The organism is Pseudarthrobacter sp. NamB4 (genome assembly GCF_005796185.1).
Classification (GTDB): Bacteria; Actinomycetota; Actinomycetes; order Actinomycetales; family Micrococcaceae; genus Arthrobacter.
The window spans coordinates 1-56,221 of record NZ_VAHM01000015.1 but is presented as its reverse complement, the minus strand read 5'-3'; the positions used below and the strand labels follow the sequence as shown (position 1 = coordinate 56,221).

The following is a 56,221-nucleotide window of genomic DNA, read 5'->3' as shown; positions in this document are numbered from 1 at the left end:
CCGGCTGCGACATCAGGATCCGCAAGCTTGAAGAGATCTTCATGCCCGCGCTTCGTGCCATCCCGGGAGACGCCGCCCTCCTCAATGGAAGCAACCGCGTCGTCGTAGGAAACTCCGGGGCGTACCTGGTCGGCGAAAGAATCCGCCACATCCCCGGCGACAAACAACTGCTCCCGGTCGAGGTGGAACATCTGGGACTGTCACTGTTGAGCGGCTCTTAGCTGCCTCGAACCCGTGGCGCACAAGACACTGCTTGCGCTAAGCGCAACGGGCGGGCAACTTTCCCGGAGTCACTTTGGCAGCACGGCTATTCCGTCGATCTCCACCTTCATTCCGGGCCCGAGACCGGCGGAGACGGTGGTCCGGGCGGGATAGGGCTTGTCGAAGAACTCTCCGTAGACCTCGTTCATCCCGGGGAACTCCCCGTGTTCGCTGATGAACACACGTACAGTGACGAAGTCGTTCATGCTTCCGCCGGCGGCCTCGATCACGTATTTGAGGTTTTGGAGCGTCTGGCGCGTCTGGTCCCTGATGTCCTCACCCACCAGCTGGCCGGTTTTGGCGTCGAAGCCGCCCTGTCCTGCAAGGTACAGGGTGGTCCCCACCTTCACGGCCTGCGAATACGCGGCGACAGGCGTCGGTGCGAGGTCGGTAACGATGTCCTGCTTAGTCATCTGCACTGTTCTTCCTTTTCGTTGGGCTTTCCAGGTGGGAGAAGTAGTCAAGGGCGGATGGATCACCGAGGGCACTGCCTACCCCAACACCGACAGCGCCGGCGTCGAGGAAGTCCTGGGCGTTGGACGGGGTGACCCCTCCAACCGCAACGAAACTTACCTGCGGGAACGGCCCGGCGAGGGTCTTCAAGGTGCCCGGACCTGCCATGTCCGATGGGAACAGCTTCTGGACGTTCAGGGACATGCTGAGCGCACCGTGGATCTCCGTAGGCGTTGCCACTCCAGGCAAGATGGGGAGCCCGAGCTCCTGCGCTCCCCGAATGGACGGCGGGAAAAACCCCGGGGCGACCAGGAACTGGGCACCTGCCTCCTGCGCACGGTCAACGTCATCGGGTGTGCAGATGGTTCCTGCGCCAATCTGCCGGTCGGGGTGGGCTGAAGCAGCCTCAGCAGCTCCCTTCAGCGCGAGGTATGCCTCCTGGGACTGGAGCGGAACCTCCACCAGGCGGATCCCGGAATCCCAGCAACGGACAGCCATCTCCACGGTCTCTGCTGCAGGCAGGCCCCGGAGGATGGCGATCACAGGCGACACTGTCAGGTGGCGGAGGAAGAAGTCGGAATTGTCGGCCACGGCGCTTCCTTGATTCTTGGGGAGACGGTGCGACTCCCACCCTATATAGTGGTTGCACATGCTGTCCAGAGCATTGCGTATACTGCAACGGAGGAATTGTGCAGACACTTAGGGTATGGCTGAAGGCAGGGCACACTGTCGAAATCATCCGGCGTCTTTTGCCCGAATTCCGCGCCTCCACAGGAATCGAGGTGGCCCTTGAGCTCGTCCCTGAGGGAGTGGCCCACGACGCACTGGTGCAAGGGTCTGCGCTGGCCGATGTGGTCACGGTGCCCTTTTGGTACCTCGAGGAATTGCGCGCCGCGGGGAACCTGCTGCCCGTCGCAACGGCCGACGTCGGACTGGACGAACGTGCCTTCGTCCCCGATGCGCTTGGGGCGCTGCGGCGGGGCGGGGTGCTCTGGGCCGTGCCCCACACCCTCACCGGGGGCATGCTGGCCTACCGGCAGGACGCCTTCGACGCAGCCGGATTAGGGCGGCCACAGTCCCTGGCGGACGTCCTTACCGCCGACGCCGTGCTGCAGGAGCGGGGCATGGGCCTCGTTGCCCGCTGCAACGGAGAGTTCTCCTCCCTGGAGACCTTCTCCGGCTGGGCCGCGGCCAAGAGTGTGAGGCTTCTTCCCGACGCCGGCGACCCAACCTTCGAGGACCTGCGCGACGGCGCCGGGGACCTCGTGCAGGCACTTTCCGGCGGGCCGCGGGACTTGACGGCGCTGGATTACGCGGGGGTGGGCAACCTGGTCAGCGCCGGACACGCCTCCCATCTCTTCGACACCAGCGCCTGGGCCTTCCAGTTCGAGGAGCCAGGATCGCCGGTGCGGGGCCTGATGGGCTACACGACCGTGGGCGACGCGCTCCCAGCCCAGTTCGTCTATGCCGAAGGCCTGGGCATCACGGCGGGCTGCCGCAGCGAAGAGGCCGCGCGGCAGTTCATTGCATGGCGCCACTCCGAGGAGGTGCTCCGCGCCGAGGTTGAGGGCGTCCGCCGCATCGATATCCCGCGCGCGGACCTGCGCGAGCGGGACTGGTACAGGGACTTTGTTGCCGCGGCGGGCCTGCAGGACTGCCTGCGGGCGGTGGATAAATCCTGGTCCGGCATCGACTTCCGCCACATCCCGCTGCGGGTGGATTTCGTGGGGGCAGCCCGGCGCCTGATGAGCGCTATCAGCGGGACAGTCTCAGGAAAGTACGTCTCGCTGGCAGAGGCCTACGACGTCACGTACCAACAGGACGGCCGCCCACGATGACCTCATTGATCTGGTACAGCGCCCCCAGGTCTTCGAGCGGATCTGCGTCGAGGCACAGGACGTCCGCCGGCCGTCCCACGTCGAGGTATCCCGCGCCGCCTCCCAGGAGCCTGGAACCGTTGACGGTCATGGCTCGAAGTACCGAGGCCGGGTCCATGCCGGCGCGGTTCAGGTGCAGCGCCTGCTCCTGCATGCCGAACCCATGCGGGTTGAATGTTGTTCCGGCATCCGTTCCCACAGCCAGCGGCAGCCGCGCCGTTACCGCCAGTTCCAGCGCGGCGCGCTCGTGCGGGGCATGGACAAGGATTTTCGCCAGTGCCTCAGGGTTTGCGGTCTCCCGTTGGTCGGACGAGACGAATCGCTCGGTGGCGACCAGCGTGCTGACCAGGGTGCAGCGGCTCCCATTCAACAGCGCGGCCTCGTCCGCCGTGAGGTAGGAGAAGTGCTCAATGGAGTCCACCCCTGCCTCGATGGCATTCCTGATCCCGTCCCGCCCGTGCGCGTGGGCTGCCACGGCGAGTCCGGAACGGTGCGCGGCCGCCGCCACGTTGCTGATCAGAGAGGGTTCCATTTGGGTGGCGCCGGGTACGGTGCCGGTGGTGATGACACCGCCGGTGGCAAAGAGCTTGACCCAGTGCGCGGCGAGGCCCGCAATGGCCTCGATGGCCTCCTCGTATTCGCCCGGCGTCGTCGCCCATCGGGAAAGGAAATTGCCGTGGCCTGTGGGCGAGCTGATGGCACCGGCCGCCACGATCCGCGGCGCTTGCGCAGTACCGAGGCCGCCAGCCTTCACTGCGTGCAGCACCGCATCCTCCGGGCTGCCGAGGTCCCTCACGGTGGTCACTCCGGACTGGAGATGGCTGAAGGCGTTGGCCTCGATCAGGTCCTGCCGGGCATCGGGGTGCGAGGCTCTCGCCTCCCGCTCCACATCCGCCCCGCCGGAAAGCGCAAGGTGCACGTGGCAGTCCACCAGCCCCGGGATTGCCACCGCGGCCGGGTGACGGGGTACTTCAGCTGGTCCCTCCCCGGTTCCCAGGGCCGCGATAAGTCCGCCTTCGATTGTCATCCAGACATTGTCCACGGGCTTCAGCTCCGGGCCGAGGAGCGCTTTCCTGAAGCGAATTGCCTTATACATTTCCGTCCTATCAACCATCGGAGGTTTCCATGATCAGCACCTCAATCCGGGTTGCAGTTGTTGGTGCCGGTGACTTCGGCCGGCGGCATATAGCCGTGCTGGCTGCCCTTCCCGAGTTCGAGCTGGTCGCAGTCGCGGACCGCAATGAAGGAGCTGCGCGGGAGAGCGCGCAGCTGCACGGGGCTCGGCCCTTCAGCAGCCTTGAGGCGGTCCTCGCGCAACTTGAGATTGACGCCGTTGTCATTGCCACTCCCCCGGCTGCCCACGTCGCAGACCTCTTCATATCGCTCGACAAGGCTCTCCCTGTCCTCGTCGAGAAGCCGGTCGCCACAAGCGAGGAAGACCTGGCGAGGCTGGAAAACCTGCCGTCCCCGCTCCGGCAACTGGTCCTCCCTGGCCATATCAGCCGCTACCTTCCGTCCTTCTGCGCCTTGCGGGAGCGGATGAGCGGTGAGAGTGTCAGAGCAATCAGGGCCGTTAGGTATGTCCCCCGCGAACGAGTGGCAATGCACGGGGAGTCGCATCCCGCCCTGAGCGCGATGGTTCACGATTTCGACCTCATCCGCGCCTTGGCGCCTTCCGAACTGGTGCATGTCAGTTCCGTCCAATCGTGGATCGATCCGGCCCGGCCCCATCCGCAAGCGGTTTTCGTCCATCTCCGCTTCGCAGACGGGACGATCGCATCAGTCGATAACCTCTGGACTCTGCCTCACAGCCGGAAGTACATCGACGCACGCCTGGAAGTCTCATCGGACGAAACCCTTGCAGTACTTTCCCTTCCTGGAGGGGAAGTTTCGTTTGCGGGCCCTGCGGGGGACTATTCTCCCGCCGTTGAACTCGAGGGGTCTGTGTACGGTGTGCCGGCCGGGGCACTGGCAAACCAGCTCCGGTACTTCGCGGCGCACGTGCGGGGAACTGTCGCGGACACGGCAGTGACCTTGGAGGATGCGCTCTGGTCCGTGCGGCTTGCCCTGCAGGTGCAGCGGCAGGCATCGGACGCCTAGGTGAACTCCCTGCCAATGGCCGCCGCTGTCTCCTGAAGAAGGGGTTCGAGGCCCAGGAGCTGGTCATGCGGAAGGGTAATCACCGGCGCGGACACTGAGACAGCATGTGAAACCGCGCCCGACCCTGTAATGATGGGCACGGCAACGCAGTGGATGAAGTCCTCGTGCTCCCGGTCATCAATGGCGTAGCCACGCTGGCGTATCTGCTCCAACTCCGCCAAGAAGGCCTCGGCGGTCACGATGGTTCGCTCGGTATGGCGAACGTATTCAATCCTGTGTGCCAGCTCGATCTGCTCGTTCATTGGGCGGTGGGCCATGATCGCTTTGGCTACCCCGGTACAGTACAGAGGAGCGGTGGCTCCGATGCGGGAGTACATGCGTACCGCCGTCTGCGCTTCGTACTTGTCGATGTAGAACACCTCGCCCTCATCGAAGGCCGCAAGGTGGATTGTCTGCTGGGTTTTCTCTCCGAGCATGCGGATGTACGGGGCAGCGATTGGGCGGATGTCCAGGCTGCCCAATGCCACCGCAGCCAGCTTGAAAAGCTGGGGACCAAGGCGGTACCGGTGGGTGTCGTTATGCCTCACGTAGCCCTGGGCTTCCAGCGTCTGAAGCAGGCGCAGGGCAGTGGACTTGTGCACCCCAAGCATCTCAGCCGTCTCGGCAAGGTCCTTCTCGCCCTCGCCCAGGAACGGAAGGATCTGCAGGGCGCGGTCAACGGTTTGGGACACGTATGTTACTGCTTTCTTCTAATGCGGGCGTAAAGCGCTGGCCTCTCCAACGTTCGTCGGTGAGCTGCAACAGCTCACTTATGTATTCTCGCCCCGGAAGGGCGCCTATGTCTGTTACTACGCTCAGCGAGCAGCTGGCCACGATGGTTCCGAGCCGTCCGGCGTCGCGGATCGTCATCCCCCTGAGGTAGCCGGAGAGGAAACCAGCGGCGAATGCGTCACCGGCACCCACGGGCTCAACGACGTCGACGATGAGGGCGGGCACGAAGACCTGCTCGTCCCCGCGGAAGACAGTGCAGCCTTCCGCGCCCTGCTTCACCACCAGGATTTCAGGCTCGCTGAGAAGCCGTCGCACCTCCAATGGATGCCTCGAACCCCACAGGTCGCTCGCCTCGTCCAGTCCGACGAACACGATGTCCACGGCGCGGGCGGTTTCGAGCATGGCCGCCGGGCCGTCGTCGTCCTTCCACAGCGCCGGCCGCCAGTTGACATCGAATGACACAGCGGCGCCCGTGGCCCTCGTCTTGATGGCCTCCAACAGGAAATCCCTGCATGACGGGGATAACGCCAAGGTGATCCCGCTGAGATGAAGCACCCTCGCTCCAAGGGAACTGACAAGCCTGGCCGTGTCGGGGCCCATGGTGCTCGCGGCGGACCCGGATCGGTAGTACAACACCTTGGTCTGTGCCGCGGATCGATCCTTGAAGGCCACACCGGTGGGCCGCTCAGGGTCCCGGGCAACGTGCCCGACGTCGACGCCGAAGCTGTGGACTTGGTCCAGCAGGAAGCGGCCGAAAGGATCATCTCCGACCTTGCTGATCCAGGCTACATCGCTTCCGAGCATGGACAGGTAGGCCGCAACGTTTGATTCCGCTCCCGCCACGGAAAGCCGGAACGTCGTCGCGACGCCCATCTCACCAGGGCTTTCGGGCACCAGCATTGCCATGGACTCACCTGCGCAGACCACATCTGCCGCAGATATTCCAGATTTCTCTTTCAAGAGTTCTCCCCGGTACCCCTCGGTGAATGTGATTGACACTACAAAACACGACTGTAATCATGGAAGCATCCTTTTGCAACAGCCGTTGCACACTATGCAATAGCTCGGGAGGGCTGATGAAAGCATTGAAAAAGGGGTGGCTGACCGGCATGGCGGCTCTTGTCACCAGCGCCCTGATGATCACGTCATGTGGTGGCGGCGGCGCCACCGAGACCACCCCTACCGGGGGGCGGGAGTCCTTCCAGGGGACGAATCTGCGCGTGCTGCTGAAGGAGGGCTATGAGATCCAGGCCATCCAGCAGTTCAAGGGAGAATTCGAGGAGGCCACCGGGATCAAGGTCGATCTTGAGGTGTACGACGAGCCGACGGCACGGCAGAAGCTCGTGCTCGATTCCACATCGGGGACGGGGACCTACGACATCACATCCGGATCCTTCTGGAACATGCCCGAGTTCGTCTCGGCCCAGTGGCTCGAGCCACTCGATGAATACGTCAGCAAGGCCAAGGACGATTGGCTGGTGATGGACGACATCCCCAAGGGTGCACTTGAGTCAATGACGATCGACGGCAAGCTCTACGCCCTTCCGCACACCATCATCGGCGGCATGTTCTTCTACCGGGCGGACGTCTTCCAGGAGCTGGGAATCCAGCCCCCGCAGACCACCGATGAGATCCTCGCAGCAGCGAAGGTGATCAAGGAGAGGCGCCCGGACCTTATCCCGTTCAGCGCCCGTGGCGCGTCGACGTTCGCTTCGCTCGGCACCGAGATTGGCTGGTCCTACGGCTACGACGCGCTCCTGTTCGACAAGGACGGCAACCCACAGGCCAATAGTTCTGAGATGAAGAAGGCCATGGCCGACTTCGTCACGCTGATGAAGGACTACGGCCCCAGTGACGCCGCGACGCTGACCTTCACCCAGGCCGGTGAGAAGTTCTCCTCCGGCCAGGCGGCGATGATGTTCGATACCTCCGGGTTCGGCACCATCTTCGAGGATGCCAAGCAGTCCCAGGTTGCCGGGAAGATCGGGTACACCCTTCCCACCGGCCCCAGCGGCAAGAAGCTCCAGTGGCTGTACAACGAGGGCCTGGCCATCACGGCGAAGAGCAAGAACAAGAACGCCGCCTGGCTGTTCCTCCAGTGGAGGATGTCCCGGGACACCACTATGAAGGAGCTGACGCAGCTGAACCGAACGGATGTGCCCAACCTGAACGTCCTGCAGAGCAAGGAGTACTCCGACTACATGGCGTCGAAGGGCCTTGAGGAATTCAGCGCAGCCCTCCAGGAAAGCTGGGAAGGGACCACAGCGGAGCACTGGCCCTTCTACCCGGAGTTCACCTCCATTGGTGACACCTTCACCAAGGAGATTTCAGCGGCAATAGCCGGCAGCAAGTCCGTGGACGACGCGCTGGAGACGGCGCAGTCGGAGCTGACCACCATCATGAAGAACGCAGGGCACCTGAAGTGACCGGTTACCTGCTCCGGGGAGGCACCGTGTTCGACGGCGCCTCCCCGCGCAGGTCCCCCGGAGACCTGCGGATGGTCGATGGAAGGATCGTCGAGCTCGGCCGGGACCTGCCGGTCGATGGCAGCACCCTTATTGACGTCGGAGGCCTGTGGGTGATGCCCGGATTCATCGATGCCCATTCCCACGCCGACGCTGCGGCCCTAACCGGGGAAGGCATGGAAGCCAGGGGTCTGGCCGGCGTCACCACGGAGATTGTGGGCCAGGACGGCCTGGGACTGTCCTTTGCCAGTGGTGAGTCGCACCGGATCATGGCCGACACCCTCGAGCCGATCGCCGGGACACTCCCTGAGAAGGAATTCCCGGATACGCAGTCCTACCTCGACTTCGCCGATCGCGGCGCCTTCACACGGGTGGCCACCTTGGTCCCGCACGGCACCGTCCGCGCAAAGGTGATGGGCAGGCAACTCAGGGACGCATCGGAGGAAGAGCGCGCAGCGATGCGCCGCCTGTTCCAGACCGGCATGGACCAGGGCGCCCTCGGGCTGTCCACCGGGCTGAGTTACGCCCCGGCGCTGGCTGCAACAACCGCAGAATTAATCGACGTCACCGGCGAGCTGCCGCCGGGTACGCCCTATGTCACCCACCTGCGGGACTACGGACCCGGCCTGGAGGAGTCGCTGGATGAGGCGGTAAAGATCTGCAGCCGCAGCGGCCTGTCACTGCACCTGTCCCATTTCCATATCTCTGGTCCCGGTAGGGCGGGCACGGCAGGGCAGTTCACCGAGCGCCTGCACGGTGCGGGACAGGAGGTCACCTGGGACACCTATCCCTATACGGCCGGCTGCACATTCATCGGCGCGCTTCTGCCACGCTCCGTCCAGTCCCTGAACGTCCCGGACCTCCTCGCCCACACCAGCGACCCGGCCCGGGCAGCGGACCTTGCTGCTGAGCTGGACGCCCGCGGTCCCGGGCCCACCTTCGCTGCGGGCTGGGATGCCATCTACGTGGCGGGCCTCCAGGGGACCCCGCTGGAACGCTGGGACTACTGGTCCATTGCGCGCATCGCCGAAGAGGAAGGCCTCTCCTGCGGGCGGGCCGTCCTGCAGCTCTTCGTCCAGGCGCAGGGCCGTGCCTGCGTACTGGTGGACCAGGGCCACCAGGACAACATCCGAACCCTTGCCAGCACCGGCAACCACCTCGTGGGGTCGGACGGCATCCTCGGATCCGGCATCCCCCACCCCCGGGCAACCAACAGCTTCTACCGGTTCCTGGACTGGGCAAACCGCGCCCTCCTGGATGTATCGGTCGAGCAGATGGTGTCCCGGATGACGTCCCGCACCGCTGCCCGTTTCGGTCTTTCCACCGGCCGTCTTGCGCCAGGGAAGCCTGCCGACGTCCTGGTCATCCAGCCGGAGAAGCTCGAAGAAGGACCGTCGATGGGCCCCTACACCCCAAGGGCCCTGCAGCACTCGTTTATCGGAGGTGTTCCGATCGTCAGCGAGGGATCGTGGCAGGGTTCCAAGCTCCCCGGCCTTGCCGCCAGAAGGGAAGCGCCAGCATGAAAACCGTCTGTCAGAGCTGTGGAACGGCGTTTGCCGGCACCTCCGGGCACTGCGTCGCCTGCGGAGGAGTATGCCTGAGGACCGACCCGTGGTCTGCCCCGCCGGAGAGCGCCCCCTCACACACCCCGCTGGTCCGGAGCAGGATTCCGGGGCTTGAAGGCACCTGGTTGAAAGTCGAGGGAGCTAATCCCAGCGGGTCCTTCAAGGACCGCGTAATGGACGTGCTCGTTCGTGAGGCGGTGGCCGCAGGAGCCCCGGGAGCCGTCGTCGCCTCCTCCGGAAATGCGGCCGTAGCCGCAGCGACGCACTGCGCCCGCGCCCACCTGCCCCTCCTGGTCCTGGTCCCGGAACAAGTCCCCGCCCCGATCCTGGCCATGGTCCAGTTGCGCGGCGCGACCATCCTCCGCGCGGGTGAAGGCCCCGCGGCCGTGCATCACCTGGCCCGACTTGTCTCGGAGAAATACGGCGTGCCGAACCTCGCCTCCACTTTCGGTGCCTCCGGCTGCGAGTGGGCCTGCAGGTCCATCGGGCACGAAATCTCAGTCCAGCTGAAGGACCGGGAGGTGACTACCCTCGCCGCCTCCATCAGTGTCGGCCCGGTCCTTTTAGGTTCGGCACGTGGGCTCACCGAATCAGGACGGCCTTTCCCCCGCATGGTGGCGGGACAGGCAGCAGGCTGTGCCCCGATTGCTAAGGCCTTCTTCGAGGGCAGACAGGAAGTCCAGCCATGGGAAGGACCCGTCCTGACCAGGGCCACCTCGATCGCGGACAGGCTTAACGGGTACGCCACGGAGGCCACCTTCTTCCTGAACCGCGTCCGGGCCAGCAACGGCACCATGAGCGCGGCCGATGACGCCCTGCTCCGTGACATTCGCATGGACCTTGCCCGGTATGACGGGCTGGACGTCGAATTGTCATCCTGTGCTGCGGTTGCAGCCCTCATTGCCTCCCGGCTGGGCGGCGAGGAATCAGTATGCATCCTCACCGGCGCAGGCGTGAAGGAAACCCTTGCGGGGTGGGAGCCCACTCCCCCAGGCGCCGTCGATGAGTTTTTCCGTTCAGTCCTCAACGACCCCGCCGGCGCGCAGGAGGTGGACCAGTGGATTCACGAGTATCAGTTGTAACAGGCGGAGCCAGCGGTATCGGCCTCGCCGTCGCCCGCAGGCTCGCCGCCCACGGCCCTGTCGTCGTCGCCGATCTCGACGAGGCAGCGCTCGCCTCCGCCGGGCAGGAGGGCCTGTCCCCCTACCGCCTTGACGTGGGTGACGCCGGCGGGTGGGCAGGGTTCGCCAGTCACCTCCGTGAGGAGTACGGCCGCGTCGATGCCCTGGTCCACAACGCCGGCATCGCCCCGATAGCGCCACTTACCGAGACCACCAACGCCCAAATCGATGCCACCTACGCAACGAATGTCCGCTCCGTCCTTGTCGGCACCCGGGAGCTCTGGGACCTCCTCACCGCGGCCCGCGGAAGCATCGTCAATGTCGCCTCGGTCGCGGCACTTGTTGGGCAGGACCGCTCCGCGGCCTATGTCGCATCCAAGGGCGCCGTGGTTGCCCTAACCCGGGCACTGGCCATAGAACTCGCACCGCACGGGGTCCGGGTCAACTCGGTGTGCCCCGGCACCACCATGACTCCCCTGCTGGAACGCCACTTCAAAAGCATTCCTGCGGGAGACCAGGCGCAGGAGCACCTGACCCGGCGCCATCCCCTCGGCCGGCTCCTCACCCCGGAGGACATCGCGCCCTCGATCGTGCACCTGCTGTTCCCCGAAACGGCAGGGGCAATGACCGGCACCAACATCGTCGTCGACGGCGGCCTGACGGCTTCTTTCGACTACGGCGACTCATTTTCCGGAGGAGGATCACATGCACGTTAGGACCGTGCGGGGAGTGGCCGAACTCGACCCCGCCCTGGGTGTACTGCCCCACGAACACGTTGTCATCGACTACCGGCAGAAGGAAGGAGCCGCACCACCGCCCACGCTTGCCAAAGAGGACGACTGCGTCCGGGCCCTCAAGGCCCTCCCCCCGCTGGGCGTCCAGGCCATCGTGGACTGCACGCCTCCGGGTTACGGAAGGGACCTGGACTTCCTGCGGCGCGTCAGCGAGCGGAGCGGCGTCCACATCATCGCCAGTACAGGGACGTTCTGCGAGCAGTGGAGTGGCCAGCCCGCGTGGGTGCGTAACGCCGCCGTCGAAGACCTGGCCGCTGCCTTCATCGCCGAACTTAACCGCGGCTGCGGTGTCATCAAGGTTGCCACGAGCCACGGCGAAGCCACCGGAAACGAGATCAAAGCAATCCATGCTGCGGCGCAGGCCCACCGGGAAACCGGCGTGCCCATAGTGAGCCACACCACCGGCTCGCTGGGTATCGAACAGGCCGGGCTCTACAAGGAACTGGGCGTCGACCTGGAGAAAGTCCTCATCTCGCACGTATGCGCGGACGAGGAACCTCCCGAATACGCCATCGAGATAGCCCAGCGAGGAGCTTTCGTGGGCTTCGACAGGATCGGGCACACCTCCCACAGCGACGACCACTGGATCCAGCTCATGCAAAAGCTCGCCGCGGAGGGACTGGCCGGCAGGATCCTGCTAAGCCACGACAGCGTCCAGCAGTTCAACGGCCCGGAGGCGATTGCAGGCCACACCTTCAGCGATATCTCCTACCTGCCGGAATCCTTCCGGCACCGCGCGCTGGAGGCTGGGCTCCAACGCGACATCTTCGCGCAGCTCACAATAGCCAACCCCCTGAGGTGGCTGGCATCGAATGAGGTGAAATAGAAAATGAAAACAAGCCGGGGATACACGCTTCTTTCGCTGACACCCTCAGCACTGATCTTCCTCCTCGTCCTGGTCTTCCCCACCATCTACATCATGAATCTGATGTTCAAGCGGGAGACCCTCACAGCCCCCGCCGGGAACCGCTACATCGGCTTCGAGAACTTCACCCGCCTTTTCGGAGACGAGAGGTTCTGGCAGGCGGCCGGCCAATCAGCAGCCTTCTCTGCCGTCTCGATGGCCGTCAGCATCCCAGTTGGCATTGCCATCGCCCTGTTGGTCAGCCGCAGACTCCTCGGGCACGGCCTCTTCCGCATCATCCTGATCGTTCCCATGGTGCTGGCACCCCTCGTAGTAGGGGCGATGTTCCGTTTCCTGCTCGACTCCGGCGGGTTCATACCCTGGTTGTTCAGCCTCTTTGGGTTCACCGCCCCCAGTTTCCTTTCCATCCCAGGCGTCTCACTTGTGACGGTCGCATTCGTGGACGCCTGGCAGTGGACCCCCTTCGTGGCGATCGTGGTGGGGGCAGCCATGGAGACGGTGCCCAAGAATGTTATGGAAGCAGCAAAACTCGACGGCGCCAACGCCTGGCAGGAGCTGTGGCACTTCGTCCTCCCGCAGATCCGTCCGCTGCTGGTGCTCGTTGCCCTTATTCGATTCATGGACAGCTTCCGTGAGTTCGACAAGCTCTTCATCATGACCAACGGCGGGCCGGGAACGTCGTCCGAAACCCTCCCGATCTACCTCTGGCGCAACGCCTTCCAGTACCTGGACCTGGGCTTCTCCGCCGCCGTCGGCTTCGTCGTGCTGGTCATCATCAGCGTGGTCAGCACGTTCATCGTCAAATTCTTCCGCGCAAGCAAGGGAGTATCAGAATGACTTCGCACACCACCTCCAAGCGCCGGACCGCCGCCGAGGCGCCGCCCCGGAGCCCACGCTCCGCCGCTGCAGGGCCAATCCCTCCCCGACAGTTCCACTCCCGAAAGCTCTGGGACATCCCCAACTATGTTGCGATGATCCTGGTCAGCCTGGTGTGCCTGGTGCCAGTGGCGGTGATGCTCCGCATTGCTGTCACACCCCAAGTCAACTGGCGCCAAATTCCCATCGATTGGCTCCAGGCAGCTGACTGGACCTCGTTCGAGCGCGTTCTGGGCAGCACCTTCCCCCGTGCATTGCTCAACAGCTTCCTCATCGCCCTGGTCACCACGGCCATCGTCGTCGTGCTGTCCGCCATGGGAGGCCATGCGCTCGCCCGCATGAAGGGCAAGCACAAGGATCGCTTCCTGTTCCTGGTGCTCGGCACGCGCATGGGTCCGGCCGTGGTCTTCGCGCTGCCGATTTACCTCCTGGCCTCCGGGGCAGGCCTCATCGATACGTATGCCGGGATCATCGCCGTCTATATCGTTTACAACTTGGCGTTCGGCATCTGGATGATGCACGGCTTCTTCCTGGACATCCCATCGGAAGTCGAAGAGGCTGGCCTGGTAGACGGCCTGACGGAGTGGGGCGTCTTCCGCAGGGTTTCGCTGCCCATGGCGGCCTCGGGTGTCATAGCAACCGCAACCCTGGTTTTCATCCTCACGTGGAACGAATTCTTCTACGCGTTCGTCCTCACCCAGCGGACCGCCAACACCTTCCCCACCACGATTCCCGGGTACTTCGGCGCCTTCCAGGTGGAATGGGGATCAATGTTCGCGGCAAGCACCCTGGGCATCCTGCCACCTGTGATCTTCGGCATCCTGGCCCGGAAGTGGCTCGGGAAGGGACTTTCGGGCGGCCTCGTCGACTGAGAAGGTTGCAAGCCCCCCGCCGCTATTTGTCCGCGAGTATGAATTCTCCTTACGGGAGTAGTGACGAGCGGCGGGGGCCGAGTGCCTGGGACGGGAAAGTTATGCCGTTGGCTTTCCCAGCGCTACCGCTGTCCAGGAGACTGGCGGCAGTGTTACCGCCAGGATGTTTTGGGCCAGCTTCGCCGTCGGGTTCGGCTTAAGCGTCACCCGATCCGGCGCGTCCTTAGTGTTCCTCGCATATACGTCCGGATCGGACATCATGTGGGTTTCGAGGAGCGACAAATCTCCCAGCGCTGCCAGGTCCACGGTGACCGTGACGGCGTCAGTGAGCGAACGGTTGACGAGGAAGACGGCAGCACGTCCACTGTCAGCGTCATGCGTAGCCACGGCGTCCACCAACGGCACGACACCGAGCTCATCAGTGTGGTACTGGTCGGTTTCTACGCGGATGTCGAGGGCGACCCCAACAGCGAGCCTGGAGGTGACAGCGAAGGGATAGTAGGTGGTCTGCCGCCAAGCGGGACCGCCGGGTTCCGTGGTGATCGGCGCGATGACGTTCACGAGCATGGACATGGAGGCTGAGGTGACGCGGTCTGCGTGCCGAAGCAGGGAGATCAGCAGCCCGCCAACCACCACGGCATCGGCTACGGAGTAGACGTCTTCGGCAAGCCTGGGAGCCTCCGGCCAATCGTTCCCTTCAATCTCGTCAGTCCGATAAAACCGGTCCGCCTGACGCGGAAACTGCCGAAGGTTGTCGCCGAGGTACCAAACGTTCCATTCATCGAAAGAGATATTTAGCGTCTTTTCGCTGCGCTTTGCGGCTTTGACGTAATCAGCGGTCGCGATAACTGTGTCGAGGTACCGGTCCATCTTCACTGGCGAAGCCAGGAAGGAGCCCAGGTCGCCGTTCTTCTCCTCGTAGTAGCCGTGGCAGGAGATGTAGTCCACGTCGTCGTAGGTGTGCTCAAGCACCACACGGTCCCAGTACGGAAAGGTCGGCATCGTTGGGTGCGAGGAGCCGGATGCGACGAGTTCCACCTGTGGGTCCAACTGCCGGAGCGCTTTGGCAGTGCGCGAAGCCTTCTTGGCGTAGTCGTCAGCGGGTGAGTGCCCCAGCTGCCATGGACCGTCCATCTCGTTGCCGAGGTACCACATCTTGATGCCGAAGGGTTTCGCCCGGCCGTTTGCGATGCGCTCTTCGGCCAGTGTGGACCCCTTGCGAATGTTCGCATACTCGAGCACTTCGAGGCTGTCCCTCGTGTCCGCGGTACCAAGATTGACCGCATACATGAGCTCGCCGCCCACCTTTTCCACCCAGGAGGCGAATTCGTGCAGACCCACCTGGTTCGTCTCAGTGGCCCGCCACGCCAGGCTGAGGCGGCGGGGACGCTGGTCTTTGGGACCAATGCCGTCCCTCCAGTGGAAGCCTGATACGAAGTTGCCGCCCGGATAGCGGATGCCGGTAACACCCAATTCCTTGACGAGCATGAGGACGTCCTGACGAAAGCCGTCCTCATCCGCGGTGGGGTGCCCAGGCTCGTATATCCCCGTGTAAACGGCTCGCCCCATGTGCTCAATAAAGGATCCGAAAAGTCGGCGGTTAATGGGGCCGACGACAAACCTTGGATCGAGAGTCACGCGGGCGGTGGGCATACTGCTCCTTCATGTTGGGTGGCGGGACGTTCCAAGGGTGTTGCTGCTACTTGAGGCTGCCGACGGACAGCCCGCCCTGCCAGTACTTCTGCAGCATGAGAAAGGCGATGATGAGCGGTATCACCGAGATCAGTGATCCGCTCGTGACCAGGTTCCAGATGAGGCTGTTTGCGGTGGCGGAGTTCGACTGGACCTGCCAGGCATTGAGCCCCACAGTGACGGGAAGCAATGTTGGGTCCGAAATCATCGCGAGCGGCAGGAAGTAGTTATTCCAGCCGCCCACTACCGAAAGCAGCAGCACCGTCACGACCGCCGGACGCATCAGCGGCAGCGCGATGGTGGCAAACGTCCGGAGTTCGCCTGAACCGTCCACTCGGGCAGCGTCGAGCAACTCATCCGGGATCGCATCCTGAACGTAGACGCGCATGAGGTACACGCCGAACGGGCTCAGCAACGAGGGGAGGATTACCGCCCAGATCGTGTTCGTAAGGCCGAGGTTATTAAACAGCACGTACGTGGGGATGACGAGCGCCGTCGCCGGAACCATCACCGACGCCAGGAGGATCATGAAGCTGACCGCACGGCCCCGAAAGCGGTATTTCGCAAAGGCGTAGCCCGCAAGCACGGCGAGGATCGTGGCGCCGACCCCGCCGGCAATCGCATACAGGAACGAGTTCCCGAGCCAGCGCAGGTAAATGCCGTTGTTGTATGTCGCAAGCTGAGCGATGTTGTCGAACAGGGCAAAGTTCCGGTCGAACCAAAGAGGTCCTCCCGTTCCGGCGAACAACCCTTGCGTGCTCTTGGTTCCCGCAACGATCAGCCACCACATCGGAAGAAGGAAATAGAGAGAAACGGCGGCGAGGAGAATATGCAGGCCGAGCGATTTGCCGCGCCGCCGCGTACCCGTGTTTCCGGTTTTCTTTTGTGGGTCCGTGGCGGTTGCATTGTCAAGGAGACGTACAGGTGAAGTTGTCATCAGCGGAGTCCGCTCTTCTTGCGAGTGGTGACCAGGAAAATGATGGAGGCGAGGAAGACCATAAGTCCAAGCGCGAAGGAGATAGCCGACGCATAGTTGAACTGTTGATACGAGAACGCCAGGTTGTAGGCATATAGGTTCGGGGTATACGCAGCGTCTATCGCGTTGCCGGCAAGTGGTGCGAGAACCTGCGGTTCCGTAAAGAATTGCAGCGTCCCAATCAGCGCGAAGACTATTGTCAGCACCAGCGATGACGCGATGATCGGAACCTTGATCTGCAGGGCGGTCTGCAGCTTTGATGCCCCATCAATCAGTGCCGCCTCGTAGATGGATGAGTCAATCGACTGCAGCGACGCGTAAATGATGATCATGTAGTAGCCCGTCCACTGCCACGTCACGATGTTGGTCAGGGACCAAAAAATCGAATCCCGGCTGAGCATGTCCGGCGCCTGCACGTTCAGGAAATCGAAGAACGACACCAAAGGACCGAACGATGGGCTGTACAGGAAGCCCCACATGAGAGCTCCGATTACTCCAGGAATGGCGTACGGTGCGAAGATGAGTAGGCGGGAGAAGCGTGACAAGCGGGTTTTGACCTCATCGAGGATCAGCGCAAAGAGGAGCGCCAGCCCGATCTGCAGTGGCACGAAAACGAGGGCGAAGGCGCCAACCCGCGCCATGCCAGAGAGAAAACGCTGGTCTTTGAACGCCGCAAAGTAGTTCGCCAGCCCCGCGAACTTCTCGCCCGCCGCGAGCGTGTTGGTGTGCAGGCTCATCCAGAACGCGTAGACGAGCGGTAGTACCAGGAATACCAGGAAGACGATCGCGAAGGGGGCAAGGAACACCCACCCGATGCGCGCGTGCTTCCTTTCCAGGGTCGCTCCCCTTTTTGTAGCGACGGGGGGTTGGGCCGGCTTTTGAAGTTGCGGGGTGATGGACATCTGTCACTTCCTTGGGACGCAAAATGGGGAGGACTGCTGTGCGGGCGGGTTTCCCGCCCGCACAGATCAGTCTCATTTCAGGGTGAAACCCTGTTCAGTGGCGTAGGTCTCCAGCGATTTCTGAAGCTGGTCGGTTGCTTCAGTTGCCGATACGTTCCCCGCGATCGCCTCGGAAAGGAGGCGCTGTGACTCGTCGTAGTAGTACTGCGTAAACGGCGAGAAGGTCACACCTTCGTAGTCGATGGCGGCTTTACCGAAGACATCCTTATTGAGCTTCTGGCCCCCGTAAAATTCGTAGGGACGTTCCTGGAAGTACTCGGACTCGATCATCTCCGGGTAGGCAAGGAAGAGCCCGCCCACCTCGACGCCGAGTTTCTTGTTCTCTTCGGGAGCGTAGAGCTCAGCGGCCACCTTCGTCGCCAGTGCCGCATCGTCCGCCTGTGTCGTGACGGCCAGCGTGCTGCCGCCCCAGTTCACCTGCTTGGGCTTGGCCGCGTCCCACTGGGGGATCGGAGCGGCACGCCACACGGCGTCCGCGTCCCCGTCCTGGAAGGCGGGGATGTGGATGCTGTACCAGGCAGGGTAGATGGCAGTAGCGTAGCGGCCGCCGCCAAGGCCCGTATTGAATTCAGGAGTCCAAGCCTGGTCAGTGCCCACCAGGCCGCGATCAACCAGGTCGAGCCAGTACTCGTAAACCTTCTTACTGGCTTCATCGCTGTGGTTGATGCTGATTTCGGTCGGGTTGCCGTTGTCGAATTTGAAGGGTACGGCACCGGCCTGATCGAGGAGTGCGTAATGCTGGCCCTGCCCGTTTGGCGCGAAGTTGCCGATGAGAGTCTCGCCGCCGGTCGCCTTGCTTAGCTGCTCGGCCGCGGCCGCGTACTCGTCCCAGGTCGTTGGAATCTTGATGCCGTGCTTTTCGAAAATGTCCTGCCGGTACCACATCCCGACCGGGCCCAGATCGACCGGAACCGCGTATACACCGTCGCCACTTGAGACGTCGCGCCAGGCCCCGGCAGTGAACTTGTCTTTATATTCGTTGATGCCGTGCTCTGTCATGTCTACGAGGCCACCCTGAATAAGGAAGCTGTTCAGCCAGTCGTACTCAACCTGGACGATGTCGGGCGCGCCGGACTTGGACTGAAGCGACGTGGAGAGCTTGGTGTACGCATCAGCACCTTGGCCGGCGTTCGTCCAGCAGATTTGGACATCGTCATGGCTCTCGTTGAAGTTGTCGACAGTTTGAGCGGTGTCCTCGAACCAGCCCCAGTACGTGACAACCGGGACGTCCTGCACCTTGATCTCGTTGGTGCAGTTCGTTTTGCTCGCTCCGGCGCCCCCTCCGCCTCCCCCACCGCTGTTCCCGGTGCAGCCAATCAGTGTTACAGCAAGTGCCGTGGTTATCCCCGCCGCAAGCAGGGCTTTCTTCTTAGTCATTGTGTTGCTGGTCCTTTCGCGGTGCAAAGACACCGTTGTCGGCGGCGTCCAGGGCCGCAGTTGCTGCGAGAGAGAGCGTTTCTTCTGGCGCGTTCCGTTCTCCCAGTCCACTTGGGAAACATCTGTACCGAAGGCAGTACAGCCTGGCCGGGCGGCTGCTCGAATACTTTTCGAAAACTTTTGCGAAACGCTTGAAGTAATACTGATTGTTAGCGCTAACCATGTCAAGGCCCTTTTTCCTGAACCAGCCCCGGAGACGGCTGGTTCAGGGCAATAATTGGGCTTCCACACTGCTACGGTTGCCTCAGAAGTTTCGAAAATGAGAACGAGGACTGGACGCATGTCTCCCGAAGGATCGCGAAAGAGGGGCGCAGCAAATGGCCGGCCGACGATCACCGAAATCGCCGCAGAAATTGGTGTCTCGGCTCCCTCTATCTCGAAGGTGCTCAACGGGCGCTCGGATGTCGCTCCGGCAACCAGGCTGAAGATCGAGAAGGCGCTTCAGGAACACAACTACCAGCGCCACGGCAGCCAGACCGGAACGCCTTCCGCGCCGCTGATAGATCTGGTGTTCCACGAACTCGACTCCGCATGGTCCATCGAAATCATCCGTGGCGTGGAGAACGCTGCCCGGCGGAACGGGCTCGGAGTAGTCCTGTCCGACCTCGGCGGGCAGCACAGTCCGCAGCCCGGCTGGATGGATGAAGTCCTCGCCCGGCGCCCGCTCGGTGTAATCCTGGTTCTTTCAACCCTGACCACCGAACAGCGGCGCCAACTCGGCACTCGAGGCATCCGTTATGTTGTCTTGGATACAGATGGCGAGCCCCCCAGCAACGTTCCAGCTGTCGGGTCCAACAACTGGTACGGCGGCCTCTCAGCCACGCGCCATCTGCTGTCACTGGGTCACCGCCGGATCGCCATCATTTCCGGACCGGAAGATGTGTTGTGCTCGCGTGCCCGGGTGGACGGCTACCGGGCCGCTCACGCCGAGGCAGGCGTTCCACTGCTCGAGGGCGCCATCCGGTGGAGCGACTTCTCGGTGGCCGGCGGGTTCGAACACGGCACCGCCCTGCTCACCCGCCCCGACAGGCCTACGGCCATCTTCGCCGGCTCCGACATGCAGGCACTCGGGGTACTGCGGGCCGCACGCGAAAAAAACGTAGAAGTGCCGCGGGACCTGTCCGTAGTCGGATACGACGACCTGCCCCTCGCAGCCTGGGTCGCCCCGGCCCTGACCACAATCAACCAGCCGCTCAGCGAGATGGCAGAAACGGCTGTCCGGATGGTTCTCGACATAGCGCGCGGCACCGACCCCCACCCGCGCAGCATCGAACTGGCCACGGAGTTGGTTGTCCGTGAGAGCAGTGGCCCGGCGCCCCAAGAAGCCTAGGCACTTCCGGAGTTGACTACGGCGTCCGAGCCGCCGCGGTCGCCGTGTAACAGGAGGCCGTGACCCGGGCGGCTCCCGGGGGAAAACCTGCCGCTTCTCTCATGGCGGACAGGGGTTCTCCCCCGCCTGCCCGCCCATGGTCAAATGGGAAGGTTGAACCGGCCGCCCGAATCCGACCGCGGCCTCGGCCACATGGAAGGAAGCACATGACCGATCCTCAGGAACACCCTCCAGTCCCCACGCCGGGAAGTGCCCAGGGCCTCGACAGCAAAGTTGAGGGCGGGTGCCCGGTTGCGCATGGCAGCGTGACCTCGCACGGCAGCGAGAGCGAGAACCCGGCCATTGATTCGCCTCAGCCCAAAGGGCACCGGCCGCGGACCGTCGCTGACTGGTGGCCCAACCAGCTGGACCTCTCGGTGCTCCACGCCAATCACCCCAAGGGCAACCCGCTCGGCCCTAACTTCAGCTACCGCGAAGAATTCCAGAAGCTCGACGTCGAGGCATTAAAGCAGGACATCACCGAGGTCCTCACCACCTCCCAGGACTGGTGGCCGGCGGACTTCGGCCACTACGGCGGCTTGATGATCCGCTTGAGCTGGCACGCCGCCGGCACCTACCGTGTCCACGATGGCCGCGGTGGCGCGGGCGACGGGAGCCAGCGCTTCGCACCGCTGAACAGCTGGCCGGACAACGCCAACCTGGACAAGGCCCGTCGCCTGCTGTGGCCCGTTAAGCAGAAGTACGGCCAAAAGCTCTCGTGGGCAGACCTGCTGGTCCTGGCCGGCAACGTGGCTCTTGAGTCCATGGGCTTCAAGACGTTCGGCTTCGCCTTCGGCCGCGAAGACGTATGGGAGCCGGAGGAAATCTTTTGGGGCCCCGAGGACACTTGGCTGGGCGACGAACGCTACATCGGCGAAGGCCAGATGTCGGAAGAAGTGGGCTCCACCGAAATGGGCCTGATTTACGTCAACCCCGAGGGACCGATGGGCAACCCCGATCCCAAGCTCGCGGCGGCGTTCATCCGCGAGACGTTCAAGCGGATGGCCATGAACGACGAAGAGACCTTCGCGCTGATCGCGGGCGGCCACACGTTCGGCAAGACCCACGGAGCGGGTGACGCCGATGCACACGTTGGCCCCGAGCCGGAGGGAGCTGACCTTGAGGCGCAGGGCCTGGGCTGGCTGAGCACGTACGGCAGCGGCAAGGGGGCGGACACGATCACCTCCGGCCTCGAGGTCACCTGGACGGACCGGCCCACCGAGTGGAGCAACCGCTTCCTGGAGATCCTGTTCGAGTACGAGTGGGAGCTGGTCAAGAGCCCCGCCGGCGCCCACCAGTGGGTCGCCAAGGACGCCCCGGCCATCATCCCGGACGCGCACGACCCCAACAAGAAGCACCGGCCCACCATGCTGACCACCGACCTCTCGCTGCGCTTCGACCCGGTCTACGAGGAAATCGGGCGGCGCTTCCTGGAGAACCCCGATGAGTTCCAGCTCGCCTTCGCCAAGGCCTGGTACAAGCTGCTGCACCGCGACATGGGACCTGTGGGCCCGCACATGCTGGGGCCGTGGGTCCCGGAAGCGCAGCTGTGGCAGGACCCTGTTCCCGCTGTGGACCACGAGCTGATCAACGAGCAGGACATCGCCTCGCTGAAGTCGGCTCTTTTGGAGTCCGGCCTGACCGTTTCCCAGCTGGCAAGCACGGCATGGGCCTCCGCTTCCACCTACCGGAAGACGGACCGGCGCGGCGGCGCGAACGGTGCCCGGATCCGGCTGGAGCCGCAGCGCGGCTGGGAGATCAACCAGCCTGAGCAGCTTTCGACGGCGTTGCAGGCAATCGAGCGCGTGCAGCAGCAGTTCAACGCGGCCCAGGCCAACGGCAAGAAGGTATCACTGGCGGACCTGATCGTCCTCGGCGGCTCCGCGGCGGTGGAGAAGGCGGCAAGCGACGCCGGGTTCCCCGTCACTGTGCCGTTCCGTCCGGGACGCACCGATGCCGCCCAGGAGCAGACCGACGTCGAGCAGTTCCAGTACCTGAAGCCGCGGGCGGACGGGTTCCGCAACTACGTGCGGCCCGGCGAGAAGCTCCAGCCGGAGACCCTCCTGCTGGACAAGGCATACCTGCTGGACCTCTCCGCACCGGAGATGACTGCTCTCATCGGAGGCATGCGTGCCCTCGGTACCAACACGGGCGGTTCCGCCCACGGCGTACTCACGGACAAGCCCGGAGTCCTGACGAACGACTTCTTCGTTAACCTGCTCTCCCCCGGCACCAAGTGGAAGGCGTCCGAGAACGAGGAGAACGTCTACGAGATCACGGACGTTGCCACGGGCGAGCTGAAGTGGACCGCCACTCCCGTGGACCTGGTGTTCGGCTCCAACTCCCAACTCCGCGCCCTGTCCGAGGTCTACGCGAGCCAGGACGGCAAGGAGAAGTTCGTTAACGACTTCGTGGCGGCCTGGGTGAAGGTCATGGAGCTGGACCGCTTCGATCTGCGGTGATTGCGGTCCGTTGACTGCTGCGTCCGGGCCGGCTGCTTGTCGCAGCCGGCCCGGCGTGCATCCACGGCCGATCGACCCAACAGTCACGTGCGAGAATGACCGCATGACCCAGGAACCGCAGCCGTCCGCATCCATGCTGTCGCCAGAAGCAGCGCCTGACCCTGCCTTCGAAGCCGCTTATCAGGCCGCAGAAAAGAGCGCCGGCGAAGGGGGCATTCCCATCGGGGCAGCACTCGCCCGCGAGGGCGTGGTTATCGCGAGCGGGCACAACGAACGGGTCCAGAACGGAGATCCGATAGCCCATGGGGAAATGTCGGCACTGCGCGCAGCCGGCAGGCAGAAGAGCTACCGGGACACCACTCTGTACACCACCCTTGCGCCGTGTGCCATGTGTGCCGGGACCATCATCCAGTTCAAAATCCCCCGCGTCGTGGTGGGCGAAACACGCACGTTCGACGGCGAGTTGGAGCTTTTGCGGTCACGCGGCGTTGAGGTGGTTATCCTGGACGATCAGCGCTGCGTGGAGATGATGCGTGCGTTCCAGGAGAACAAGCCCGACCTGTGGGCGGAGGACATAGCAGAGTAGGACCTGCGCGGCACGCCTGACCGCTTTCCGGTTGGCCCGCAGGTTTCGTCATCCCGTTGGTGCCGCCACCTCTGCCGCCCGGGCAGCGACTCCTGCATCGTCGCAATAGCCAAGCCCGCTTCGTTTGAAGCACAGCAACCCGAGAAGTTTCCCCCCGTCGTCCACGACGGCGAGGCGTCGCCGGCCTGCCGACTGGAGAGCAGCAGTGGCAGCACTAAGCGAGCACTCGGGAGCTATCGTCCTGCCGGAGGTCACCCCAAAGCCACATGCCTTTTCATCATCATGGGCGTCCGCAGGAATATCAGGGCGCTCCAAAGTGGTGACGAGCCGCAGGGTGGAGTCAACGATGAGAGCCAAATGAACGTGGTCGTCAGCAAAAAAGCGGCGCACTTCTGCCACGCTGCTGTCTGGCCCGAGCGTCTTTGGGCACGAAATCATCGCGTCGCTTACGCATGGCGAGTGGATAGCCTCAAGCACATCGCTTCCAAATTCGTCGAATGGGCATCTGCACATTGAATTCTACTTATCAGCAGCTTGAGGGGCTGCAGCCTGGCACCCTGCAGCGGGAAAAGGCGTACCTTCTGGACCTCTCTGATCCGTCCGGGCCGGCTGTTTCCTGCAGCCGGCCCGCCGCACGCCGATCGCAGTTGTCAGTGGACTCCTGCTACGGCGGCCTCCGGGAGGCCGTGCTCTCCTGCCCCGGCCACCTGCGCGACCCGGTCGCCCGGAGCGAAGTTACGACACAGTGCCCTGCTGCTTTTCCGTGCCGGACGGCCACGGCTGCATTAGGTAGGTACGAAGATTTCGGCGGTCCTAGACGCTTTTTCGAGCCCCTAATTAGCCTCAAAACCCCCTAATTGCTTGTCAAGCAAGCCTTCGACCTTGACATCTGCCGGGCCCGGTCATGAACTCTTTAACTAAGTCAAGAAGCGCGCTTACTTCCATCCCCGGGCGAGGCGGTGATATTGGTTTTCATTTCTTCCAATACCTCCTTTGCTCATGGCCGCCTCCCACCTATCCCGGACATAGGCTTTCGCGGGATACCTCCTGCCTGGCACGATATAGCCGCGCGTGGGTCTGAATCAGCCGCCTTGAACTAATCCCGGATCAGCGGGCGACTGCAAAGAAAATGCTGCCAAATACCAGCGATGACTAACGTGCTGCCTCCGTTTTGCCCGGACAGGACAAAATTCGGGTAATCCCATCCGCGTTACCGCACCTGGCTTATTAGTGCGCGTTTTTCGCCTTATTCGAATTAATAAATTGCACATGAACCAGGAAAAGGACTTATCGAATGACGCTGCCAAAACTCCGCGGTACCGCGCAGGAATAAACGAGTGGTTCCGCACCCCCGGACGGCGACGTTATGGATACTCATCCAACTTTCACCAGCAACAGGACCCCTGCCAGGCTCCTCCCTGAAGTAGAGGGGCCGGGGCTCATCGCCACCCCACCTGCCCTTCCCCTGCGGCGGGTGCTGTTTGCGAGCGCCGAAGCGTATCCATTCATGAAGGTGGGCGGACTGGCTGATGTCAGCAGCGCACTGCCGAAGAGGTTATTCGAACTCGGCTTCGACGTCCGTCTCGTGATCCCGGCGTACAGGGGTCTCGGGGGCAGCCCGGTGCTGACGTTCGACGTGCCGTTCGGTCCGGTCGCCGAGCGTGTCGTAGTCCGCCGGCTCCCGTCCTTGGGCGGGGTGGAGGTGCTCGGACTTCACGCTCCGGGGTGGTTCGACCGGGAGATACCGTACAGCTACCAGGACGGCGATGTCATGCCGTTTGTGTTCTTTTCGAAGGCAGTCACCGCGCTGGCTGCACAGAAGACGTGGCGTCCGCACATCATCCACTGCAACGACTGGCATTGCGGGCTGGTTGCCCAGGAAGCCCGGCAGGGACAGCACCGGCAGGCGTTGGCCGGTACCGGGATCGTCTTCACCATCCACAACATCGCCTACCAGGGCCCCGTGGGTGCCGCAACCGACCAGCTGATAGGACTGCCGCCAGAGGGAAGTTTGCTCGAACGCGGCATCGCTTTCGCAGATCGGATCAACACGGTCAGTCCCCGCTATATGGAGGAGATCCTCACCCCGGCTCAGGGAGCGGGCCTGGACGGGCTCCTGCAAACTCGCAGGGACGCAGCCCGCGGCATCCTCAATGGCGTCGACTACGACGAGTTCAATCCGGTGCTGGATCCCTGGATTGACACGCGCTACGACGGCGATTTTATGGCAGGCAAGCGCGCGAACAAGGAAGCCCTGCAGCGGCTGAGCAACCTGGAGCCCGCGCCGGACCGGCCGGTCTTCGGCATGGTCGCCCGGCTGGTGTCCCAGAAAGGCGTTGGCCTGCTGACTTCCGCATTGGAGCAGTTTGTCGCCAGGGGAGCCCAAGTGGTGGTGCTGGGTGAGGGTGCGCCCCGGTACCGGCGTAAGCTCGAGTGGGCCGCCCGGCGCTACCCCGGAAGCGTGAGCTACCATCCCACATCGAGTGAGCCCCTAGCCCGGCAGATCTACGCCGGCAGTGATTCCTTCCTTGCGCCGTCCGTTTTTGAGCCGTGCGGGCTGACCCCGCTAATCGCCCTGAAATACGGCACCATCCCCATCGTGCGCCGCACCGGTGGCCTCGCCGACACCGTGACGGACTACATGGAGGATCCGGCCGAGGGCCTGGGGTTTGTCTTTGTGCAACGCCGCGTCGCCTCGATGCTGTCAGCAGTGGATAACGCCCTGGCAGTTTACTCCCGGCGTCCCGAATGGAACCGGCTCCGGCGGCGGGCAATGGGAGCAGACTTCTCCTGGCGGGCACCGGTACGTGAATATGTTGCCCTGTACGAAGAGGCGCTGCACTCACGCCGTAACGCTGACCCCAGTTGGAACGCCGTTCAGGTCAATAAACCGGGACTCCGGTCGAGGCACCGTCCCGCTCCGCTTCCCATAGCGCTCGTCCATCATGCCAATCAGTACCTGATTACCGACGGCTATCAGGACCGGGAGGGCGTGACTGCGCTCGTTACGGGGTACTCGACACTGCTGCGGTTGCACGAGAAGTACCGCGTCCCGCTCAACCTCCATCTGTCCGGGACACTGATTGAAGCCGCGGCCTGGCAGCACCCCTGGTTCCTGGCGGAGGTCCGCCGGCTTCGCGATGTCGGATTGGTCTCGCTGACGGGCGGAACGTATTCGGAAAATGTCCTCACCGCCTTCGACAGGGAGTTCAACCGGCGGCAACTGCAGGAGTTGTTTTGGCTCTACCGGCGCCACCTCGGGTGCGCCCCGGCGGATCTGGAGATCTGCTGGGTTCCCGAGCGCGTGTGGGATACGGACCGCCTGGCCAAGGTGCTGACCGACCCGCGGCTGCCAAATGGCGGATATCGTTACGTTCTGCTCGATGACCGGCTGCTGTATCCCTCCGATGATGCCCACGGCGCCAGCGACAGGCTCGAATTTGACGGAGCTGACCCGGCCAGCCCACCTCCTGCCGACGCTCTCCGCCCATACCGCATCAAGGGTGGCAAGGGCCTGCAGGTAGTTCCTATGTCGACCCGGCTGCGCTACTGGATCCCGCCGGAGGACCGGAGCCACTGGCGCAGCCTGTCCCGGGCCGCCGAGCTTCCAACAGCTCCCGGCGACGACAGCATCCTGGTTTATGCGGACGACATGGAAAAGAGCGCGGGAGTGGGGCCATGGGATCCCGGTGCCCTCGGACGGTATGAGGAGTTCCTGCGTTGGCTGGCCACCCAGCCCAATCTTGTACCTGTCGACCTGCCGGGGTGGCTCCACCAGCGCCGAAGGCGCCCGGGTGTGCGTGTCCTGGAACGCGGAACTTTCGTGGAACTGGCCCAGGACTGGCACGCGGGGGAAGACTACAGCGGCTGGGGCCAGGACGAAGCCTGGGCCCCCTATCAGGACCACCTCGCTCGGACGCGCCGTGCAGTGGCCGAGGCAGAGAAAGCGGAGGCGGAACCCCGGCTGACGGCGCTGGCCTGGAAGCACCTGCTTGCTTCCGGGTACGAGACGGGGTGGCACGACACTGAGCGCCCCGACCGGCCACCGGCTGCCTGGGCCAAGGCGGTCGCGAGCCATGCGCGCGCGGCCTGCGTGTTGGCCGCCGCCGCCCGATGGTTCGGCCTCCCGGCCCGCCCGCTCGGAGCAGAATTGGCGGACATCGACGAAGACGGAACCGAGGAACTGGTGCTGCGGAGCAGGCACTTGTTCGCGGTGCTGGCCCCGGAGCACGGCGGCCGGCTGGTCTACCTGGCGTACCGGGGCCCAAACGGGGGCGTTTTGGTCATCGGCAACCCCACCGACGACTGGAACCGCCAGGAGGAGCTGAACAGCTACATGGACCTCCCAGCCAATCACCCCGGCGGCTTAGCCGACGGCGGAGGTGTCCATGACCGCTACGAAGTGAGCATCCACTCGGAGGACGGAGTAATCGTGGCGGAGTTGAGGGATGTGCAGGAGGACAGCCACCTGCTGGGGCTGTCCAAGCGGGTGATGATCGACGACACTGATCCCGCACTGCTGGTGGCGTACGATCTGCCGCCGGCGGCAGACGGGATCACAGTCCGCACCTGCCTGTCGCCGGACTATTACCGGTTGCTCCGCCACGGCCTGGCAGACCTGCAGCGCATCGGGGGAACCAACTGGCAGGGCGCCTCCAACCGGGCAACACAGGTATGGGTAGCGCTGGCCGGCGACGAAGACACCGCCTGGTGCGACCCTGACGGACCGGAACCGGGGCACGGCGCCCTCATCAGCCTGCACGCCCGGGCGAGATCTTTCCATGTGCTCATCGGCCTGGGTGAGATTGACGACGAGGTTTCCCAAGCAGCGGTGAAGGCGGCCCGGGAACGGCTCGCCTCCCGGATACACCGGGGCGTGACGGGAGGCCGGAAGTGAATGCGCCGAACCCAGACGGTGATGCACGGGCGCAGAGGTACGCGATCGCCGAGACCCTGCTTGCCTCTCCGCCACCGCTCGATGCCCTGGCTCCGGGACGGGCGGAGGTGCTCACGCGCTCGGTTGTGCACGCCTCCCGCACCCGCCCGGTGGTCCGATGGACCGTAACCCTTGACTCCGGGTCCGGCACCTCAGCTCCCCTGGCAGTCATCGGCAAGGGGTACCGCGCCGGCGGGGGCGAGCAGGTGTGGCGGTTGCTCAAAAGCCTGCGTCAGGCTGGCTTCGGCGACTCGGAACTCAGCGTCCCCGCACCATACGGGTTCGATCCGTCCCGTCAGCTTCTCACCCAGGAAGAGGCCCCGGGCACCACGCTGCATTCACTCCTGGAGGGTGACCCAGGATCGGCCGCGCCCGAGGCGGGCCGCGCTGGGCGCTGGCTCGCCCGACTCCACCACGTAAAGGGAGTTCACGCACCCGAGTTGGCGGCAGATTTCGAGCGGCGCAAGCTCACCGAGTATGCCGAGGCTTTGGCCGGGCTCCTGCCCCATGCCGCGGGCAGGCTGGCCGAGCTCACCGCGGCCACCCTTGAGGAGCTGGCCAGGGCCGGCGGTTCCCGGGTGCTCACACACGGCGACTTCCAACCCAAGAACATCCACTTGGACCGGCACCGTCTCGTGGTTATTGACTTCGACCGGGCAGCCTGGGCACCTGCCGGGCGGGACATCGGCCATTTCATCGGGCAGACCCTGACCATGGGGGCTTCCCGGCACGGAAGCCTGGCGGCCGCTGCGTCCTGGCTGGACACCTTCCTGGAAGGCTACTCGGGTGCGGGCGGCGAGGAAGGCGCAGTCCGGTCCGCCCCTGCCTACGTTGCCCGCACCTTCGCCGAGGTCCTTTTCTACCGCCTCGTCGTGCGCCCGGTTCCGGACTCCTCGTTCCTCCCTGACTGGCTGGACTCTTGGGAAGGGGCCGTCAGCGCCGCCGCGGGAGGGAGATACCGGTGAGACGAACCAGCGGGACCCGCACCCCCGCTCCGGTCATGCGCGCCCCGGCGATCCTGCGGACCTTCGGACCATTCCTGCGCCCGCAATGGTTCGGCTGCCTGCTGGCGGGGTTGCTCGCCGTCGCCGGTACCGGCATCGCCCTGCTCAAGCCGTGGCCGCTGAAATATCTATTCGACGAAGTGCTGCTGCCCAGCGGAAACCCCACCAGCCAGGACGTCCAGTACATCCTGGTCCTGGTGGTGGTGGCACTGGCCGGCATCGCCGTCGTCGACTCCCTGGTCGGAGCAGCCCGAAGCTACATCCTGACCGTGGTGGGCGAACGCGTCGCCGCAGGGATTCGCACCAGGCTCTACGATCACCTGCAGCGGCTGCCCCTTGCCTACCATGAAGGGACCCCAACGGGTGAACTGACAACCCGCCTGACAGGAGACGTCGACAAGGTGCGCGCCTTGCTCACCGTGACGTTCGTTGACGCCTCCACCCACGTACTCACACTGGCTGGGATGGCGGGCGTCCTGCTGGTTTTGGACTGGCAACTCAGCCTTGCGCTGCTCATGGTGCTGCCCCTGCTGATGCTCACGGTCACCAGCTTTCGAGCCCGGATCCGGGCGGTGGAGGAAAACGCCCGCGATAGCGAGGGTGACCTGGCGGCGGTAGCGCAGGAGTCGCTGGTGGCAATCAAACTGGTCAAGGCAACAGGACGGGAAGAGCACGAGTCCAAGCGCTTCCGTCACCACTCCGAAGCCTCGGTCGCGGCTGTACTGCGCTCAGCGCGCACGAGCGCCGCATTCGGCGCTGCTGTCGACGCGGTTGTCGCTGTAGCCACCACAGGTCTTATCTGGCTTGGAGCCCAGCGTGTGCTCGAGGGTGCGCTTACCCCCGGCGACCTGGTCATCTTCACCTCGTACCTGCGTGACTTCTTCGGTCCAACACGCGCGTTGTCCAAGCTGCCCGCCCAGCTGACCCGTGCCGGGGTGCGGGCAGCACGTATCGCCGACACCCTCCGGCGGAGCCCTGACATCCAGGACAAGCCCGATGCCCGCCCTGCGGGCCCGCCCCGGAAGCAGCTGAGCCTGGACCGGGTTGGATTTGCCTACACCCAGGACCGTCCCGTCCTGCGGAATGTGGACCTGACCGTGCCGGTGGGCAGCACCCTGGCGGTCGTCGGACCCACAGGAGCCGGGAAATCCACGATCGCTGCCCTGATGTGCCGCCTGCAGGACCCGACCAGCGGCCGGGTCCTTCTGGACGGCGCGGACCTGCGTGACCTGACCGTCGCGAGCCTGCATTCCCAGGTGGGGCTGGTTACGCAGGACGCAGTGCTTTTCCGGGCGACCGTGCGGGAGAACATAGCGTACGGGCGCCCGGATGCGTCGCTGGAGGAGGTCCAGGACGCAGCCCGGGCTGCCCAGGCCCACGACTTCGTGCAGGCGCTCCCCCGCGGCTACGACACCGTGCTGGCTGAGCGGGGGGCCACACTGTCCGGAGGCCAGCGGCAGCGGCTGGCACTGGCGCGCGGAGTGCTGCAGGGATGCCCGGTCCTTGTGCTCGACGAACCGACAACGGGCCTGGATGCCCGAGCCGAGCGCGCAGTGCTGAATGCCCTTCGGCAGGTGGCATCCGGGCGGACCACAGTGATCATCACGCATCGCATGACGGCGGCCATGGCAGCCGACGAGATTATCGTTCTTGATGCGGGCAGGGTGGTGGAACGCGGTACCCACCACCGGCTCATCGCCGCCGGCGGCCTCTATACCGAGATGTGCCTTCTGCAAGGCATCACCGGCTCACGCCCAGCCCGGAACCGCAGCGCACGCAGCAACGGACACCACCACTCACCACCACAGTCCAAAGCCGAGGCCGACCAGCCCACGACCTACCCGAGAGGAGGCCGACAGTGACCGAACCCAGTTTCCGGCCTGAGCAAAGCGACCTGACCGATCGCGCCACCGCTAGTGGGGCGACTATCTTCTCCGGCGTCACAGATCCCGCAGCCGAACCGGCGGAGCAAATGCTGCTCCACAGTTCGGCAGCCCGCCAAGGAGGCCGGCTACCGGCCACCACCGTCGATGAGGCCGCACTGTTCCCACTGCTGCAGAACGCATACGGCTTCGGCCGTTGGCACTCCTGGTGCCGGACCGACAAGGGCTCATCGAACATCAGCTGGTTCGTCCAGACCGATGCCGGCATGGTGGTGCTGCGCCGCTCACACAACCTGAAGACAGTGGCAGGGGCCCAGTTCGAGTTCGCTCTCATTGAGCACCTGCGCGGGCTTGGCTATCCAGCCCCGCCCGTTCAGCGCACGCAGGACGGAGCCATCTATGTCCAGGTTCATGGCGTCCTGCATATGGTCATGGGCCTGCTGCCAGGGCGGGCATACGATCCCGCTGACCCGGCCCAACTCGAGGCCGCTGCCCGGGGACTGGGCCGTTACCACTCCATCGTCTCTGAGCTAACACCAACGGGGGAACCGAAGCGGTCATCAAGCCTGGCTTCCCTCGGACAGTTCGGGCAGGAGAACCTGTACGCCGCCGTCAATGTCGTCTTGCCTCTGCTGCCAACGGATTCTGCTGCGGCTGTGACCCGAGACGCCCACTACCTGGTTGACCGGATGGAGCAGCTGAACGTCGGACTCGGGCAGCGACAGAAGGACATGCGCTCCCTGGTGATTCACGGCTCCTACGGCCAGTCCGCGGTGCTGGTTGACGGGCATCGGCTGACCGGGGTGCTCGACTTCGACCGGTCCGCCCATGACCTCCTGGCCCTGGATCTGGCCTATGCGCTGAGGTCTTTCTGCCGGGAAGTCCCGATCAGGCACAATGGTCCCGCCGCCAACCCGGACCTTTGCCGAACCTTCCTCCGGCACTACCGCAGCCAGGCCGCCCCCTTGGCGGACGCGGACCTGGCGGCCTTGCCGGAGGTGTTCCAAGCCCAGCGGCTGGTAGTGATCGCAAAGAAATGCCAGAACCTGCTGACGAAGCAGGCGATAGTACCCCGGCAGTCCAAGGACGCCCTCAATTTCGCGCTGCTGCTGCAGCGCGAGTGCGCACGAGTGCGCTGGCTCACCCATAACCCCTTCCCAATAACGGAGGACGCATGAACCGCACCCAAGTCCGGTCCCAGCACCGCCAGATCAAGGAGCAGCAGGTCAATCGCGCCGACCGGGTCTGTGCGCCGGAGTTCCTTAATCGCTACGTTCGCCCGCACTTAAATCCGGCAGTCGCCAGCGCTCCGGACGGCGGCCAGTGGACAACGCAGGTGATTCAACTGGACGGCTCGGGGGCCGCGACCGTGAAGATCCAGCTCGACGGCGGCCCCCCTGTTTTCGCCAAGCTGTTCCCCTTCGAGGATGGTCCTGCCGTGCACGCAAAGCTGCAGGCCCTCCGTAACGCCGGACTGGGGGCTGGTTCCCCATTCCAAGCTGTTGAGCCGCTGGCGTGGTACGGGGACGAAAAGGTCCTGTTGTGCCAGGGAGCCCCGGGCCGGGCACTGTCGGAGATGTTCGACGACGGCGCTGAACTCACCGAAGGCTGCGCCCGGGCCGGATCATGGCTGGCCCACCTGCACGGAGTGGATCTCCGGATCGGAGCTCAACATTCCCTCCTGGTGACAGGGGAACTGACGAGCCTGGCCAAGCGCCTTGCCAAAGTGGTCGCTGACCATCCGGGCTACACCGAGGTGGCTCTGGGCATGCTCGAACGGTTGGACGACCTCACCCATGACACCGTGGACGGCATCCTGGCACAGAGCCACGGGCAGTACCGGCCGATCCATGTCTTCCTTACCGGGGACACCGTCACAGTGATCGACCTCGACCGCAGTGCGCCGGCGGACCCCTCCCGTGATGTGGCGGAGTTCCTGCACCGGCTGCGCCAAGGCGTTTACTCGACCACCGGCGACATTTCCCGGGCGGACCAGCCCTGCAGCGCCTTCCTCGCCGCGTATCGGGAAGTGGCCGGCTTCGAGCGGCTGCGGAACCTGCAGTTCCACTGGGCCCGGTACCTTTTCCACAGCCTCAACCGGGAGGTCAAAGGTGGGGACGGTGACTGGCGGAACGGCGGCAATGCCGTGTTCCGGCACTATCGGGATGAGTTCTACAGGGTAGTAGATGGACGGGCAGGCGCATGACGTCAACTGTTGGCATCCTGCTGGACCGTGCGGGGCAGGAGCTCCCATTGGCCGAGCTCGCCACTCTGTGGCCGCTGGGTGGCTGGAACTCCGTGGCCCCTGTGACGGGCGGCAAGAACGAGCACCTGCGCGTGTCTGCCGGGGATGGCGTCCACTACCTGCGCCGCTCCTACCGGTCAAAACCGCCCCAGGAGCTGGTCCGCCAGTTGCGCCTGATGCGGCTTCTCCGGGAGCGGGGATTCCCCGCACCGGAGGTAGTCTCCCCCTGCTCCGGTGAGGACTACGCGGACCTGGACGGACGCCTGTGGATTGCCACGCGGGGAGTCGAAGGAACACCCTTCGACGATGCATCGCTCGAGCATGTGCGGGCTCTGGGCCGGATGCTGGCCAGGTACCACCACACCGTTGCCGACCTCCCGGCACCCATGACCGAGCCGGCCGTGCTGGTTGAGTTGCGCGGCCGGGCAAACGACGAAGGGGTAGACGCCGCCCTGAGGGCCCGGACCGCACACCTGGCGGAGCAATTAGCCGGCCTCCTGCCACGCCTGCCCCGGGTGGTGGTGCACGGAGGTGCCCGGCGCGGCAGCCTCGTGTTCAACGGCGCCCAGGTAGCGGGCGTTCTGGACTTCGACAGCGCCCACGCGGACGTGCGGGTTTTGGATCTTGCCGTCGCAGTGCACGACGTCGGCAAGGTCTATACCCGCCCAGGGGAAGCCGACAATAAGGTGGCCCTTGACCTGGGCCGCGTGACCGAACTGCTGGCCGCTTACAGGCAGGTCCTGCGGCCTACGGAGGTTGAGGTCGAGGCACTGCCACTTCTGCTGGAAGCCAAGCGCCTGAAGCGCGGCCTGGGGCGGCTCAGCCGGGCACGGCTGGGCGAAAGTCTCTCCGACAACGACTACGCGAAAATCCGCTTAGAAGACCAACGTATCGCTTGGCTGGACGAGCACCGCAGCGCATTATCGACCGCTATGCACGAGGCCCTGGCGGGGTGAGAGCCAGCGCGCAGGCCATCTGGCTACAGCATCAGCGCACCACCCCTAGTCCGCCGCGGCGAGCTGCCCGCAGGCGCCGTCGATCTCCTTGCCGCGCGTGTCCCGAAGGGTGCAGGGCACGCCAGCGGCCCGGAGCCGGGCGATGAATTCCTGCTCCACCGGCTTGTCCGACGCGGTCCAAATGGAGCCCGGAGTCGGGTTGAGCGGGATCGGGTTCACGTGCACCCAGCCGCGGCCGCGCTGGTTCAGCTTCTTGGCCAGCAGGTCCGCACGCCAGGGGTGATCGTTCATGTCCTTGATCAGTGCGTACTCGATGCTGACCCGGCGGCCGGTCTTGCGGTAGTAGTCGTAGGCGGCGTCGAGTGCCTCGTCCACCTTCCAGCGGTTGTTCACCGGAATCAGCTCGTCACGGAGCTCATCGTCCGGAGCGTGCAGGGACAGTGCGAACGTGACCGGGACGTCCTCGTCCGCGAGCTTGCGGATGGCCGGGACCAGCCCGACCGTGGAAACGGTGATGTTCCGGGCCGACATGCCAAGGCCCTCGGGCGAGGGGTCCACAAAGCGGTGGACGGCCGCCATCACGCGCTTGTAGTTCGCCAGCGGCTCACCCATTCCCATGAAGACGATGTTGGTGACCCGCTCGTCGTCGTGCTCCTTCGGACCCAGCTCGCCGGCAGCGATGGCGCGGTTCGCGGCGACCACCTGGTCCACGATCTCCGCCGTGGACATGTTGCGGGTCAGCCCCGCCTGGCCGGTGGCGCAGAAGGGGCAGTTCATCCCGCAGCCGGCCTGGGAGGAGACGCAGAGAGTGATACGGCCCGGGTAGCGCATCAGCACTGACTCGACGAGCGCGCCGTCGAACAGCCGCCAAAGGAACTTGATGGTGTCCCCACTGTCTGTCTGGACGCGGCGGACCTCGGTGAGCAGTGGCGGGAACATCTCCGAGACCAGCTCCTCACGGCCAGCCTTGGGCAGATCGCTCATGGCGCCCGGGTCTGTGGTCCAGTGCTGGAAGTAGTGTGTGGAGAGCTGCTTCGCACGGAAGGCAGGGACGCCAAGCTCCTTCAGCTTCGCAGCGCGCTCGGCCAGGGTCAGGTCGGCCAGATGCGCCGGCGGCTGCTTCACCCGCGGGGAGGCGAACTGGAGCAGCGGCCTGCCCTCGGAAGTACGCGCCTGCTCCCACCCCTCGGCCGTCGGGCGGACCTGCGGGCGGCTGCTCTCGTCGTCGTCCTTGCCCTTTTTGGGAGCGCGTACGGGAGTATCGGAGGAAGTGGTGGGGGAAGTCATCCCTTCCATCATCCCAGACCACTTCCCGCAGGGGAACTTCAGTGGCCTGACAGAGTGAAGCACGACGGCGGCAGGGGGGCTTCCAGTGCGATCATCCGTAATTAGATCGCTGGCTTTCGTTGACACCTCCAACACCCCGACTTAGGCTCCTGCCATTGTGGGTCAGTGGATGCGGGGACGAAGGGACAGTGCTGTGAACCAGGACAACGGGCAGTTGCGAAACCAGATGGGACGTCTCGGATTTGGGGGTACCGGCGTCGGCAACCTGTACCGGGCCATCTCCGACGAGCAGGCGGCTGCAACCATCGAAGCAGCCTGGGATGCAGGGATCCGTTACTTCGATACGGCACCGCACTATGGCCTCGGCCTGTCCGAGCGGCGCATCGGCGAATTCCTTGCCGCCAAGCCGCGGAGCGAGTTCGTCATCTCCACGAAAGTCGGCAGGGTCCTGGTGCCGTCACCGGCAACCGCGGACAAGAAGGACCCGGAGGGTTTCGACGTGCCTGCCGTGATGCGGCGGGAATGGGATCCCTCCGAAGCGGGAGTGCGGCGCAGCATCGAGGATTCCCTGGAGCGGCTGGGCGTCGACTACATCGACATCGTTTACCTGCACGACCCCGACGTCTACAGCATGGAAGACGCAGTGAAGTCCGCCCTGCCGGCCCTGGAGAAAGTCCGGGCCGAAGGCCTGGTCCGGGCCATCGGCGTGGGTACCAACACTGCCGGCGCAGCCGTGGAGTGCGTGGAAGCGGCGGACCTGGATCTGCTCATGCTGGCCGGCAGGTTCACCATGCTGGAACAGCCCGGCTCCGACGGCCGCCCGGGCGCAGGGCTGCTGGACCGGTGTCTGGAGCTGGGCACCGGGGTGGTGAGCGTCGGCGTCTACAACTCCGGCATCCTTGCCAAGCCGGAGCTGCCCTCCGACGCGCACTACAACTATTCGCAGGCCAGTGAGGAAATCCTGGAACGCGCCAGGGAACTGGCCGGGATCTGCAAGGAATACGACGTCGAGCTTCCCACCGCCGCCATCCAGTTCCCCTTCCGCCACCCGGCCGTCGTCAACGTCACCGTCGGCGCCAGCAAGCCGGAGCAGATCAGCCAGAGCGCAGAGCGCATGTCCGCTGACATTCCCGCCGAGCTGTGGCAGGAGCTGCAGCAGCGGAGGCTGATCCCAGCTTGAGGGCCGCCCGGGGCATGGGGGCCCTCAAGCTGGGACAGCGTCACGATCAGGGGATCAGGTTGTCTGCCTTGTAGCGGTCGAAGAGTGCGGTGAAGGCGTCCAGCGTCCGCCGGTATCCAATGAAACCTGCGTCGCGGCTCTTGCCCATGTCGGTCACCACCTCAATGCCACGGCCCAGGTCGCTGTCTGTGTGCCACCAGGAGGCCATACGGTTCAGATCCGGCTCTCTGAGGTTGTAGCGCCCCGCAATTTCCCTCCATTGAGGCCGGTCATCAGGGCAACATGGGCCACGTGCTTGCCCCGAAGCGCGGCCAAAAGATCCCGCAGCATCCCCGCGTTGACGGTGATATTCTCCTCCTCGGTGTCACGCCGGGACCACGCCGTGAAGAAGACGTGCGAGGGCTTCTCGGGCGCCAGCACAGCGTTCAACGATGCCGCCGAGGTGAGGTCGGCGGAAAGCCATCGGACCCCAGGGCGCTCCGCTGCGGGGTGCCGGGACAAGGCGAGGACCGTCCATCCCTCCTTCGCCAAGGTATCCACCAGGGCCGACCCGGCAATGCCGGTGGCTCCCACGACGAGCGCTGTCCGCTTCGTGTCCGCTGTTGCTCCTTCGCCGATAGTCATAGTGCTCCTGCTCCTTCTGGTAGTGCTGCTCTGCCCCCACTCAGAAAGGGCACGAAGCCCCGGAGAGCCAGCACGCCAGAGCACGGAGCGATCAAGCCGACGTCGGCCCATTAGCCACAAGCCGCCGCCTTACGCAGATACTCCAGCGCCCGCCGTTGGCAGCGTGAGGATTTCCGCACCAGAGCTGGTGATGGCGATGGTGTGCTCGCTGTGCGCGGTCCGGCACCCTGTTGCGCTCTTGAGCGTCCATCCGTCCGTGTCCGTGACGAGCTCAGCGGTGTCTGCCATGACCCACGGCTCCAGTGCCAGCAGGAGCCCCGGACGCAGCTTGAAGCCGCGGCCGGGCCTCCCCGCGTTGCGGACGTGCGGGTCCTGGTGCATGGTGGAGCCGATCCCGTGGCCGCCGAACTGCGTGTTGACCGGATACCCGGCCTTGTCCAGGACCGAGCCGATGGCATGGGAGATGTCACCGATGCGGGCGCCGGGGCGGGCCGCTGCTATCCCGGCAGACAGTGCCCGCTCCGTAGCGTCGATCAACGCAGCGCTTTCCGGGTCTTGGGAAGAGCCAACAATGAAGCTGATCGCGGAGTCCGCAGCTATCCCGTTCTTCGCAACCGCGAGGTCCAGGGTCAGCAGGTCGCCGTCGGCAAGCGTGTAGTCGTGGGGCCTGCCGTGGAGCACGGCATCGTTGACGCCGGTGCAGATGTAATACCCGAACGGCCCCCGCCCAAAGGACGGCGCGTAGTCCACATAACAGGACTGTGCTCCGGCCTCATTGATCATGGACTTGGTCCACTGGTCAATTTCCAGGAGGCTGGTGCCAACGGTGCTGCGGCTCTTCATTGCCTGCAGAATGTCGGCCACCAGGGCACCGGCCTCCCTCGCACGGGCAAGCTCGGCGGGATTGAGGATCTCGATCATGCGGCGCCTCTCACTATCCCGGCCATATTATCCCGGTATTAGTATTGGAGCCATGGTCAGATTGCCGCTTACGGCCGGGGAAGTGGAGCGCGGGCAGCGCCTCGGAGCCCTGCTGCGCCGTGCCAGGGGCGAGCGCCCCATGCTCGAAACCGCGCTTGAGGCCCGAGTTTCCCCGGAGACTCTCCGGAAAATCGAATCAGGCCGCGTCGCCACCCCCGCATTTCCCACCATCGCCGCAATCGCCGATGTCCTGGGACTTTCACTCGACGACGTGTGGGCTGAGATCAACCGGACCGAAAGCAGCGGCAAATCCTCCAGCGCAGGTACGCGCCTGGCCTCCTAGAGTTCCACAGCCGGGGACGGGTCTACCCCGCCGGCCGCAGCGAGGTGATCATCCGCTTGATGTCCTGGTACTCGGGAGTCTGCGCGTACAGTTTCGCCTTCTCCAGGTACGGCAAGGAAGGATCACCCGGCGTGAGGTTGAGCTCCGGGTTGTAGAACGCCCCGAACGTGGCGGCGTTGGGCGGCCACGTGAAGAAGTGGAAGATGTAGCAGGCCGAATCGCCCTCGGGCAGGGGTGCGGACGTGATGCCGTAGGCCGCTGCCGGGGTGTCCGGCGGGCCGGGAATGCCGGCTTCGCCGCGGGTTTCGAACGTGTACCGCGGCACTGTGCCGGACTGCGCCAGCTGCGGCATGTCCTGGGATTCCAGCACGGAGTAGGGGTACCTTTCGGTGCAGGTGGAGCCGGTGGCCATGTTGGTGCGAAGGGTTGCCAGCAGCCTGCCGTCCTCGCTGGTTACCTCAGCGAAGGCGCCGCCGCCCTCGGCCAGCTCCCCCGCCGGGTCCTTGATGTTCCAGCCGGCGGGCAGGTCGAAGGAGAGGTCACCCGCCGCAGTGGTGTAGGTGGTCCAAGAGTCCGACGGCGGCGTGCTGGCTGCCGTGCCGACCGTGACACTTGGCGAGGCGGCCGCCGTCGTGGTTTCCATTGCTGTTGGCGTTGGGGTGGCCGCCGCCGAGGGGGAGGCGCTCGACGGCGTCGGCTGCGGCTGAGTGGCCGGTCCGCCGCAGGCGGTGAGCAGCGAAAGGGAAAAAAGTACTGCCGGGGTTATCGCGCCGAACCTTGCTGACCGCCGCATCTCCGCCTCCTTGTCAGCGTTCTGATCCCTTAAATTGTGCTGCCGCGCACCGCCCCGGGAGCTGGTAATCAACCGATTGGAGCCAAACCGTTGCACCTCATAACGGAACTTCTGCCATAGGCTGAGGTCCGGACGATGGAGAGGAATTTGCGCACCTGCCTGGCCCAGATCTGGCAGGCAACTGCAAGGTCCGCTCGTGGGGGCGGTGCGTGACGGTCAGGAGCTCAGGGACGCCCTGCAGTTCAAGGGCTTCTTGTGGCGTAGAAGACTACGAACTGCCGGCTGCGCACCCGTGGCAGAAATTCGAAGGTATATGGACGATCTTCTACCGGCGCAGGAACTACGTGGCAGTCAACGGTCCGGTTTGGGGGGCGGAACCCCCGCGCGAGTCAGGCTCAAGCGCGGGGGCCCCTGTGCTTCCGTGTTGGGGAAATAACGTGGAAACAGGAAGAAACTACCGCCCAGTAGACCGGAAGACCCCCAAAATATAGCCCCTTAGGTGAATCTTGATTGAACCTTGAGCCCAGGGCATACGCCCGAAACGTCAGCTCTTCGGGTCCTCCGTGGCGTCGGGGTCCTCCTCGGGCTCGAACGTGTTGGGCTCCGCGTCCGCAGCGATGCCGATGCCGTCGCCGCCCGCGGGGATCCCGCCGTCGTCCTTCCGCATGGCGCCTTCCGCACCTCCGGGGCGCCCGTCCCCAGGGCGCTCGTCTTCAGGCAGTGAATCGGGTGAATTGATAGTCATCGCTCCTCCTTCAATGGCCGGGCCTCCACGCTAACAGCCATTGACCCGAAAGGCGCCGAAGAAAGGAAAGTTTTTATGGCCGGCGGCGGATGGGGGCTGCCGCACGGAGGATGACGTCCAGTCCTGCGGGGCTTCCGTGCCAATGGCGCGCCAGGGCCCCAGGTCCGGCCCGCTTAAGGACTGAGCGCAGCACCAGCGCCACGATGACGGCGTCGTCCGCATACCCGATCACCGGGATGAAATCCGGCACCAGGTCGATGGGCAGCAGGAGGTAGGCGAGCAGCAGCACCAGCCGCACGCGGATCGCGACGTCGACAGTCCGGTCAGCAGCCAGCCCTCTGATCAGACGGAGCAGGTCCGGGAGCAGCCGCAGCGCGTCCTTCATGGTGACGGCTTCGGGGTGGCGGCGCGCGTAGACCCACAGCAGAACGAGCAATACGGCGTACGCCAGCAGCAGACCCGCCACTATTCCGACGACGGTTTCCCAGGACATCAGGAACCTCTCCACTGTGCGGCCAGAATGTCCGCTGCTGCCATGATGCTACGGCAGGGGTACCGGCATCTGGGCCTCGAAGACATCCTGAACATCTTCCGGGGCGGCCACATTGCAGAACAAGTTGGAACACAAACTCAACAAAGGGTCTTGACGGATACAAAGAGGTGACTTGTTCAACCTCACCATCAAAGGAGATGAACGTGACTGAAAGTTCCAGCACCACCGGGATCTCAAGGAACCGCTCCCGGAAGACCTTGGCCTCCTGCCTTGCCACCGCTGCCGCAATTGGCGGTGCAGGGCTTGGCCTTTCGGCCCCGGCAGCTCACGCCGAGCCCAGCAACTACAGGTTCGACTTCGGCGGCGGGCCGGTGGAGAAGGGCTATATCGGTGTCAGCGCGTCCGATGCCTACAGCCCTGAACTCCGCTATGGGTTCAACACCCCCGAACACATGGCCAACGTTGCCGCCAAGGGAACCGGGGCCGGCAGCGATGCCGTGCGCTTCCTGCAGTTCGGCACCAAGAGTTCCAACACCTTCAACGTGGACCTTAAGGAAGGTTTGTACAAGGTGACTGCGACGCTGGGCGACACCTCCCGGGCCAGCCTCGCGGCTGAAGGGGTTTTCCAGGGAATGAACCTCACCGGCAACGGCGCTACCGCTTCTTTCGAGATTCCGGTGACGGACGGCCAGCTCAACTTCCTGGTGACGGAAGGCAAGGTGGGCACCGCCTTCACCCTGAGCTCACTGGAAATCGAGAAGGTGTCATGGCACCCGGAGATGGACCCCACCATCTGGGTGGGTGGGGACTCCACGGTGGCCAGCTACTACCCCTTGGAGACAAGCGTGCAGGGCGGCTGGGGCCAGATGCTGCCACAGTTTGTTGACCAGGAGGAGTTCGATATCCGGAACATGGCAACCGGCGGCCAGATCGCCCGCGGTTTCCGCAATGACGGCCAGCTCGAGGCGATCCTGCAGTACATCAAGCCGGGCGATCTGTTCCTGCTCGAAATGGGCATCAACGATACCGCTGCGAAAAACGCCACCACCGAGGCGGAGTTCAAGGAGATCATGCGGGACATGGTCCGCCAGGTGGCGGCCACCGGCGCCACTCCCGTCCTCGTCACCCCGCAGGGACGTGCCACGGACTTCGTGGACGGTGTCCACACCTCGGTGAACCGCTGGTACCGGAACTCCACTGTTGCCCTGGCGCAGGAGGAGAATGTGCCACTGGTGGACCTGAACGTCCTGGCCTCCGCCTACTTCACTGAGATTGGCCCGGAGGCCACCCTGAGCCTGTTCATGACCGGCGATACCCTGCACCCCAACCGTGCGGGCGCCACGGAACTCGCCCGCCTGGTGGTGGCGGACCTTGCCCGCCAGGGCCTCTACACCCAGGGCCCTTAGGTCCAGGGCCCTAACGCGGGAGACCACGACGGCGGGGTGCGGCACTGTGGCCGCGTCCCGCCGTCGTCCTGTCCCCGGACACTTCGGAAGCTCCGGCAACGTGGAGCTAGAGCCAGTCGGACGAAAAATCCAGCGGCGGCCACCACCGGGTCCGCGAATGGACGCTGAACCTCCGCCCGGTGACTTCCGTGGGGGCGATCCTGACCAGGTGTTCCTTGAGTCCCTGTTCCCAGGGTTCACGGTCCGCATCGGCAAGATCCAGCGGCATATCGCCATCTTCCACCGGCGCTGGCGTCCCTTTCACCACAACGCTCCAGACCTCGGTGCCGTAGACATTGAGCGCGTCCGTCTCCAAAGCCACCGGGTTTCCGGTCAGCAAGGACCGGAGCTTGGTTCCCGGGGCCGTGCGGAAGAAAATCGCCCGCTGCACCGGCACGAAGTTCACCGGAAAAATTTCAGGGGTGGACCCGTCGATGACCGCCAGCCGGCCGATATAGGAGGATGCCAGGAGCTTCCAGCATTCCTCAACGGTGAGAACGTGGGTTGCCGAACCCGGCGTTGGAGTGCCCATGCCCCGAAGTTTAGGCGCACTGGGCCTGCGGGAGTAGGGCCTTCGTTCCCCTTCTTGACTCCCTTGGCAGCTGCCCCTACGCCCGACACAAGAATTGATGGGATCTTGCGGTAAACCTTGCTGCCCTTTGACGTTGCAGGTCCACCCTGAAGTCATGCACAAACCAGCTTGTGGGGAGCAGGAAGTCATGGAATACAGAACAGTTTTGGAACAGGAAGTCACCACTGTGGGAGGCGTGCTCACGGACCAGCACCCGCTCGACTTCCACACCCTGGGGCTGGCCGGCTGCATCGACCGGCTCACGGCGCCCCTCCGCCGGCAAGGGACCGTGGTCCGCTGGGATACTCCGCACTGGGGCATCGAGATCCCGGCGGACTGCGCCTCCCTCCTCTACCAGTCGGCACGCGAGTCGCTCAGCAACGCCTACAAGTATGCGGAAGCGCACCGGCTCACCGTGCAGCTCTGCGCCGTTGACCACGGGGTACGGCTGGTGGTGTCCGACGACGGCAAGGGCTTTGACAGCCGGCTCGCCACGTGCGGGCGGCACCACGGCTACGGGCTGCGCCTCATGTCCGTGGCGGTACAGGAAGCAGGCGGCTCCGTGAACATCAACTCCACCCCCGGACAGGGCACCAGCATCACGGTGACGCTGCCGCTGGACTGAGCGGGCAGTAAAGGCCTGGCTCAACAAGAAGCCAAGCACAACCAAGAGCCACCCTCAACCAAAGCGCGGATGCCCGCCTCAATGGCGCGGCGGGCATCCGTACATTCCCGCGTTACCGCGGCTACCGCGGCCAGATCGGCTACCGCGTCAGCTTGGCCTCGTCGATCTCAAGGTCGCCAATGTGGCCGGGTGCGTTGGCAGCCAGGACCCGGGCAACGAACGCGGCATACTCGTCCATGTAGTGCCGCAGGAACTTGGCAGTGCCGTCATTCTTGACCTCGCCGTTCTCACCGAAGACGGCCGCGTCGTAATGGATGTAAGCCTCGGGAGCGTTCAGCTGCGGGGCGTCCAAAAAGCTCAGCACGCTGCGGAAGGACGACTGCATCACCGCAGTGCCGATGCTTCCCACCGAGGCGCCGATGATGCCGGTGGGCTTGCGGGCGAAGGAGTTGCTGCCCCACGGCCGGGAGCCCCAGTCGATAGCATTCTTCAGTGCACCCGGGATGGACCGGTTGTACTCCGGCGAAACAAAAAGGATGCCGTCCGAACTCTCGATGGCCTCCTTCAGTGCACGCGCTGCCGGCGGAAAATCGGCGTCGTAATCGTAGCTGTACAGCGGGAGGTCCTTGATGGGAATCTCCGTGAACTCCAGGTCTTCCGGTGCGAGGTTGATCAACGCTTTCGAGAGGACCCTGTTGATGGAGCCGGTTGCCAGGCTTCCTACGAAATATCCGATCTTGAACGGTGCCATGAGTGTTCCTTCCCAAAGGCCGGTCAGTGCCGGCCTTCCATGTTCTTCTGGAGATGGTACCGCCGCAGTGACGGCGGCTGGTGGTCACTGCCCCACCAGTCCAGCACAGAAGATCCGGCCCGGCCAGAGGTGGCGGAAGGTCCTTGACAGGCCGGGCCGGGGAGAGCTGAATGATCTGTAGCGAAGTCCCCGGCGCGGTCAGGAGCAGACATGAGCGACAATCCATTGCAGGATGAGCGGGTCCATACGGAAGCACCTGCCGAAGGCGACCCGGACGCGGACGTCACAGAAATCCGAGTGCACACACAAGATCCGGCCGAAGGTCCCGATACGGACGACACCGTGAAGCCCGGTTCATAGCAACTGACCTGTAGGCCGAATACCGCTTCTCCTGGCGCCCTGCTGAACTCACGCTGCACATGATGGGCCACCCCTTGCGGTCCTGCCGCACGCCGCTCTATTTTGAAGCGACTCAGAAAGCGCTTTTCCGCCTTGTTTGCGGGCACATTGCGCCCCATCACGGCGCCGCCACCTGGCTTACTGACTGGGAGCGAACCGCCAACCCGCGCTCCCGCGACCGGCTCCTCGGCACCATGGCGGACATTGGCGCCCTCAAGTTCGGATTCCTGACCGGCGAGGCCCTGTACGGCCTGGACAGGGGGCGGTTCGATACCGGCCGGGAGCTGATCCAGGTTTCCCACCTCAGCGCCGTGTTCGGTCTGGTGGAAATCTGCAGCGAACTGGTGGACCTGGTGTGGCCAGCCGCTCGAGGGAATTTACCTCACCCAGGCGGACAGCCGGCTTACCGCTTTCGCCGCTGCCCGGCTCAACGAGCCCGAGCTTGCCGCCCGGGCCTGGGCAAGCTTCTCGGAGGGCGGGGAGCACCTGAACCACGAGTCCGGCTTCACGCTGCGGAAGATCCAGCCGCCGCACGTGCTGCTTACCGTGGACGAGGCGCCCACGGCGTCCACCAACGACACCGCCCAATTCGGCCTCGCCGTGATCCAGAATCTGGCACTGATCGGCGACCACCTGGGCTGACCCGCCTCTGTGAGAACGCGCGACGGCGGCACCCGGTCAGGTGCCGCCGTCGTCCTTTGCAACCCTCCCCGAAGGTGCTCTTTTATCCCCCACCGGGACAGGCTCTGGAAACCGCGGCGCCCAAAAGGTATGTTGGTAAGCATGCTGATGATTTTTACCGACTCATCAGTTTCCGGTTACACAGCAAAGGAGACGTTATGAGCACGAAGGTGGAAAAACGCATTCTGGTGAACGTACCGGTGAGCACGGCTTACAACCAGTGGACCCAGTTCGAGGACTTCCCGCACTTCATGGGCGGGGTTAAGAAGGTCACCCAGCTCAGCGACGACAGGCTGGAATGGGTAGCAGAAATCGGCGGCATCCGCCGGCAGTGGGAAGCCAAGATTCTTGAGCAGGTTCCAGACCGCAGAGTTGCCTGGGCCGCCACGGAAGGCGCCACGAACGCCGGTGCCATCGAATTCGAGGATATCGGGGGCGGCCAGACTTCGGTGCAGCTGACGCTCGAATACGAGCCCGAAGGCCTGATTGAAAAGGTCGGCGACAAGCTGAACGTGGTTGAACGCCAGGCCGAAGCGGACCTGCAGCGGTTCAAGGAGTTCATTGAGGACGAGGGTTACGCCAGCGGTGCCTGGCGCGGCACGGTCAACCCCGGCGCCGCCGTGGGCACGCCCGGCGTGGAAGACGCCGGCGCCTCCCGGGGCGACTCCGGCAAGGCAGGCATCTCCGGGAAGGTGGCCGCCGGACTCGGCGTTGCCGCGGCGGCAGGCGCAGCAGCAGCCATGGCAGCCGGCGGCAACAAGGAGACCACCACCGCAGCAGCCGATGAAACCGTCACCCCAGCCGCTACCGGCGAGCCGGCCACCGTCACGCCGCTTACAACGGACACGACTACGGAAACCGGCACAACGGGAGCCGCCACCACCGGGACTGCAGCAGCCGGCACGACGGCGGCAGCCGGCTCCACCGGTTCGGTCGCCGACTTGGGCGGCGATGACCGCATCGGCCACCCCTTCGACCAGACCAACGGCCTGGTGGACGCTACGGGCGAGTCGGACGAGACGCTTGAAGGTGAGAACCTGAGCGCCGCCGAGCGCCTGCGGGACGACCGCCGGCCGGACGGCGGAGTGCCGCCTGTGGGCGGCAACCTCGGCCAGCACTGACCTCCCGCGCAGCATAACGAAAGCGCCGTCCGCCTCTCCCCCGAGGCGGACGGCGCTTTGCTGTGTACTGCTTACTTGTTTATGCCTTGTTTCTTCTGGGCGCCTGTTACCTGTCAGTCCCTGCGTAGACCACAGACGGTGCAGCAGGCGTTTCCATGCCCTCGCCGATGAAGAAGCTCGGGTGCGGCGGCTGGTTGTAAGCAACGCTCTCGCGTGCCACGCCGGTCCGGTACATGGGATCGTGCATCAGGGTGCGGAGCCGGACCCCAGTGGGCGAGGTGCTGGTGTAGATCCGCAGTTCCGTGCTGTCCGACGACGGGAAGGCCAGTTCTTCGCGCCAGTCGCCCAGCAGGTCGGCCTGGACAGCAGGGTTGCCCTTGGTGTGGTTGTTGGTCCGTGCACCGGTGGCGGTCAGGAGCCTGTCGCTGGTGTTGGTCTCCCAGTTCCACTTGGAGATGGTGGGCACGCCGACGCCTGCGGCGGCATCGAAGTCATGGTCCACAATTTCGCGGAGCAGGTCACCGTCCCACCAGGCCAGGAAGTTGGCAGCGGGGATTTTTTCCGCGATCCGCTCACCCTTGGCCGACATCAGGTAGCCGACCGGGGAGTTCCAGGCAGCGTCCCCGCCCACAGCCCAGCCCTCAGCACCGGCAAAGCGGGGGTCGATGTCCCCCGCTGCACCACGGCCGGTGTCCCTGGCGGCCGGGATGCTCCAGAGCACTTCGCCGGTTGCGGAGTCACGGAAGGTGGCGCCGCGGTTGCCGCTCTGGCTCATGCTCTCGTGCACGGCGAACGTCTCCAGCCCGGGCCGGGACGGATCAAAATCGCTGGTGTGGATGGCGTCGCCGTGGCCCAGCTTGGTGTTGTACAGCGGCTTGCCGTCGTCGTCGATGGTCATGGAACCGAAGACAAACTCGTCCTTGCCGTCCTGGTCAACGTCAGCCACGGAGAGGTTGTGGTTGCCCTGGCCCTTGTATTCGGCACCCGAGGCGTCCGAGTCGAAGGTCCAGCGCTTCACCAGCTTGCCGTCCACCAGGTCGTAGGTGACCAGGACGGTGCGGGTGTAGTAGCCGCGGCTGAACATCATGGACGGCTTTTCGCCGTCGAGGTAGGCCACGCCAGCCAGGAAGCGGTCAACGCGGTTGCCGTAGCCGTCGCCCCAGGCAGACACGTTGCCGCGCGGCGGGTCGTAAGGCACCGTGTCCATCGCTGCGCCGGTGGCGCCGTTGAACACCGTGAGGAATTCCGGCCCGGACAAAATGTAGCCGCCGCTGTTGCGGTAGTCCGCCGCGGGGTCGCCGATCACCGCTCCGGCCCCGTCCGTGGTGCCGTCCGCCGTCTTCATGGACACTTCGGCCTTGCCGTCACCGTCGAAGTCGTAGGCCAGGACCTGGGTGTAGTGCGCGCCGGCACGGATGTTGCGGCCGAGGTTAATGCGCCAGAGCTTGGTGCCGTCCAGTTTGTAGGCATCCACGTAGACGTTGCCCGTGAACCCGGACCTGGAGTTGTCCTGCGCGTTGGAAGGGTTCCAGAGCTGGATGATTTCGTAGCTGCCATCGCCGTCCAGGTCCGCCACCGTGGCGTCATTGGCGGAGTAGGTGTACGGCTTTCCGTCCTTGCTGACGCCGTCCGCCGGCTTATCCAGCTTGATGGACAGTTGGTTCTGGGCCAGCGGCGTGAATTCCGCAGTTAGCTTGTCCTGTCCGTTGCCGTTGCCCACTGTCTTGATGACGTACTTGGAGGCTGCGGTGCCGTCAGGGTCGACGTAGGTGGTGGTGCTGCGGAGGGGCTCTTCGGTGAGCTGGACGCCGTCGCGGATCACGTGGAAGCCCACGCTGTCCTGGTCCAGGCCCAGCATCCGCCAGCCCAGCGTGACGCCCTGGTCCGTCAGCACGGCGACAGGAGCGCGGTCCAGGTTCTCAACCTGGCGCTTGAGCTCTGCCTTCCCGGACTGGCCGGCGCCGTGCTGGGGTTTGCCTGGCCTGGGTTTGCCTGGGCAAGCGGCACGCCGGTGAAGGCCAGCGCTGCCGCCGTCAACGATGCTGCCGCAGCCACCGGGGCAGCTTTCCAGGCCCGGCCGGCGCGGGACGAAAGGGAACATTTTGATGGATAGGGCAAGGAACATCTCCTTTGATGCGGCGGCAGCTGAGTCTGCCGTACGACAGCTTGTAACGTTTCACTCCTGCAGCGGGACCAGCCGTCATATGGAATTGGATGGTTTTGGAAGCAAGAGGAAACGTTTTCTGCCCTTGAGGTGTATCAGCGCATGACAAGGGCGGTCAAGGGGTTGACGGCGCTATATGGGAGAAATTGTTCCAATGCGTCTACTTCTCCGCAAACTCCTGTGATGTTCGCCCCGCTACAGCCTGCAGCAGCGGCACCGTCCGGGCGGGCATGACCTCCACCAAGGACATGGCTGTACTGGTGCGCACGACGCCGGCCACGGCCAGCATGCTGTTGGTGACCCTGTGCAGGTCGGCCGGGTCCCTCGCGGCCACTTTCGCGAGCAGGTCCGCGTCGCCCGTGGTGGCGTGCATCTCGATGATCTCCGGAATGGTGCGCAGTGCCTGCATCGCTTCGTCGCTGGCGGACTGGCTGATGGAAATCGAAATGAACGCAATGAGCGGCAGGCCCAGCGCTTCGGTGCGGACCCGCTGGCTGAAAGGGGCAAGGCTGCCGTCGTTGACCAGGCGGCGGAGCCTGGCATGGACCGTATTGCGGGCCACGCCAAGCGCCCGCGACAGGGAAAGGACGGTGGCCTGCGGGTCCCGGTCCAGTGTGAGGAGGATCTCCGCGTCGAGGGAGTCGATCAGGTGCATACTGAGCATTTTGTCACCGTCTTCTCATCACTGGCCCCGATCTGTCCTGCTGGAACCAGCCCTGTTGCGCATCCGCACTGAGGTGCCCCACCATGCTTGCATGACCAGCATCCAGCCCGAAACGTCGGCACCCGGGCTTCGTGCCGCCGTGGCAAAACTCCCCGCATACGTTGCCGGCAAGAGCGCGGAGTCGGGACTGACCGCTGCCCTGGCCTCAAACGAGAGCCACTTCGCTCCCCTGCCGTCCGTCGTCGCCCTGATCTCGGCGGAGGCCGGCCGGATACACCGGTACCCGTCCATGGGCGCGGTGGAGGCCCGCGACGCGATTGCCCGCCACCATGGCGTGTCCGCCGACGAAATCGCCGCCGGACCGGGCAGCTCCGGGGTGCTGCAGCAGATCATCTCCGCCGTCTGCGACCATGGCGACGAGGTGGTCTTCGCGTGGCGTTCGTTCGAGGCGTACCCCATCCTGGTCACCGTCGCCGGGGCTGTGCCGGTTCCCGTCCCGCTGCTGGAGAACGAACACCACGACCTGGAGGCCATGAACGCGGCCATCACGGACCGGACCCGCCTGGTGCTCCTGTGCTCCCCCAACAACCCCACGGGCGTTTCCATCGAAGCCGATGCGCTGGAGCAGTTCCTCCGGTCTGTGCCGCCGAGGGTCCTGGTGGTACTGGACGAGGCCTACATCGAATACCAGCGCGGGCCGGGCCTGGACGCCCTGGATCTCTACCGCCGGTATCCGAACCTGTGCATCCTTCGGACGTTCTCCAAGGCTTATGGGCTGGCCGGGCTGCGGATCGGCTATGCCATCGCCCGGCCAGCCCTGGCCGACGGTCTCCGCCGCACCGCCATCCCCTTCGGCGTCAACCGGATGGCCCAGGCCGCTGCGGTGGCGTCGCTTGCTGCTGAAGACGAAATCCTGGCTAGGACCAATGCGGTCGCGGAAGAACGGACCCGGGTTGTTGCTGCCCTCCGCAGCTTCGGCTGGGTCGTGCCGGACAGCCAGGCCAACTTCTACTGGCTCCGCGCCTCCGATGAGCTGCGCGACCAGTTGCTCACCGCCTTGTCCGACGCCGGCATCCTGGCCAGGGGCTATGCCGGCGACGGCGTCCGCATCACCTTGGCGGACAGGGACACCAACGACCGCGTTCTCGCGGTGCTGTCCGCGCGCGAAAGGTTCGCGGACCAGTGAGCACTTCCACTGTTAACGCTGAGCCCGCTACGGCTGACTCACCCGCAGAGCAAGGCAGGACGACGGCGGCACCCGCCGCGCCGCCGTCGGCCGTCCGCCATTCCCTGCTTGAGGACCTCCTGGGGATTCTCACCGGCACGTTCGCCGCGTCCCTGGGCCTGTTCCTGCTCAAGTCGAGCGAGGCAGTCACCGGCGGGACGGCCGGCCTGGCGCTGCTGCTCAGCTACAGGCTGACGCTGCCTTTCGGCGTGATCTTCTTCTGCGTGAACCTGCCGTTTTTTGGCCTGGCGGTTTGGAAGAAGGGGTGGGACTTTGCCCTGCGCACCGGTGCCGCCATATCCCTGGTTTCGGTCATGGCCAGCCTGCATCCGTGGGCTCTGGGTCCGCTGGATATCCAGCCCGTGTACGGCGTGCTGGGCGGAAACCTGCTCGCCGGCGTTGGACTGCTCATCCTCTTCCGGCACAAGTCCAGCCTGGGCGGCTTCAACATCCTTGCCCTGCTGCTGCAGGAGAAACTTGGGTGGCGGGCCGGTTACGTGCAGATGGTGCTGGATGTGGCGATTGTGCTCTCGGCGCTGGCGCTTGTTCCGCCGCTGATGGTGCTGCTCTCCGCAGCCGGGGCCGTCCTGCTGAATCTCATCCTGGCACTGAACCACCGGCCCGGACGCTACCTCGGAAAGTAGCGGCCGGGGGGAACGTAGCCGTCTCGGGTCCGTGAGGCGGTTTTGCTTGCCGTCCGGGCACCCCAGAACGCCCCGCAAAGGCATCAGGGCGCCCATTCTGCTTACAATCGAAACCTCAAACAACTACTGAGGGATCCATGAAGAAATTCGCCACAGCCCTGATCGCCGCCGGAATCGTTGTCTCCGCAACGGCCTGCACTGCCACGAACCAGCTCACCACCGCGGAAACCTGCGAGCGGATCCAGTCCGTTGTGTCGAACCCGGCCAACAACGCCGGCAAGACCGGCATGAACCGCCTGGCCAACCAGATCCGCCCCATCCACGAGGTCGCCTCTGACGACCTCAAGGGTGCCCTCGAGTCGATCATTGAATACACCGATGAGCAGGCCAAGGAAACCCCGGACGAGGCGAAGCTTGCTGAACTCCAGTCAGGCTACGAGGAAGCGGGCAGCACCTACAGCCGTTTCTGCAGCTGATTCCAGCCGCAGCTTTCGCTGCGTGGGCCCGGCTACTTCAGGGTGGCCGGGTCCGTGTTCGCCCCGCAAAGAATGACGGCGACCCGCTCGCCGGCCCCTGCGACGTAGGCGCCGCAGGTAAGGGCGGCATATGCGGCAGCGGCCCCATGCTCCACCACGATCCGGTAGTCATCCCACAGCTTCAGGCGGGCTTCGATAATGTCCGTGTCGGACACCAGGACGCTTTCGACGCCGGTGCGGCCCGCTACGGAGAAGCCGATGTCACCGATGCGGCGGGCGCCCAGGGAGTCGGCCGCGATCCCGGAAACGGGTACGTCCACCGGCGCTCCCGCGGCCAGGGCGGCATGCAGCGTGGGAGCCGTATAGGGCTCCACCGCCACCACCTTGGCACGACCCTCCACCGCTGCGGCCATTCCTGCCATCAAGCCGCCCCCGCCCACGGCAACCAGGACGGTATCCAGCCCGCCCACCTGGTCCAGCAGTTCCACGCCGACGGCGCCGGCACCTGCCGCGATTTCCGGTTGGTCATAGGCGTGGCAGTAGACTGCTCCGGTTTCCTGGGCGTGGGTGATGGCGGCCTGGTAGGCCTCCGCGTACTCAGCCCCGCCCTGCACCACTGTTGCCCCGATGGCCTTGAGCTTCTGGAGCTTTACAGCGGGGGCGGCGGCCGGGACGAACACTGTTGCCGGCACTCCCAACTGCGCGGCGGCGTAGGCGTTCGCCACTCCTGCGTTGCCGCCGGAGGCCACCACGAGGCCGACGTCCGGCTTCAGCTCACCGCGTTCCTTGGCGGCGAGCACCCGGTTGAGGGCGCCGCGGGCCTTGAAGGTTCCGGTGTGCTGCGTGTATTCGCATTTGAACCAGACCGGGCCGGGAAAAACTCCGGGGTCGCCTTCAACGACAGGCGTCAGCCGGGTGAGGCCGGCTGTCCTGAGTACCGCCTGTTCAACGTCGGCGCGGGTGATCATAGGCGGATCAGACCTCGTCGTCCCAGGTTCCCGGCTCCGACAGCGCTTCCTCGGGCTTGTGCTCACTGGGCGGTTCACCGCTGCCGGCAAAGGAGGCCGGCACGGTTCCGGCGGCGTGGACCTGCTGTTCTTCGCGGATGTTGCCGGCGTGCGGGAGCTCAGGGTGCTGGCCTGCCTGCGGGGCCTGCTTGGCTTCCTTTGCCTCGTCCGGGTCACCCGGGCCGCGAAGGTCTGCGGTGTTCTGCGGCTCGTCGTTGCTAGCAGTCATGGTTCTGCCTTTCGCTTGGGTACTGGCCTGTCACCGGCACGGAAACCCGCACCGCTCTCCAGCCTACGGGGTGCGCACCTGCGACAGCGGAAACTCTGGGCGGCGGGAATCACTGCAGGAGTGTTGCGCCCGTAAACTGTGGAAAGTGCCCTGAACCTGTGAAGTACCACTCACCCGGGACTTCCATGGCCCTCCCGGCGTTTAACCGTTGGCGAAAGGAGGCCGCGTGATCATTGTCCTGACCGGGATAGACGGCTCGGGGAAGTCAACTGCGGCCGCAGCCCTTGTCTCGGCCGTGCGCAGGGCTGGTGGCCGAGCAGTCCTGCTGAACAACCATGCCGGCAGGCGCAGCATGTCGGTCCTGGGCGCCAGGCTGGGAATCCGGCTGCCGGACCGGCTTGCCGACGCCATGGAGACCAACTTTCGGGTGTGGAACGTGCTGGCCAACCACCTGCGGGCCAGGTTCTTTGGCGGGCTGGTGGTGATGGACCGGCACCTGTACTGCCAGCTGGCCCTCCGTGAAACCAAAGGCCTGCCCCGCGGCCGCTTCCTTCCGTGGCTACTGAAAACACTGCCCGCCCCTGATGCGGTAGTGCACCTGGAGATAGATCCTGTGAAAGCACACCGCCGCATCGTTGCCCGGGGTACGGACGCCGAGACATTGGAGGACCTCGTCGCTTTCGACAACGGTTACCGCCGGCTGCCTGAATACGAAAGCTTCGTGAAGGTTGACGCCTCACTGCCCGCCGGGAAGCTGGCGCAACGCCTGGCCGGGGTGGTCGATCAGGTTCCTACTCGCACTGCTGCTGGGCGGCACCCGCTCTCCCGCCCATGACCTGATGCCGCGCCCAATTGCCGAAAGGGAGGGGCGGGAGGACACCAGGGTCCGCCCGCCCCTCCTATAAGGAACGCTCGGGCTAGCGTGATGCCGTCGGCGAGGGCGAGGTGGTCTCGCTCTCTTCCGTCTCCGTTGCCATTGGTGAGGCTGTACCGATCGGCGGGGACGTGCTGGTGGAACCGGACGTGGAAGTGGAAGTCGCGCTGCCGCCGTCGGCCTTCTGGAGAACCTCGTTGATCAGGTCCTCAAGTTCCTTCTGGTCGGTGTCGCCCAGGTCGGCGCCGCTCTTGGTGGCGACCACCAGCAGCCGGCCCTCGGCCGCGGAAACCTGCATCAGCTTCTGCTGGTTCTCACCACTCCGGGTACTGAGGGAGCCGAAAGTCTGCTCCGCGTCGGTCTCCGCCTGGAGCTCCTCGCTGGTCACCTCATACGTCTGGCCCAGGGCCTGGACGGAGAAGTTGGCGCACTGGTCCATCTTGCCGCTGATGTCGGTCAGGACGTCCACGGCGTCCGGCCCCTCGCTGCCGGACTGTGCGGAAAGGGTGCGCGGCTGGTCGCCTTCGGAAAGTGCAACTGCAACATCACCGGTTTCCACCGTATTCAGCAGTCCCGCCGTGGCGATGTCCTTGCAGTCTTCGGGGTCCACGGTTGCCGTGCTGAGCAGCAGGTTGGCGATGTTGCCGCCCCGGTCCACCTGTTCCTTGGAGTACAGCTTCAGCTCGTTGCCGTCCCCGTCCGTCATGCCTGAGATCAGTTCGCGGAGTTCGTCCTCGCTGTAGACCTCGGCTTCAGCGGTTTCCGACGCGGTTGCCGAAGCCGTTTCCGTGGCCGTGGGGCTGGCAGCCCCTCCGCCGCCACCGCCCGTGCAGCCGGCCAGGGCAATCAGCGCTGCCGTCATCAATCCAAGCGCAGGTACTTTTCGCATCAGGTACAACCCCTCGTTGAAATAGGAAGCATGCTTAGTGTTCTCAGCGTAAAGGGGATCGATGCGGAGAGTGAAATAACGGAGCAGTAACTATCAGCAGGAACATGCCGCGGAAGTCCGGCCCCATAGTCCTGTGGAATAATCCGAATCGCAGCCAGCTCCGGGGCAGGATGGGGCTGGTAGCTAACGCATGTGCTGAGACCAGGAGACCCGTACACCGTGCGCAATGAGCTGATTTTTCGCGGGCGCCTTGTCTCGGCGACCATGGATGTGGCGGACGGCCTGTTGGCGGTCGACGGCGGACTGGTCAACTACGCCGGGCCAGCGTCGAAATTTCCCGGCCAGCCTGCGCACGCCCACGGAGGAGAACAGCAGCGCATCCTCCTGCCTGGGCTGGTGGACCTGCACTGCCACGGCGCCCTGGGCTCGGACTTTTCGGGCGGTTCCCTCGACGGCGCCCGCTCCGCCGCCCGCTACCTGCACTCCAGGGGAACCACCACGCTGCTGGCCAGCCTGGTCACCGCGACGCCGGATGACCTGTTCCGGAACCTCGAGGCGCTGCGGACTTTGACGAATGAAGGGCTGGTTGCCGGAGCGCACCTGGAAGGGCCCTTCCTCTCGCAGGAGCAGTGCGGTGCCCATGACCCGGCGCTGCTCCTGGAGCCGGACGCCGCGCTGATGGCCCGCCTGCTCGACGCCTCGGGTCCGCACCTGGTGTCCGTGACACTCGCGGCCGAGCTTTCCGGCGCGGTGAAGCTGGCGGAAATGCTGGCGGTGCGGGGCATTATTCCATCGTTGGGCCATACCGCTGCGGATGTCAGCACCGCGGCCGCGTTCCTCGAGGCGGCAGCCGCGGGACTGGCCGCACCTTCGAATCCAACAGGAAGGGTGAGGCCCACCGTCACGCACCTGTTCAATGCCATGCCCAGCTTCCACCACCGCTCCCCCGGGCCGGTCGCCGCCAGCCTCAGTGCAGCCCGTGCCGGCAATGCCGTGGTGGAGCTGATTGCCGACGGAGTCCATCTCGCACCAGAGACAGTCAAGTTGGTGTTCGAGCTGGTGGGGGCAGAAAACATTGCACTCGTCACGGACTCCATGGCCGCCACTGGCCTGCAGGCTGGCCACTACCGGCTTGGTGCCATGGCAGTCACGGTGGAGGGCGGCGAGGCCCGGGTGGACGGCAGCGGCGCGATCGCCGGCGGGACGGCCACCCTGCTCGACGTCGTGCGTGCCGCCGTGGCGGCAGGAGTCACACTGCAGGAAGCCACGACGGCGGCAAGTGCCGTCCCTGCGTCCGTCCTGGGACTGTCCGGGCAGGTTGGCGACCTCCGTGAGGGCATGCATGCCGACGTCGTGGTGGTGGACGAGGATCTTCAGCTCGCCGGAGTGCTGCGCCGGGGAGAGTGGGCCACACCTCCCGCGTGGGGCACCTAGCCATCAATGCTGGCCCCAGATGTTTGCGCGCGGGGTAACTGGCCTTCGGTTGTCCGCCGTGTGCCCCTTGGCACACTCCGGATGTGAGCCCACCAGATGGGAGCCCCA

General features: G+C 64.7%; 52 protein-coding genes and 3 pseudogenes (1 of these 55 cut by a window edge). 31 read left to right on the top strand and 24 right to left on the bottom strand.

The genetic code is table 11. From position 1 onward, the window contains the following. Nucleotides 1-221: the end of a cache domain-containing protein gene (locus FDW81_RS14180; protein ID WP_138134826.1), read on the top strand. It extends 481 nt beyond the left edge of the window; only the last 221 of its 702 coding nucleotides appear in the window; its start codon lies beyond the left edge, outside the window; the stop codon is at nt 219-221. A 69-nt stretch (nt 222-290) separates the two neighbouring features. Here FDW81_RS14180 and FDW81_RS14175 read toward each other — a convergent pair whose 3' ends face one another. Next, complete coding sequence (locus FDW81_RS14175; protein ID WP_138134824.1) at nt 291-674, bottom strand: RidA family protein; 384 nt, start codon at nt 672-674, stop codon at nt 291-293. Next, nucleotides 667-1,305, bottom strand: a complete 639-nt coding sequence (locus FDW81_RS14170) for a bifunctional 4-hydroxy-2-oxoglutarate aldolase/2-dehydro-3-deoxy-phosphogluconate aldolase (protein WP_205754617.1) — start codon at nt 1,303-1,305, stop codon at nt 667-669. The genes FDW81_RS14175 and FDW81_RS14170 overlap by 8 nt, the downstream gene beginning before the upstream one ends. Before the next feature lie 98 nt (nt 1,306-1,403). Between FDW81_RS14170 and FDW81_RS14165 the strand changes: the two genes are divergently transcribed. Further along, on the top strand, nt 1,404-2,552 hold the full coding sequence (locus FDW81_RS14165) for an ABC transporter substrate-binding protein (RefSeq protein WP_171027220.1): 1,149 nt from the start codon (nt 1,404-1,406) through the stop codon (nt 2,550-2,552). Here FDW81_RS14165 and FDW81_RS14160 read toward each other — a convergent pair. Beyond that, complete coding sequence (locus FDW81_RS14160) at nt 2,521-3,687, bottom strand: amidohydrolase family protein (protein ID WP_171027219.1); 1,167 nt, start codon at nt 3,685-3,687, stop codon at nt 2,521-2,523. The genes FDW81_RS14165 and FDW81_RS14160 overlap by 32 nt on opposite strands. Before the next feature lie 29 nt (nt 3,688-3,716). Between FDW81_RS14160 and FDW81_RS14155 the strand changes: the two genes are divergently transcribed. After that, entirely contained in the window at nt 3,717-4,691 is a 975-nt protein-coding gene (locus tag FDW81_RS14155) for a Gfo/Idh/MocA family protein (RefSeq protein WP_138134816.1), read from the top strand. On the opposite strand, the gene FDW81_RS14150 is transcribed toward FDW81_RS14155, so the two are convergent. Both FDW81_RS14150 and FDW81_RS14145 read right to left on the bottom strand, forming a co-directional pair. After that, nucleotides 4,688-5,422 carry an IclR family transcriptional regulator gene (locus tag FDW81_RS14150; protein WP_138134814.1) on the bottom strand — a complete coding sequence of 245 codons (735 nt, stop codon included), beginning with the start codon at nt 5,420-5,422 and terminating at the stop codon, nt 4,688-4,690. The genes FDW81_RS14155 and FDW81_RS14150 overlap by 4 nt on opposite strands. Further along, nucleotides 5,406-6,422, bottom strand: a complete 1,017-nt coding sequence (locus FDW81_RS14145; protein ID WP_138134813.1) for a sugar kinase — start codon at nt 6,420-6,422, stop codon at nt 5,406-5,408. The genes FDW81_RS14150 and FDW81_RS14145 overlap by 17 nt, the downstream gene beginning before the upstream one ends. A 116-nt stretch (nt 6,423-6,538) precedes the next feature. Here FDW81_RS14145 and FDW81_RS14140 point away from each other — a divergent pair, with 116 nt between their 5' ends. From FDW81_RS14140 to FDW81_RS14110, 7 genes are read left to right on the top strand one after another with little or no spacing between them, the layout of a single operon-like run. Beyond that, entirely contained in the window at nt 6,539-7,888 is a 1,350-nt protein-coding gene (locus FDW81_RS14140) for an ABC transporter substrate-binding protein (protein WP_171027218.1), read from the top strand. Then, nucleotides 7,885-9,450, top strand: a complete 1,566-nt coding sequence (locus tag FDW81_RS14135) for an amidohydrolase family protein (protein ID WP_138134811.1) — start codon at nt 7,885-7,887, stop codon at nt 9,448-9,450. Before FDW81_RS14140 ends, FDW81_RS14135 begins: the two co-directional genes overlap by 4 nt. Next, the gene (locus tag FDW81_RS14130) at nt 9,447-10,574 is read left to right on the top strand and encodes a pyridoxal-phosphate dependent enzyme (protein WP_138134810.1); all 1,128 of its coding nucleotides are present in this window, start codon (nt 9,447-9,449) and stop codon (nt 10,572-10,574) included. The genes FDW81_RS14135 and FDW81_RS14130 overlap by 4 nt, the downstream gene beginning before the upstream one ends. Next, nucleotides 10,550-11,329, top strand: a complete 780-nt coding sequence (locus FDW81_RS14125) for an SDR family NAD(P)-dependent oxidoreductase (protein WP_138134809.1) — start codon at nt 10,550-10,552, stop codon at nt 11,327-11,329. Before FDW81_RS14130 ends, FDW81_RS14125 begins: the two co-directional genes overlap by 25 nt. After that, nucleotides 11,319-12,233 (top strand): phosphotriesterase, encoded by a 915-nt coding sequence (locus tag FDW81_RS14120; protein WP_138134807.1) that lies wholly within the window; start codon nt 11,319-11,321, stop codon nt 12,231-12,233. Before FDW81_RS14125 ends, FDW81_RS14120 begins: the two co-directional genes overlap by 11 nt. A gap of 3 nt (nt 12,234-12,236) precedes the next feature. Beyond that, the gene (locus tag FDW81_RS14115; RefSeq protein WP_138134806.1) at nt 12,237-13,109 is read left to right on the top strand and encodes a carbohydrate ABC transporter permease; all 873 of its coding nucleotides are present in this window, start codon (nt 12,237-12,239) and stop codon (nt 13,107-13,109) included. Then, the gene (locus tag FDW81_RS14110; RefSeq protein WP_138134805.1) at nt 13,106-14,020 is read left to right on the top strand and encodes a carbohydrate ABC transporter permease; all 915 of its coding nucleotides are present in this window, start codon (nt 13,106-13,108) and stop codon (nt 14,018-14,020) included. Before FDW81_RS14115 ends, FDW81_RS14110 begins: the two co-directional genes overlap by 4 nt. Before the next feature lie 99 nt (nt 14,021-14,119). On the opposite strand, the gene FDW81_RS14105 is transcribed toward FDW81_RS14110, so the two are convergent. The 4 genes from FDW81_RS14105 to FDW81_RS14090 all read right to left on the bottom strand — a co-directional run bounded on the left by FDW81_RS14105 (nt 14,120) and on the right by FDW81_RS14090 (nt 19,027). Next, a complete protein-coding gene (locus tag FDW81_RS14105) occupies nt 14,120-15,673 on the bottom strand; it encodes an alpha-N-arabinofuranosidase (protein WP_138134804.1) in 1,554 nt (517 codons plus the stop codon). A gap of 46 nt (nt 15,674-15,719) precedes the next feature. Further along, nucleotides 15,720-16,649, bottom strand: coding sequence for a carbohydrate ABC transporter permease (locus tag FDW81_RS14100; RefSeq protein ID WP_138134803.1), 930 nt, complete (start codon nt 16,647-16,649; stop codon nt 15,720-15,722). Further along, a complete protein-coding gene (locus FDW81_RS14095; RefSeq protein WP_138134802.1) occupies nt 16,649-17,590 on the bottom strand; it encodes a carbohydrate ABC transporter permease in 942 nt (313 codons plus the stop codon). The genes FDW81_RS14100 and FDW81_RS14095 overlap by 1 nt, the downstream gene beginning before the upstream one ends. A 72-nt stretch (nt 17,591-17,662) precedes the next feature. Then, a complete protein-coding gene (locus FDW81_RS14090; protein ID WP_171027217.1) occupies nt 17,663-19,027 on the bottom strand; it encodes an ABC transporter substrate-binding protein in 1,365 nt (454 codons plus the stop codon). 340 nt (nt 19,028-19,367) lie between these two features. On the opposite strand from FDW81_RS14090, the gene FDW81_RS14085 reads away from it, so the two are divergent. From FDW81_RS14085 to FDW81_RS14075, 3 genes are all read left to right on the top strand, one after another. Next, nucleotides 19,368-20,417: a LacI family DNA-binding transcriptional regulator gene (locus FDW81_RS14085; RefSeq protein WP_138134800.1), complete on the top strand. Its 1,050-nt coding sequence runs from the start codon at nt 19,368-19,370 to the stop codon at nt 20,415-20,417. A gap of 206 nt (nt 20,418-20,623) precedes the next feature. Next, nucleotides 20,624-22,918 (top strand): catalase/peroxidase HPI, encoded by a 2,295-nt coding sequence (gene katG, locus FDW81_RS14080; RefSeq protein WP_138134799.1) that lies wholly within the window; start codon nt 20,624-20,626, stop codon nt 22,916-22,918. Between the two features lie 103 nt (nt 22,919-23,021). Continuing rightward, nucleotides 23,022-23,504 (top strand): nucleoside deaminase, encoded by a 483-nt coding sequence (locus FDW81_RS14075; RefSeq protein WP_138134798.1) that lies wholly within the window; start codon nt 23,022-23,024, stop codon nt 23,502-23,504. 48 nt (nt 23,505-23,552) lie between these two features. Here the strand turns inward: FDW81_RS14075 and FDW81_RS14070 are convergent, their stop codons facing one another. Next, nucleotides 23,553-23,903 carry a CBS domain-containing protein gene (locus tag FDW81_RS14070; protein WP_171027216.1) on the bottom strand — a complete coding sequence of 117 codons (351 nt, stop codon included), beginning with the start codon at nt 23,901-23,903 and terminating at the stop codon, nt 23,553-23,555. A 967-nt stretch (nt 23,904-24,870) separates the two neighbouring features. Between FDW81_RS14070 and FDW81_RS14065 the strand changes: the two genes are divergently transcribed. Genes FDW81_RS14065 through FDW81_RS14040 form a run of 6 tightly spaced genes read left to right on the top strand, consistent with a single transcriptional unit; the run spans nt 24,871 to nt 34,528 of the window. Further along, nucleotides 24,871-28,401 (top strand): glycogen/starch synthase, encoded by a 3,531-nt coding sequence (locus tag FDW81_RS14065; protein ID WP_138134796.1) that lies wholly within the window; start codon nt 24,871-24,873, stop codon nt 28,399-28,401. Then, complete coding sequence (locus FDW81_RS14060) at nt 28,398-29,405, top strand: phosphotransferase (protein ID WP_138134795.1); 1,008 nt, start codon at nt 28,398-28,400, stop codon at nt 29,403-29,405. Before FDW81_RS14065 ends, FDW81_RS14060 begins: the two co-directional genes overlap by 4 nt. Beyond that, nucleotides 29,402-31,306, top strand: a complete 1,905-nt coding sequence (locus FDW81_RS14055) for an ABC transporter ATP-binding protein (RefSeq protein ID WP_138134794.1) — start codon at nt 29,402-29,404, stop codon at nt 31,304-31,306. The genes FDW81_RS14060 and FDW81_RS14055 overlap by 4 nt, the downstream gene beginning before the upstream one ends. Next, a complete protein-coding gene (locus FDW81_RS14050) occupies nt 31,303-32,505 on the top strand; it encodes a phosphotransferase (RefSeq protein WP_138134793.1) in 1,203 nt (400 codons plus the stop codon). Before FDW81_RS14055 ends, FDW81_RS14050 begins: the two co-directional genes overlap by 4 nt. Continuing rightward, nucleotides 32,502-33,533 carry a phosphotransferase family protein gene (locus tag FDW81_RS14045; RefSeq protein ID WP_138134792.1) on the top strand — a complete coding sequence of 344 codons (1,032 nt, stop codon included), beginning with the start codon at nt 32,502-32,504 and terminating at the stop codon, nt 33,531-33,533. Before FDW81_RS14050 ends, FDW81_RS14045 begins: the two co-directional genes overlap by 4 nt. After that, nucleotides 33,530-34,528 (top strand): phosphotransferase enzyme family protein, encoded by a 999-nt coding sequence (locus tag FDW81_RS14040; RefSeq protein WP_138134791.1) that lies wholly within the window; start codon nt 33,530-33,532, stop codon nt 34,526-34,528. Before FDW81_RS14045 ends, FDW81_RS14040 begins: the two co-directional genes overlap by 4 nt. Nucleotides 34,529-34,573: 45 nt before the next feature. Here the strand turns inward: FDW81_RS14040 and rlmN are convergent, their stop codons facing one another. After that, nucleotides 34,574-35,815 carry a 23S rRNA (adenine(2503)-C(2))-methyltransferase RlmN gene (gene rlmN / locus FDW81_RS14035; protein WP_240720290.1) on the bottom strand — a complete coding sequence of 414 codons (1,242 nt, stop codon included), beginning with the start codon at nt 35,813-35,815 and terminating at the stop codon, nt 34,574-34,576. 193 nt (nt 35,816-36,008) lie between these two features. On the opposite strand from rlmN, the gene FDW81_RS14030 reads away from it, so the two are divergent. Continuing rightward, nucleotides 36,009-36,995 (top strand): aldo/keto reductase, encoded by a 987-nt coding sequence (locus FDW81_RS14030; protein ID WP_138134789.1) that lies wholly within the window; start codon nt 36,009-36,011, stop codon nt 36,993-36,995. A gap of 46 nt (nt 36,996-37,041) precedes the next feature. Here FDW81_RS14030 and FDW81_RS18755 read toward each other — a convergent pair whose 3' ends face one another. The 3 genes from FDW81_RS18755 to map all read right to left on the bottom strand — a co-directional run bounded on the left by FDW81_RS18755 (nt 37,042) and on the right by map (nt 38,540). Then, nucleotides 37,042-37,203, bottom strand: a complete 162-nt coding sequence (locus FDW81_RS18755; RefSeq protein WP_370279062.1) for a hypothetical protein — start codon at nt 37,201-37,203, stop codon at nt 37,042-37,044. Between the two features lie 5 nt (nt 37,204-37,208). Next, the gene (locus FDW81_RS14025; RefSeq protein WP_370279061.1) at nt 37,209-37,619 is read right to left on the bottom strand and encodes an NAD-dependent epimerase/dehydratase family protein; all 411 of its coding nucleotides are present in this window, start codon (nt 37,617-37,619) and stop codon (nt 37,209-37,211) included. A gap of 129 nt (nt 37,620-37,748) precedes the next feature. Continuing rightward, nucleotides 37,749-38,540 (bottom strand): type I methionyl aminopeptidase, encoded by a 792-nt coding sequence (gene map, locus FDW81_RS14020; RefSeq protein ID WP_138134788.1) that lies wholly within the window; start codon nt 38,538-38,540, stop codon nt 37,749-37,751. A 52-nt stretch (nt 38,541-38,592) separates the two neighbouring features. On the opposite strand from map, the gene FDW81_RS14015 reads away from it, so the two are divergent. Continuing rightward, the gene (locus FDW81_RS14015) at nt 38,593-38,883 is read left to right on the top strand and encodes a helix-turn-helix domain-containing protein (protein WP_138134787.1); all 291 of its coding nucleotides are present in this window, start codon (nt 38,593-38,595) and stop codon (nt 38,881-38,883) included. A gap of 22 nt (nt 38,884-38,905) precedes the next feature. On the opposite strand, the gene FDW81_RS14010 is transcribed toward FDW81_RS14015, so the two are convergent. The 3 genes and pseudogenes from FDW81_RS14010 to FDW81_RS18750 form a co-directional block, all read right to left on the bottom strand. Continuing rightward, nucleotides 38,906-39,676 (bottom strand): hypothetical protein, encoded by a 771-nt coding sequence (locus FDW81_RS14010; protein WP_138134786.1) that lies wholly within the window; start codon nt 39,674-39,676, stop codon nt 38,906-38,908. Between the two features lie 544 nt (nt 39,677-40,220). After that, nucleotides 40,221-40,421: a hypothetical protein gene (locus FDW81_RS14005; RefSeq protein WP_138134785.1), complete on the bottom strand. Its 201-nt coding sequence runs from the start codon at nt 40,419-40,421 to the stop codon at nt 40,221-40,223. A gap of 192 nt (nt 40,422-40,613) precedes the next feature. Beyond that, nucleotides 40,614-40,695 (bottom strand): annotated as a pseudogene (locus FDW81_RS18750) (DUF1232 domain-containing protein); the annotation flags it as partial. A gap of 422 nt (nt 40,696-41,117) precedes the next feature. On the opposite strand from FDW81_RS18750, the gene FDW81_RS13995 reads away from it, so the two are divergent. Further along, complete coding sequence (locus tag FDW81_RS13995; RefSeq protein WP_240720288.1) at nt 41,118-42,320, top strand: rhamnogalacturonan acetylesterase; 1,203 nt, start codon at nt 41,118-41,120, stop codon at nt 42,318-42,320. Nucleotides 42,321-42,426: 106 nt separating this feature from the next. Here the strand turns inward: FDW81_RS13995 and FDW81_RS13990 are convergent, their stop codons facing one another. Then, nucleotides 42,427-42,891, bottom strand: a complete 465-nt coding sequence (locus tag FDW81_RS13990) for a pyridoxamine 5'-phosphate oxidase family protein (RefSeq protein ID WP_138134782.1) — start codon at nt 42,889-42,891, stop codon at nt 42,427-42,429. Between the two features lie 187 nt (nt 42,892-43,078). Between FDW81_RS13990 and FDW81_RS13985 the strand changes: the two genes are divergently transcribed. Next, nucleotides 43,079-43,555 (top strand): sensor histidine kinase, encoded by a 477-nt coding sequence (locus FDW81_RS13985; protein ID WP_138134781.1) that lies wholly within the window; start codon nt 43,079-43,081, stop codon nt 43,553-43,555. Nucleotides 43,556-43,694: 139 nt separating this feature from the next. Here FDW81_RS13985 and FDW81_RS13980 read toward each other — a convergent pair whose 3' ends face one another. After that, complete coding sequence (locus FDW81_RS13980) at nt 43,695-44,306, bottom strand: NADPH-dependent FMN reductase (protein WP_138134780.1); 612 nt, start codon at nt 44,304-44,306, stop codon at nt 43,695-43,697. Between the two features lie 210 nt (nt 44,307-44,516). Between FDW81_RS13980 and FDW81_RS18160 the strand changes: the two genes are divergently transcribed. The 3 genes and pseudogenes from FDW81_RS18160 (at nt 44,517) to FDW81_RS13970 (ending at nt 46,507) form a co-directional block, all read left to right on the top strand. Next, a complete protein-coding gene (locus tag FDW81_RS18160; RefSeq protein ID WP_171027214.1) occupies nt 44,517-44,666 on the top strand; it encodes a hypothetical protein in 150 nt (49 codons plus the stop codon). A gap of 59 nt (nt 44,667-44,725) precedes the next feature. Continuing rightward, nucleotides 44,726-45,347: pseudogene (locus FDW81_RS13975) on the top strand (hypothetical protein). Nucleotides 45,348-45,544: 197 nt separating this feature from the next. After that, on the top strand, nt 45,545-46,507 hold the full coding sequence (locus FDW81_RS13970) for an SRPBCC family protein (protein ID WP_138134779.1): 963 nt from the start codon (nt 45,545-45,547) through the stop codon (nt 46,505-46,507). A gap of 106 nt (nt 46,508-46,613) precedes the next feature. Here FDW81_RS13970 and FDW81_RS13965 read toward each other — a convergent pair. Next, a pseudogene (locus FDW81_RS13965) lies at nt 46,614-48,625 on the bottom strand (rhamnogalacturonan lyase). A gap of 206 nt (nt 48,626-48,831) precedes the next feature. After that, on the bottom strand, nt 48,832-49,335 hold the full coding sequence (locus FDW81_RS13960) for an Lrp/AsnC family transcriptional regulator (RefSeq protein WP_138134778.1): 504 nt from the start codon (nt 49,333-49,335) through the stop codon (nt 48,832-48,834). A gap of 91 nt (nt 49,336-49,426) precedes the next feature. Between FDW81_RS13960 and hisC the strand changes: the two genes are divergently transcribed. The 3 genes from hisC to FDW81_RS13945 all read left to right on the top strand — a co-directional run bounded on the left by hisC (nt 49,427) and on the right by FDW81_RS13945 (nt 51,680). Next, on the top strand, nt 49,427-50,521 hold the full coding sequence (gene hisC / locus FDW81_RS13955; RefSeq protein ID WP_138134777.1) for a histidinol-phosphate transaminase: 1,095 nt from the start codon (nt 49,427-49,429) through the stop codon (nt 50,519-50,521). Beyond that, complete coding sequence (locus FDW81_RS13950; protein ID WP_370279057.1) at nt 50,518-51,204, top strand: YitT family protein; 687 nt, start codon at nt 50,518-50,520, stop codon at nt 51,202-51,204. Before hisC ends, FDW81_RS13950 begins: the two co-directional genes overlap by 4 nt. Before the next feature lie 137 nt (nt 51,205-51,341). Further along, a complete protein-coding gene (locus tag FDW81_RS13945) occupies nt 51,342-51,680 on the top strand; it encodes a hypothetical protein (RefSeq protein WP_138134776.1) in 339 nt (112 codons plus the stop codon). A gap of 32 nt (nt 51,681-51,712) precedes the next feature. Here the strand turns inward: FDW81_RS13945 and FDW81_RS13940 are convergent, their stop codons facing one another. Together FDW81_RS13940 and FDW81_RS13935 are read right to left on the bottom strand one after the other, a co-directional pair. Then, entirely contained in the window at nt 51,713-52,648 is a 936-nt protein-coding gene (locus tag FDW81_RS13940) for a threonine/serine dehydratase (protein WP_138134775.1), read from the bottom strand. Between the two features lie 7 nt (nt 52,649-52,655). Further along, a complete protein-coding gene (locus tag FDW81_RS13935) occupies nt 52,656-52,916 on the bottom strand; it encodes a hypothetical protein (protein WP_138134774.1) in 261 nt (86 codons plus the stop codon). Nucleotides 52,917-53,142: 226 nt separating this feature from the next. On the opposite strand from FDW81_RS13935, the gene FDW81_RS13930 reads away from it, so the two are divergent. Continuing rightward, a complete protein-coding gene (locus FDW81_RS13930; protein WP_138134773.1) occupies nt 53,143-53,751 on the top strand; it encodes a thymidylate kinase in 609 nt (202 codons plus the stop codon). A gap of 82 nt (nt 53,752-53,833) precedes the next feature. Here FDW81_RS13930 and FDW81_RS13925 read toward each other — a convergent pair whose 3' ends face one another. Then, complete coding sequence (locus FDW81_RS13925; RefSeq protein ID WP_240720284.1) at nt 53,834-54,679, bottom strand: hypothetical protein; 846 nt, start codon at nt 54,677-54,679, stop codon at nt 53,834-53,836. A gap of 264 nt (nt 54,680-54,943) precedes the next feature. On the opposite strand from FDW81_RS13925, the gene FDW81_RS13920 reads away from it, so the two are divergent. Beyond that, on the top strand, nt 54,944-56,113 hold the full coding sequence (locus FDW81_RS13920; protein WP_370279073.1) for an N-acetylglucosamine-6-phosphate deacetylase: 1,170 nt from the start codon (nt 54,944-54,946) through the stop codon (nt 56,111-56,113). Nucleotides 56,114-56,221: the final 108 nt, after the last annotated feature.

Excerpts from the sequence above, each read along its gene's own strand:
- FDW81_RS14175 (WP_138134824.1), bottom strand. The coding sequence starts at position 674 with ATGACTAAGCAGGACATCGTTACCGACCTCGCACCGACGCCTGTCGCC.
- FDW81_RS14160 (WP_171027219.1), bottom strand. The coding sequence starts at position 3,687 with ATGTATAAGGCAATTCGCTTCAGGAAAGCGCTCCTCGGCCCGGAGCTG.
- FDW81_RS14155 (WP_138134816.1), top strand. The coding sequence starts at position 3,717 with ATGATCAGCACCTCAATCCGGGTTGCAGTTGTTGGTGCCGGTGACTTC.
- FDW81_RS14140 (WP_171027218.1), top strand. The coding sequence starts at position 6,539 with ATGAAAGCATTGAAAAAGGGGTGGCTGACCGGCATGGCGGCTCTTGTC.
- FDW81_RS14130 (WP_138134810.1), top strand. The coding sequence starts at position 9,447 with ATGAAAACCGTCTGTCAGAGCTGTGGAACGGCGTTTGCCGGCACCTCC.
- FDW81_RS14120 (WP_138134807.1), top strand. The coding sequence starts at position 11,319 with ATGCACGTTAGGACCGTGCGGGGAGTGGCCGAACTCGACCCCGCCCTG.
- FDW81_RS14115 (WP_138134806.1), top strand. The coding sequence starts at position 12,237 with ATGAAAACAAGCCGGGGATACACGCTTCTTTCGCTGACACCCTCAGCA.
- FDW81_RS14110 (WP_138134805.1), top strand. The coding sequence starts at position 13,106 with ATGACTTCGCACACCACCTCCAAGCGCCGGACCGCCGCCGAGGCGCCG.
- FDW81_RS14105 (WP_138134804.1), bottom strand. The coding sequence starts at position 15,673 with ATGCCCACCGCCCGCGTGACTCTCGATCCAAGGTTTGTCGTCGGCCCC.
- FDW81_RS14100 (WP_138134803.1), bottom strand. The coding sequence starts at position 16,649 with ATGACAACTTCACCTGTACGTCTCCTTGACAATGCAACCGCCACGGAC.
- FDW81_RS14095 (WP_138134802.1), bottom strand. The coding sequence starts at position 17,590 with ATGTCCATCACCCCGCAACTTCAAAAGCCGGCCCAACCCCCCGTCGCT.
- FDW81_RS14090 (WP_171027217.1), bottom strand. The coding sequence starts at position 19,027 with ATGACTAAGAAGAAAGCCCTGCTTGCGGCGGGGATAACCACGGCACTT.
- FDW81_RS14085 (WP_138134800.1), top strand. The coding sequence starts at position 19,368 with ATGTCTCCCGAAGGATCGCGAAAGAGGGGCGCAGCAAATGGCCGGCCG.
- katG (WP_138134799.1), top strand. The coding sequence starts at position 20,624 with ATGACCGATCCTCAGGAACACCCTCCAGTCCCCACGCCGGGAAGTGCC.
- FDW81_RS14075 (WP_138134798.1), top strand. The coding sequence starts at position 23,022 with ATGACCCAGGAACCGCAGCCGTCCGCATCCATGCTGTCGCCAGAAGCA.
- FDW81_RS14065 (WP_138134796.1), top strand. The coding sequence starts at position 24,871 with ATGGATACTCATCCAACTTTCACCAGCAACAGGACCCCTGCCAGGCTC.
- FDW81_RS14045 (WP_138134792.1), top strand. The coding sequence starts at position 32,502 with ATGAACCGCACCCAAGTCCGGTCCCAGCACCGCCAGATCAAGGAGCAG.
- FDW81_RS14040 (WP_138134791.1), top strand. The coding sequence starts at position 33,530 with ATGACGTCAACTGTTGGCATCCTGCTGGACCGTGCGGGGCAGGAGCTC.
- rlmN (WP_240720290.1), bottom strand. The coding sequence starts at position 35,815 with ATGACTTCCCCCACCACTTCCTCCGATACTCCCGTACGCGCTCCCAAA.
- FDW81_RS18755 (WP_370279062.1), bottom strand. The coding sequence starts at position 37,203 with ATGGCCTCCTGGTGGCACACAGACAGCGACCTGGGCCGTGGCATTGAG.
- FDW81_RS14025 (WP_370279061.1), bottom strand. The coding sequence starts at position 37,619 with ATGACTATCGGCGAAGGAGCAACAGCGGACACGAAGCGGACAGCGCTC.
- map (WP_138134788.1), bottom strand. The coding sequence starts at position 38,540 with ATGATCGAGATCCTCAATCCCGCCGAGCTTGCCCGTGCGAGGGAGGCC.
- FDW81_RS14015 (WP_138134787.1), top strand. The coding sequence starts at position 38,593 with ATGGTCAGATTGCCGCTTACGGCCGGGGAAGTGGAGCGCGGGCAGCGC.
- FDW81_RS14010 (WP_138134786.1), bottom strand. The coding sequence starts at position 39,676 with ATGCGGCGGTCAGCAAGGTTCGGCGCGATAACCCCGGCAGTACTTTTT.
- FDW81_RS14005 (WP_138134785.1), bottom strand. The coding sequence starts at position 40,421 with ATGACTATCAATTCACCCGATTCACTGCCTGAAGACGAGCGCCCTGGG.
- FDW81_RS13990 (WP_138134782.1), bottom strand. The coding sequence starts at position 42,891 with ATGGGCACTCCAACGCCGGGTTCGGCAACCCACGTTCTCACCGTTGAG.
- FDW81_RS13985 (WP_138134781.1), top strand. The coding sequence starts at position 43,079 with ATGGAATACAGAACAGTTTTGGAACAGGAAGTCACCACTGTGGGAGGC.
- FDW81_RS13980 (WP_138134780.1), bottom strand. The coding sequence starts at position 44,306 with ATGGCACCGTTCAAGATCGGATATTTCGTAGGAAGCCTGGCAACCGGC.
- FDW81_RS18160 (WP_171027214.1), top strand. The coding sequence starts at position 44,517 with ATGAGCGACAATCCATTGCAGGATGAGCGGGTCCATACGGAAGCACCT.
- FDW81_RS13970 (WP_138134779.1), top strand. The coding sequence starts at position 45,545 with ATGAGCACGAAGGTGGAAAAACGCATTCTGGTGAACGTACCGGTGAGC.
- FDW81_RS13960 (WP_138134778.1), bottom strand. The coding sequence starts at position 49,335 with ATGCTCAGTATGCACCTGATCGACTCCCTCGACGCGGAGATCCTCCTC.
- hisC (WP_138134777.1), top strand. The coding sequence starts at position 49,427 with ATGACCAGCATCCAGCCCGAAACGTCGGCACCCGGGCTTCGTGCCGCC.
- FDW81_RS13945 (WP_138134776.1), top strand. The coding sequence starts at position 51,342 with ATGAAGAAATTCGCCACAGCCCTGATCGCCGCCGGAATCGTTGTCTCC.
- FDW81_RS13940 (WP_138134775.1), bottom strand. The coding sequence starts at position 52,648 with ATGATCACCCGCGCCGACGTTGAACAGGCGGTACTCAGGACAGCCGGC.
- FDW81_RS13935 (WP_138134774.1), bottom strand. The coding sequence starts at position 52,916 with ATGACTGCTAGCAACGACGAGCCGCAGAACACCGCAGACCTTCGCGGC.
- FDW81_RS13925 (WP_240720284.1), bottom strand. The coding sequence starts at position 54,679 with ATGCGAAAAGTACCTGCGCTTGGATTGATGACGGCAGCGCTGATTGCC.
- FDW81_RS13920 (WP_370279073.1), top strand. The coding sequence starts at position 54,944 with ATGGATGTGGCGGACGGCCTGTTGGCGGTCGACGGCGGACTGGTCAAC.